Source organism: Ulvibacterium sp. (genome assembly GCF_965248315.1).
In the GTDB taxonomy this organism is placed as follows: Bacteria; Bacteroidota; Bacteroidia; order Flavobacteriales; family Flavobacteriaceae; genus Ulvibacterium.
Genome location: NZ_CBDFIX010000002.1, coordinates 2,501 through 60,171 on the forward strand (window position 1 = coordinate 2,501; position 57,671 = coordinate 60,171).

Consider the following 57,671-nt stretch of genomic DNA (forward strand, 5'->3'; position numbering starts at 1 on the left):
GATCCCCGCGGCTTTTCGCAGCTTATCACGTCCTTCGTCGCCTCTGGGAGCCTAGGCATCCCCCATACGCCCTTGTCCAGCTTGTCGCCGAACCTTTGATTCCTAGTCGCTCGCTCTCTCTACTTAAAAAAAATTCGTGTTTCCTCCCAGTGCGCACATCCATAACAAATGCGCGCCCTGTCCCAATATGTCAATGAACCTTTGTGGCGGGTCGCCACCGACAATTATAAAAAACCATCGGCAACAGACTCTTCGCCCAATTCGTAAGCTCTCCTTCGCCCTCTTCACAAGTGGACCTGTCCACCGAAGCGAGCTACGGCGAGCGTAGGTGGAGAATATCGGAGTCGAACCGATGACCTCCTGCGTGCAAGGCAGGCGCTCTAGCCAGCTGAGCTAATCCCCCGTTTTCCAGTTGTCGGTTAACGGTTAACGGTTAACGGTACTATATAACGGCAACTCAACACCTAGAATTTCCAATGATCCTATTCTCAATGAACCTCCATGGACCTTGGCCCATGGTACAAAAACCATAACACGGAGCTTCGTAGTCCCAGGCAGACTCGAACTGCCGACCTCTACATTATCAGTGTAGCGCTCTAACCAGCTGAGCTATGGGACTGTAGCTTTCCAATGTGCAACGGGGCCGGGGCCGCCGCCGCTATATCCTTATCGCGGGGACGTGGGGAACAGGCAGAAAAAAAGAAAAAAAAGACCGAAGGGCACGGGAAGGGGCGCAACGGGCGCCGCGCTCCAGAAAGGAGGTGTTCCAGCCGCACCTTCCGGTACGGCTACCTTGTTACGACTTAGCCCTAGTTACCGATCTTGCCCTAGGCCGCTCCTCGCGGTGACGGACTTCAGGCACTCCCGGCTTCCATGGCTTGACGGGCGGTGTGTACAAGGCCCGGGAACGTATTCACCGGATCATGGCTGATATCCGATTACTAGCGATTCCAGCTTCACGGGGTCGGGTTGCAGACCCCGATCCGAACTGTGACCGGTTTTGTGGATCCGCGCCCCCTTACGGGGTGGCTTCCCGCTGTACCGGCCATTGTAGCACGTGTGTGGCCCAGGACGTAAGGGCCGTGATGATTTGACGTCGTCCCCACCTTCCTCGCGGTTTGCACCGGCAGTCCCGTTAGAGTCCCCATCTTTACATGCTGGCAACTAACGGCAGGGGTTGCGCTCGTTATAGGACTTAACCTGACACCTCACGGCACGAGCTGACGACAACCATGCAGCACCTTGCAAAATGTCCGAAGAAAAGGGTATCTCTACCCCTGTCATTATGCATTTAAGCCCTGGTAAGGTTCCTCGCGTATCATCGAATTAAACCACATGCTCCACCGCTTGTGCGGGCCCCCGTCAATTCCTTTGAGTTTCATTCTTGCGAACGTACTCCCCAGGTGGGACACTTATCACTTTCGCTTGGCCGCCGAGCCCGAGGGCCCGACAGCTAGTGTCCATCGTTTACGGCGTGGACTACCGGGGTATCTAATCCCGTTCGCTCCCCACGCTTTCGTCCATCAGCGTCAGTACACGGTTGGCGACCTGCCTTCGCGATCGGTGTTCTATGTGATATCTATGCATTTCACCGCTACACCACATATTCCGGCCGCCCCACCGTGACTCAAGACCGCCAGTATCAAGGGCACCTCCACGGTTGAGCCGTGGTATTTCACCCCTGACTTAACGGCCCGCCTACGGACCCTTTAAACCCAATGATTCCGGATAACGCTCGGACCCTCCGTATTACCGCGGCTGCTGGCACGGAGTTAGCCGGTCCTTATTCTTACGGTACCGTCAACTCCCCACACGTGGGGAGGTTTCTTCCCGTACAAAAGCGGTTTACGACCCGTAGGGCCGTCTTCCCGCACGCGGCATGGCTGGATCAGGCCTCCGCCCATTGTCCAATATTCCTCACTGCTGCCTCCCGTAGGAGTCTGGTCCGTGTCTCAGTACCAGTGTGGGGGATCCCCCTCTCAGGGCCCCTAACCATCGTAGCTTTGGTAGGCCGTTACCCCACCAACTTGCTAATGGTACGCATGGCCATCCGCTGCCGCCCGTAGGCTTTAACCCTCTCGCGATGCCGCGAAAGGGTACCACGGGGCATTAATCCGGGTTTCCCCGGGCTATTCCCCTGCAGCGGGCAGGTTCCATACGCGTTGCGCACCCGTGCGCCGGTCGCCATCTCTGTGCAAGCACAGAATGCTGCCCCTCGACTTGCATGTGTTAGGCCTGCCGCTAGCGTTCATCCTGAGCCAGGATCAAACTCTTCATCGTCGACTCGTATATATCTACGCGCCGGCGCCCGAAGCCCGATCCCGTGCCCTCGATCTAAATTATCATTATCTGCTTTTCTTGTCTGTTTCCTCGGAGTAAGGCCCTCTTAAAGACCCACTCCTCGTCTCCACAATATGTATATGAACTTCTCAATTCGCCCGGGGCATCCCCCAAAGCGGCTGCAAATATAAACCGGTTTTTTTGTTTGTACAACACCTGAACGATTTTTTTTAAAAAGGTTCAGAATATTCGCAGTATTCCACCCAAGTCAAACATCAAAAAACTACGTGAATAAAGGGTATAGAACTTTGTTTTGATTATTTGAAATAGATAAAAAAATGTTCATATTGGCCTTACATTGTTGATGAATAGTAGATACCTTATGCTAAAAAATTGTGAAACTGGAGAGATTCCATCAAGAAAAGAAATTCCAAACTAGGCCAAAACGAATTACAAAATCCCTATAGGGATAGTTTGGTGCCGAATAAAAATTAGGGCTTCCTCCAAAAGAAGAGTTGAAGTGTTCCGCTTTCAAATATATTCTGGTTTGTTTTACCCGGGCATTGATAAAAAAGTCCATTAGTGGGTACCCTCCTAAACTTTCAGTATTCTGAATGTAGAATTCCCCAAGCAGCGGATTGTACCCATCCATCGTATAGGCCGAAAAATATTTGAATGTAACACCAGTCTGCAGGTACATCGCCTTTTTAAATACTTCTGACGAAAAATACAAGGTATTCCTAGTAACCAATTGGGGAACATTAATTACATTATTGGTTTGAGAGACATTCTGATACATTACGGTATTATTAAGTGCAAAACCTCCCAACCTAAACTCCTTAGTATATTTTATTTTTAAGTGATTTACACTATTGCCTTCCTGAAATGGCCTTATGTTGCCCAATTCCATTCCTTCATCCACCGGGTTTTCCGGATCTAAAGTAAAATAGGTATAGTTATCCACGGTGGTATATTTGGCCATTATGTTACCCCAAAAACCGGAATCAAAATTAACCTGGATGTTATTTACCTTTTGATTATCAAATACGGCCGTATTCTGCCAGTTGTAATTCTCATACTCACTTTGGTAAAGCAGAAAATTGAAATTAGGCATTCTGGAAGAGGAATGAATTGAGAATCTAAGGTTGTTATTTTCATTGAACCGGTAACTCGCGGAAGCATCCAAAATACTACCCGTTAAACTTCCGGAAACATTATATTTTATATCGCCCTTTAACCGGAAGCCACCAATCCGTTTTTCATACTTTGCCCCAACGGCAATTTCCTCTCCTTTTAACCTGTTTTCAATTCGCTGCGTATCATTTACCAAAATACTATTGAAGAAATAGTTGTAATTATATAGACTAATATTTCCTTGAAGTCGGCCTAAAATAGGGTTGAAGAATTCAGCGCTAAATTCATTGAGCATCGTCTTAAGATTAGCCTTATCATTGACATCCGTAAGAAAGGCACTCCCAAAATAATCGTTGCTCGCCGTTTGTATGAATTGGTAATATTTAGTCTCATAATTGAATTTATGACCAATGGCCAAGGATGTCGCCTCTACCTTAGAGGAGTCACGATTGCTTCTTAACAACTTGTATTGATGATCTAAAAAATATCTCTTCCCCAATATCTTATTGTTGGCATCAGCAAATCTTACATCTATTCTGGATCGATCCCTAAATTCATTGTCTTCACCGCCAGTCTCAAATTGTTCCCTGTTCAGTAATCCTCCATTTTCCTCCGTTTCTATGTCCTGGGCCGCAATATGTGCCCGCAAAATATATCGGCCGTTCCGCGATGTATAATTAGTGGTTGTCCTGAAGTTTCCCGATTCCGCTTGATCAAAGGCGTACTTACCCAAAGACCTAAAACCTTTATAGGCCAATGAAAAATTCAGTCTTTTGGAAGTATTAAAGGTGAGCATGGCGTCTAAAAGCTGACCTTGTTCAAACGTTGTCTTAAAAAAGAGGTCCGTCATGGGTGTAGGTACGTTATAGTACATAATGTCCTCCATTTCCATATAATTATAGTGAAGTGCCTCCGCCCCCAATACGGGATAAAGGTTTCTTCTGTTAAAATCTACTCCTAATTTATTGTAAGGTTGACCTACATTGGAGAAGGGCATAAGTTCAAAATCATCCTTTCTTAAATAATTATAGCGGTATTCCTTTTGTATGGTCAAGGTGGTGTCCAAGAAAGTGGTATCGCGCTCGTAGGAGATTATTTTATAGTCCCTTATAGTCAATTCCTGGGAAGGGGCCTCCATTTTTTCATTACTAGGTTTTATTCTCCTTTCCCCTAAACGGGAGGTATCCAGTTTCTTTGCCGGCGGAATGGAGTCTTCTTGGGAATGGAGGGAGAGTCCAAAAAATAATAAAAACAGGAAAGGGAAATATTTCATTAAATCTGATGACCGCCCCCAAGGAAGCATTAAACAGGTCCCGTCAAATGGCGGGATTACTATAATAAACTATTTTGGCAATTGCATAAAGCAGTATATCAAAACAAGTTTCATGGGCAAAGTTAATTTTTTTGTTCCTAATGAAATGTGAAAGTTTTCCGGGCCTTTGGGAGACATCATTAAAGTTGGCGCAAATTATTTTCGATCCCAGTTTAGTATACTTATATTGTGCCCAAACCAAAACAGTTGTAAGAGTGCTTAAATCGTACTATCATAATGTTGATGAAGTGGGCACCGACGAAGCAGGTAGAGGGTGCCTTGCCGGGCCTGTTACGGCTGCTGCTATACTTCTTCCCAAAGATTTTAAAAATGATATTTTAAACGATTCCAAACAGCTTTCACACGGCAAACGGGACTTTTTACGGCCCATATTGGAAAACGATTGCAGGTGTTATGGTGTGGCCCATGTGTATCCCGAAAAAATTGATGAAATCAATATTCTTAATGCCTCGATCCTCGCGATGCACAAAGCCATCGATTTATTATCTATTACGCCCAAATTCATCATTGTTGATGGAAATCGATTTAAATCCTACAAAAATATTCCGCATAAAAGTATCGTAAAGGGCGACAGCAAATTCATGAGTATTGCCGCCGCATCCGTACTTGCCAAGACCTATAGGGATGCCTACATGGAAGCGTTGCATGAACAATTTCCTATGTACAATTGGAAAAAGAACAAAGGTTACCCCACAAAAGAACACCGGGAGGCCATCCTTAAATATGGTACCACAAAATATCATAGAAAAAGTTTTAGGTTATTGCCGGACCAATTGACCTTAGAATTTTAAAAGTTTATTTTTACGGCAAAGTATTTCCATGAAGTCCAAAATCCTTATCCTTTGTTTTCTTTTTTTGATTTTTGGCTGCCAAGAAGAGAAAAAAACCACTTCATCCTTACTGGAATTTATCCCGGCGAATGCTTCGCTCATTATCAAAATCAATTCCTTTGATAGTTTTAAGGAAAGTATTCAAAACAACGATTTCCTTAAACGTTTTAAATCCTCAAAAGCCTATAAGGAAATAGCCGAGGTAGTGAATAATCTCGATTATGTTCGGCCACAAACTTCAAGTTTATTGGCTTTTTCAAAATCCACGGAGGGGAAATGGGGGTACACTTTGGTAACAGCTTTTTCCCCGGATATCATAAACCTGGACAGTATAAAAAACAAAACTATTGAGAGCCTTTCCACGGGACAGGAAGAAATAAAGCAGTATACCATTGACGGATCAGTGTTTTTTGCTTCCCGTTTGGAGAATAAAATAGCCGTAAGTTCATCACAATCCGTATTGAAAAATTTGTCTGGAAGTTTTGGAAAGGTTGAAATTCCGAAAGCGCTAGAAAAACTTTTCACGGCATCGGGTACAACAAAACCTGCCTCTATTTTTCTGCATATGGATGAAAATACCGAACTTCTTAACTCCTTGTTAAGGGACAATCCCAAAATTGAAGCCTCCCGCTTTTCGGATTGGCTGTCCTTAGATATCGACCTACAACTGGATTACATCAATCTAAGGGGAATAAGTATGGTACAGGACTCTACCAAAAACTACCTAAACCTCTTTAAGAATACCACTCCGGTGGCCAACACCATCCAAAATTTTGCCCCTAAAAATACGGAGTCCATCTTATCCTATACATTCAATGACTATGCGATGTTTGCAAAAAACAAACGCGAGTTTTTAGGGCATTCCGTACCAGAGGATTCCTTGTTTTCAACAGTTGAGGAAATTGGGTGCATCTATCTTGATTCCAAAAAGGCAGTCTTGTTAAACACGTACGGATCCGAAACTATTTCCGAATATCTAGGAGAAATACAAGTGGGCTCCCTTGATTTTCAGGGAAACGAAATCCTGGAATTGGGCCAAAGCGATTTTTTGGAAAAACTGCTTTCACCACTTATTACGGATTTTGATGCACAATATGTTACAGTTTTAGACAATGCCTTTATTTTTTCCAAGGAAAAAGAGGTCTTACAAACCGTAATCAGAAATTACAAAAACGGCAACACTTTTCAGGATACCCCTGTTTATGAAACGGCCATGGAAAATATAGCGTCGGAATCTACTATTTTGTACCTCTCGGATTCTGACGGCATAAAGGATATGTTGAATGCACATTTTTCCAAGACTTTCATCCAGGATTTTAGCAAATCAAAACTTAAGCCTACGGCATATGGAGCTCAGGTGGTGGCGGACAAGGATATCTTTCACACCAATGTCATAATCAATTCAATAACATCCAAAAAATCCAATAGGAGCATTTCCAAGTCATTTTCCCTAAACTTGGAAAATGAAATTACCATGAATCCTCAATTTGTCGTTAACCACAATACCAAAACAAAGGAAATTGTTGTCCAAGATGTGGACAATACGCTCTATCTAATTTCAAGAAACGGTAAAATACTTTGGAGCAAAAAATTGGATGGGCGTATTCAAGGCAAGGTACATCAAGTAGATATTTATAAGAATGGGCGTCTGCAACTTGCTTTTACGACAAATAATCAATTTTTGATTTTGGATAGAAATGGAGAAGAGGTAAAACCTTTCGTAAAATCATTTGAAGGTGGAAACCTGAATCCGCTTGCAGTTTTTGATTATGATGGAAAAAAGGACTATCGATTTGTCGTGGTACAGAATGAAAAAATATTTATGTACAACAACAAGGGCAATATTGTAACCGGCTTCACCTATACCGAAGCGGAACACCCGGTTCTTGGTGCTCCAAAACATTTTAGAATTGGCAAAAAAGACTATCTGACGTTTAAACTTTCGGACGGTAGCCTAAAGATCTTAAGCCGGGTGGGTAAAGTTCGGGTAAAGGCAGATAAGAAGATAGATTTCTCCGAAAACGAAATATACGTATACAAGAATAAATTTATTGTGACGGATAAAGACGGAATTCTGTATCAAATTGATGAAAGGGGAAAAATGTCCGAAGCCAACCTAAATCTCAATGAAGACCACGGCCTGGATGCCACAAGCAAAACGCTTGTACTTATGAACAACAATGAACTCAGTATAAAGGGAAACAAGGTAGAACTGGATCTGGGCGTATATCTACCGCCAAAGATTTTCTACATCTATGATAAGATATACATTAGTTTGACAGACATCCAAAATCAAAGAGTTTATCTTTTTGACAGTATGGCGAAGCCTATTCCCAATTTTCCAATTTTCGGCACTTCCCCTATAGATCTGAACGACGTGGACAATGATAGAAAGTTGGAAGTTGTGGTCAAGGACCAGGACAATTCCCTTATTATGTATAACATGAATTGACAACTTCTATCCTCCCATCCATACATCATAACCGGCCAACTATACATTTTTTTGTTTTTGGTTTACAATGGTTTTTAAATTTAACCAAATGCATATAAACTCCCCCTAAATCTTCACGATCTTAAGAACCACTAAAAATGCAACGAGCAGAAATACAAAGCACGGATTAAGAATGGTGATGATCCCCAACTAAAATGTTACGTAAGTATAAACGCACATTGGACATAACCGATATTTTGTATTTTTAAAAGGCACCAATTTAGTTTTAAAATCATGAAAAAAGTAAGTAAAATCATTAAAATAGGAGCGACCTTTTTCCTTTTATTGGGGTTTGCACAAACCGCAAATGCCCAATTTCTGAAAAAGCTGGGCAAGCGTGCGGAGAAAGCAGCTGAAAGGGCAGTAGAACGAAGAGTTGACAAAGAGACGACGGAAAAAACAGACCAAGTCTTGGACAGTATTCTAGAACCGGGGTCAAAAGGAAGTGGTCAGGGCGGAAATCCTATCCCACAAACCACGGAAACGAATACTCCTGATTCCAATTCGGGCAACGGAAACAGTGGAGGTAATCCAAGTACGGCTCCGGCCACAGAAAAATCCATTACGGTTTATAGCAAGTTCGATTTTGTCCCAGGGGACAAACCACTATTTTTTGATGATTTCGCAAACGACTTCATTGGGGATTTCCCTTCCAAATGGAATACCAATGCGGGAGGGGAAATTATTACTATGGGCGATTCACCTCAAAAATGGCTCGAACTGAAATCTGGATACAACATTTATTATGTACCCGATGTACCAAAATTACCGGAGGACTATACTATTGAATTTGATATAGGGGCCGTAGGCTTGGATAGGCAAACCTCTTCAACGGCGCAACTTAGGGTTACCTTAAGCGATGATGACAAATTTAAGGAAGGTGCCAACTATGCTTATGCGGAAATTCCATTCTGTCAGTATGCGGCAATCGGGGTTACCGTTGAAAACAGGATCAATGGAAAAAGGGAAATACGCAGTACTGTCAAAGCTGATTTACGGGATGAAGTCTTGAATATGCCACACGTGTCCATAGCCGCAAACAAACAGCGATTTAGACTCTGGATCAATGAGGTTAAATATTTGGATGTGCCTAGGCTATTACCCGCCGGAGCTGTATTGCATACCGTGAAATTTCATATGAACAATTTTAAGGACGGGAAGGAACGGATCTTTATTACCAACCTCAAAGTGGCCGAGGGTGGTGTGGACCTGCGCCGCAAGCTAATCTCGGAGGGCAAAATATCTACCAACGCAATTTTGTTCGAATCGGGCTCGGCCAATCTAAAGCCGCAGTCTATGGGGGTTATTCGACAAATATCCCAAGTCCTTCAGCAAGAGGCTTCCATGAAACTTAAAATTGTTGGTCATACGGATTCTGACGGCAATGACGCCTCCAATATGGAACTTTCCAAAAAAAGGGCAGATGCTGTAAAAAATGCCTTGGTCTCGGTATATAACGTTTCCTCAAACCGCCTAATTACGGAAGGTAAAGGTGAGACTGAACCGTTAGGAGATAATGGTACCACGGACGGAAAAGCCCAAAACAGAAGGGTTGAATTTATTAAACAATAATACGTATTTAGCTATGAAAAAGACCATACTGGGGTTGACCCTTGCCATACTGTTTGTGACACAGGCCATTTTTTCACAGGACAGTTGCAGTAAATATTATCCTTTGGTGGAGGGAACTACGTTTCAATACACCATGTACAATAAAAAGGGAAAGAGCGAAGGTGTTACAGACTATACCATTACCAATGTGGACAATTCAGGAGGTGAGACCCGTGCAACGATGTCCATGAAATTCGCCGATAAAAAAGGAAAGGAAGTTTTTACCTCGGATTATACATATACCTGTACCGGAAAGGGCATTAAAATTGACTACAATTCCTTGTTACCGGAAGCTATGACCAGTCAGTTCAAGGATATGGAATATGAAATTACAGGCACGGATATAGAACTGCCGAATAACTTAAGCGTAGGCCAGACCTTGGATGATGCCAACGTAACCATGGCAATAAGTATGGCCGGTGTGAACATGAACATCGAGGTGAATATGATCAATCGTAAAGTGGAGAAACAAGAAAATGTTACCACCCCTGCCGGTACGTTTGATTGCTATGTACTTTACAATGATACCCAATCCAAGACCATGGGCGCTACCCAGACTTTTCCTTCCAGATTGTGGGTCTCGGAAGGCGTAGGCATGGTTAAACAGGAGACCTATAGAAAAGATGGAACCCTTACGAACAGTATGGCACTCACGCAGCTGAGCAAATAAAATTAAAAATAGATTTTTGATGAAAGGCCAGAGTTTACACTTTGGCCTTTTGTTCTATCAATTCTGCCTCAAAGAGCGTTTCAAAATGGACAAGTAGCTTTTGCATTACTTCATTCATGTCAATTTCCCTTTTTCCCAATTCCACATTTAAGGACGTCACAGCTTTGTCCTTAATACCGCAGGGAATCATATGGTCAAAATACCCAAGGTCCGTATTTACATTCAATGCAAAGCCATGCATGGTAACCCATCTACTGGCCCGTACGCCCATGGCACAGATTTTACGGACAAAGGGAGTACCTACATCCAACCAAACTCCGGTCTCCCCCTGGGAGCGTTGTCCTTGTAGTCCATATTCGGCCAAGGTTAAAATAACTATTTCCTCTAGAAATCGAAGGTATTTGTGGATATCGGTAAAGAAATTGTCCAGATCCAAGACCGGGTAGCCCACAACTTGTCCGGGACCATGATAAGTAATGTCTCCCCCCCTATTTATTTTGTAGAATTTGGCTCCTATTTCCTTTAGCTGTACCTCATCTACAAGAAGGTTATCTTCATCCCCGCTCTTGCCCAAGGTATACACATGTGGATGCTCTACGAACAAAAAGTGATTAGGGGTTTCAAGTTTGTTTCCTTGCCTTCTATTTTTGATTTTGAGGTCAACTATTCGCTGAAAAAGCGTCTCCTGATAGTCCCAAGTCTTCTTGAAGTCTTGAAAACCCAAATCCTGTACCACCACCTTCTTATTCATAAGGACAAAGATACGACGATAGCATCACTTTTATGTTTATTATGAATGTAGTTTTACCACCCCGACAGGGCAGTTATGGCAAGACTTCTAACTCGGATTATTTAAAATCACTAGAGCAGCTATAACACCGGGAACCCATCCACATAACGTAAGCAAGAAGACAATAATAATAGAACCGCAACCTTGATCGATAACGGACAAGGGCGGAAATAAGATAGCCAGTAAGACCCTGAAACAACCCATTTTACAATTTCTTTTGATTGATGTATCTATAGGACGCAATTTTACTCCATTTGTTACGCAAAACCTGTATTTTTATTTCTTATATGACTCCTTTTTTATGTCAACAAGAATATTGTTTTTTCTAATCTGTTTTACCGTCCTTAAAAGTCAGGGGCAATATCGTTTTGATGGACACATAAACCCTGATGAAGGCAAAACGGTGTACCTCTCCTATATAGAGGATTATAGAAAGCTTTCCCGAATTTATACGGATCAAATCATCCGCAAAACGGAGACTGACTCCTTGGGGCGGTTTAGTTTTCAGGGAACCAATCTTCCGGAAGAAAATCGAATCTACCGCCTACATGTAGATGGTTGTGAGATGGAGTCCACGAAAAACCCACACGTACTCGGGGTTTGTGATTTTAGCCAAAGTGTGCTTTTTATAGCCAACAATACAGATACTTTGAATTTCTCAAAATCGGCCTACGGACAAACATTTTGTCAGATCGTTTCCACAAATCCCTCTTCCGATAATTTCTTGGAAATAGCCACTCTAAAGGAGGAAATGATTGTGGATTTCAATGATTTCAACAGCGAGGCCAATAAAAAAATCAACTCTGAGAAATGGTTTGCCAACCTACAGAATTTCGGTGCTAGTCTTCATGAGCCCTTGGCAGAACTGTTTATTTATGATTTTTTATCAGATCGTAGAAACGAGACCTATTCCTATTACTTAAAGGACCTCAATGACAATACTTACTACGGTGATTTGCTCGAACGTTTAAAAAGAACATATCCTGAGACTAGGTATACCGAGCTTTACCAAAACGAAATTGATTTGGATAAACAAATTGCGTCAGGTAAAGGAGCAAATCTTTTTACTTGGAAATGGATTTTAGGCTTTGCCTTATTACTTTCCCTATTACTGAACATTTATTTGTTAATAAAAAAAAGACAATCCAGAGAAATGGCCAAAAGGGGAATTTTGGAGAAACTTACCCATCAGGAGCAAAAAATAGTAAACGAAATTCTAAAGGAAAAGACCAATAAGGAGATTGCAACGGACCTTTTTATCAGCGTCAGTACGGTAAAAACCCACATCAACAATTTGTATAAAAAACTAGACGTTTCCAAAAGAGACGACATCAAAGGGCTTTTTGAGAATCAAAATTGAAAATCCACCTAGGGTCTAGTCCCCATTTCCAACGCCACTTTTTTTGGATCTAATCGCTAATCCGTGATTTTCGGCATCTAAACTTTAAACCGAAAATCATGAAAACTAGTGCATTTCTATTTTTTACATTGTTTTGTATGGCCTTGAATGGGCAAAATCAGGAAATCACCCCGGAAAACGGAAAGTTATTCCTTTTGGGTAAAATAACACCAAATGTCTTTGAAAAGGAACCTTATCGGGAATGGTATCAAAAATCATATCAGGATTATGGGGTGGATGAAACCTTAGTTCATCTTTTCAGTAAGAAATTGTCCCAATATCGCATACAACTCTTTTTGGGTACATGGTGCGGGGATAGTAAACGGGAAGTACCTCGGTTGATAAAAATTTTAAAGAAGGCCAATTTCCCCTTGGAAAATTTAGAAATCATAGCCTTAGATCGAAGAAAAGGGTGGTATAAAAAAAGCCCGGGGGGAGAAGAAAGAGGCAAGAACATTAAAAAAGTGCCCACGATCCTATTCATCAAAAATGGAAAAGAGGTCAATAGAATTGTAGAAAGTCCTGTAGAATCCCTTGAAGAAGATATGGCCCTCATCCTAAACGGAGATGAGTATATACCCAACTATGCTGTAATGAAACAATAGCGCTCTTAATTGCCCTTCAATAGTCCCTTTGCTTCATAGTTAAGCTTTAAACCCTAATTTTACGGAATACTAGTATCCCTTTAGGTTGCATAAAAACTAAGTTTGTAAAATGGTAGGTCAACTATTGAAATTCAATCTCCTTTTAATGGCTTCTTTTGCAATGCTCGGGCTTGCCTGTACTACGGATGAAGCAGTAGCTACGGACATGTCGGAACCTGAACAGAAGATTTCACCGGGTACTGCTATTCGTTATCTTGCGCTAGGCGATAGTTATACGGCAGGAACGGGTATAGACACATTACAAAGTTTCCCCCGGCAGCTACAACAAGCCCTGGCCAGTGAACTTACCAAAGGGGTAACGGTGCACGTAGTTGCCCGAGCAGGGTGGCGTACGGACAATTTAATCAATGCCCTGGAGGAGGAAACGCTGGAAGATAGCTATGATTTTGTCACGCTATTGATCGGAGTGAATAATCAATTTCAAAATCGTCCTTTTTCGCAGTACGAAGATGAATTTCCGAAGCTCTTGAACAGGGCTATGAGCTTGGCAGGCGACGATCCTGAGCGAGTGGTTGCGATTTCCATCCCCGATTATTCCTATACTCCGTTTGGACAGGACCTGGGCTTTGAGAATATTTCGGATGAAATTGATGGTTATAACAATTTTGCAAAAACAATCGCGGAAGGGAACGGCATTTCATTTGTTGATATTACCGACATATCCCGAAATGGTCTGGAAGACGCCTCCTTGGTAGCCAGAGACAATCTTCATCTTTCGGAAAAGGCTTATCAAATGTTTTTGGATCGGATTGTTCCAGATGCCATAACCAAATTGAAAGATTGACGCAAACGGCCTATATTTGCAGCCTCAATTAAATGTACATGCAACTTTCGGAGCAAGAAATTATAAGGAGGGATAAACTGGGAAAATTAAGGGAAATGGGTATAAACCCGTATCCTGCAGCACTGTTTCCCGTAAATACAACATCGAAACAAATAAAGGAAGACTATCTTGAAGGGAAAAAAGTAATTATTTCGGGCCGGTTGATGTCTCGCCGTATCCAAGGAAAAGCTTCTTTTGCGGAATTACAGGATGGTCTTGGCCGAATCCAGGTGTACTTTAATCGCGATGAAATTTGTCCGGGTGAGGACAAGGCACTGTACAACGAGGTGTACAAAAAATTGTTGGATATCGGCGATATTATTGGCGTAGAGGGGGAACTTTTTACCACTAAAGTGGGAGAGAAAACAGTTATGGTAAAAGATTTTACCCTCTTAAGCAAAGCTCTTCGCCCATTGCCCTTACCAAAAAAAGATTCAGAAGGAAATCTATACGATGAATTCAACGACCCGGAATTACGTTATCGTCAGCGCTATGTGGACCTAGTCGTAAATCCAACTGTTAAGGAAACCTTTATCAAAAGAACAAAAATAACAAACAGCATTCGGGAGTTTTACAATAGCAAGGGTTATTTGGAAGTGGAGACACCTATCCTACAACCCATTCCTGGTGGCGCGGCCGCACGTCCATTCTTGACCCACCATAATGCGTTGAACATTCCATTATACTTACGTATCGCCAACGAATTGTATTTAAAACGTCTTATTGTAGGTGGTTTCGATGGCGTTTACGAATTTTCCAAGGATTTTAGAAATGAGGGTATGGACCGTACCCATAATCCAGAGTTCACCGTAATGGAGCTTTACGTGGCGTATAAGGATTACAATTGGATGATGGATATCACAGAAGAATTGTTGGAAAAAGTAGCCTTGGATACCAATGGCACCTCCAAGGTAAAAGTGGGTGAACAAGAGATTGAATTTAAGGCTCCCTATCCCCGTGTTCCTATTTTGGAAGCCATCAAGATACATACCGGTTTTGATGTTGCCGGAATGGATGAGACCCAACTTAGGGAGGTAGCTCAGAAGTTACAAATAGAGGTAGATGAAACCATGGGCGTAGGTAAATTAATTGACGAGATTTTTGGCGAAAAATGCGAGCATCATTATGTACAACCTACCTTTATCATCGACTATCCCAAAGAGATGAGTCCTTTGACCAAGGAGCATCGGAGCAATCCGGCCTTAACGGAACGCTTTGAACTGATAATTAATGGGAAGGAAGTTGCCAATGCCTATTCCGAACTGAATGATCCCATTGACCAACGTGAACGTTTTGAGGAGCAGCTAAAACTATCCGAAAAAGGGGACGACGAGGCCATGTTCATTGATCAGGATTTTCTACGGGCCTTGGAATATGGCATGCCCCCAACTTCCGGTATTGGTATTGGCATAGATCGCTTGGTAATGCTCATGACCAATAATTCCTCAATTCAAGAGGTGTTGTTCTTCCCGCAAATGCGGCCCGAGAAAAAGCAGATAGAGCTGACCGAAGAAGAAAAAACGATAGTAGCCCTTTTAAAACCGGAAGGGAATATGGATTTAAGCGCACTTAAATCCCAATCCGGGCTCAGCGGCAAAAAATGGGATAAATCTATGAAGGCGCTTTCCAAAAATGGACTTGTAAAAGTTGTAGTTGAAGGCGATTCAAAAATCGTAATGTTGAAAGAATAAGGTCGCGCTCCTTTAAAAACCAGGTTTTAGTTGCATAGTGTTGCGTAATTTTAAAACCTGATTTTTCAAAATATCCCTATATTTATAAGCCGTTCCAGATCATTGGATTGTTCATGAAAAGGAAGATTTATATAGGAATATGTATTGCTATGGCCCTAGTGGCCATTTCCCTTCTTTGGAACTCGTTTAAACCCACCGAAAAAGTTGACTTTAGCACACAAATAAAACCCATTCTCAATAACAAGTGTATTACTTGCCACGGAGGTGTTAAAAAGAATGGAGGGTTTAGCCTATTATTTGAAGAGGAGGCCTTTGCCGTTACCGAATCCGGCAAGCCGGCTATCATTCCAGGGGATGCCTCAGGGAGCGAGTTTATTAAACGATTGAAGGAAGAGGACCCCGAACTTCGTATGCCCTATGAGAAACCCAAACTATCCGATAAGGAGATAGACCTTTTGACACGCTGGATAGACCAAGGGGCCGAATGGGGGGAACATTGGGCGTATTCGCTTCCCGATAAAGTGGACGTCCCTACCTGGACCAATGAAGCGGGTTTTACTTTTGAAAAATCGTCCGATTTCCTCCAGAACAACATTGATAATTTTATCCTGACCCGTTTGGAAAACGAGCAAGTGGAACCCAATCCTCCAGCCGAAAAAAATGTTATTGCCCGAAGACTCGCCTTGGACCTTACAGGTCTACCCCCTGACAAGGAACTGCTACAGGAATTCGAAAGCGGAACCCTTTCCTACGAAGCCTTAACGGACACCTTATTGGCACAAAATACCTATGGGGAAAAATGGGCGACCTGGTGGTTAGATCTCGCTCGATATGCGGATTCAAAAGGCTATGAAAAGGATATGGGCCGATCCATTTGGAAATATCGGGATTGGGTCATAGATGCTTTTAACAAAGACCTGCCTTATGACCAGTTTACTTTGGAGCAATTGGCCGGAGACCTTTTACCCGATCCAAGTACCGATCAGTTAATCGCCACGGCCTTTCATCGAAACACCATGAACAATGATGAGGGCGGCACAGATGATGAAGAATATCGGGTCGCGACGGTCATCGATAGAGTGAATACTACCTTTGAGGTCTGGCAGAGCACCACCATAGGCTGCGTGCAGTGCCATGGCCATCCCTATGACCCGTTTAAGCATGAGGAGTATTTCAAGCTTATGGCCTTTTTTAACAACACTAGAGATGAAGACACCCCAAGTGAGGGCCCCGTACTCAAGTTCTACGATTCCGGGCAACAGCAAGATGTAGATAAGGTATTGAACTGGATAGCCGAAAATGGCACTCCAAAGCAACAGAAAATCTACAAGGATTTCATGCAATTTACCGAACCCGTCTACAAATCGCATTTTTTTCAAGAAATTACCAATGGATCCTACGATGACCATGCCTCCGTGGTACTTTGGGACGATGGCAACTGCATCCTGGAAAACGGCTATACCAACAACGCCAGTTATGTATACCTAAACTATCGTTCGCATTATAATGGGACTCGGATGACCATACGTGAAGGGGATGCCAACGGGCCTATTTTAGGGCAGTTTATCATCAACAAGGCGAAAAATAACACAACATCCCAATTTCCGATAAAGAGGATAGACCATAAGACCAATCTCTATATTGAAACACAAAATGACGCTGCGGCCAAAGAGGCCAATATTATCAATATCTATTGGATCGCATTCCTCGAAGACATGCCAGGGCAGGACAAACCCGGATGGTCCTCCATAAACAAGGCTTTTTTAAGGACATTGAATACCAATACGGCTATCACCGTACCTATTTTGGCCGAAAATCCATCATATATGCTGCGTACCACCCAGGTTTTTGACCGTGGTAGCTGGTTATCCAAGACTGATACAGTTCAGCCAAGTACTCCCGAAAGCCTTAGCGAATGGAACTCGAAATGGCCCAAAGATCGATTAGGGCTCTCCAAATGGATCATTGACAAAAAAAATCCTTTAACCGCCCGTACCGTGGTAAATAGGATATGGCACCAAATTTATGGCAGGGGTTTGGTAGCCACGATCGAGGATATCGGTTCACAATCCGATGCTCCTTCCCATCCTGCCCTACTGGACTGGCTTTCGTTGCGTTTGATGAACGAACATGATTGGAGTATGAAAGCGTTGATAAAGGAAATTGTGCTCTCGGGCACTTATCGCCAAAGCTCCAAGAGCACCTCTGAAATGTATCAAAAAGATCCAAAAAATGAATTGTATGCCAGAGGCCCCAGGGTGCGATTGGGAGCCGAGGCTATTCGCGATCAAGCATTGGCCGTTTCCGGACTTTTGAGTGGCAAGATGTACGGTCCGGGCGTGATGCCACCTCAACCTGATGGAGTTTGGCAAACGGTTTATAACGGGGCCCAATGGGAAGAAAGCAAGGGAGAAGACCGATACAGAAGAGGAGTCTATACCTATTTGAAACGTACGAGCCCATACCCCTCGTTTTTAACTTTCGATGCCGGTAGTAGGGAAGTTTGCACCATTCGCCGAATCGTCACCAACACACCCCTACAGGCCTTAGTGACCCTGAACGATCCAGTTTACTTAGAAGCGTCTTATGCACTAGCAAAGAATACCAGGGTCGCCGATGATGTAGACAAGAGTATCGCCCAAAGCTATAAAAGGGCCACCTATACCGATATTTCACCGAACAAATTGGAGGCCTTAAAGGCATTGTATGAGGAGTCGTTATCAGAATTCAGGGAAAATGAGGAAGCCAATGTACTTTTTTTACATTTTGATGATAAACCAACTCCAGAATTAAGTGCCCTGACTGTGGTAGCCAATGCCATTATGAATTTGGATGAATTTTTAACGAAAGCCTAACCCTATGGAAGACCGTATCCAGAGATTGATCCAAGAAAAGATCGTGCGAGAGACAAAGGCCAAAACCCGCAGGCACTTCATAAAGAGTTGTGCTCAAGGCATGGGTGGTTTGGCATTAAGCTCCATTTTTATGGGTTGCGATCCTTTGGCTAAACCCATGGCGAAAAAAACCGTGGTATTTTCCGAGCGCGACCTAAACCCATTGGCTACCTTGGCTCCTCCATTTGCCCCAAAGGTAAAGTCGGTTATTTACCTACATATGGCAGGAGCGCCCTCGCAACTCGAAATGTTCGATTATAAACCGCAACTCCAAAAATATCACGGACAGGACTGCCCCCAATCTTTGTTGGAGGGAAAGAAATTTGCCTTTATCAAGGGGACACCAAAATTAATGGGGCCCCAGGCCGAATTTAAGCAAGAGGGTGAATCGGGCAATTGGGTCTCTAATTTCATGCCCCATTTTAAGAAGGTGGTGGACGAAGTGGCTTTTTTAAAGGCCGTACATACCGATCAATTCAATCACGGCCCTGCACAGTTATTCATGCATACGGGCAGTGCCCGATTAGGCAGGCCGAGTATAGGGGCATGGGCTACATACGGATTGGGCTCTCCAAATCAAAATCTTCCCGGTTTTGTAGTGTTGACGTCCGGTGGCAATACCCCCGATGCCGGAAAAAGTGTTTGGGGCAGTGGATTCCTCCCGTCCGTTTACCAAGGTGTTCAATGTCGCTCCAAGGGAGATCCCGTACTCTATATAGAAGATCCCGAGGGCATGCCCCGAGATCTTAAAAAAAGTACCATTGAAGCCATTAACAAAATCAACAAGGAAGAATATGCCAAGTACGCCGATCCAGAAATCTTGGCGCGTATCAACCAATATGAAATGGCCTACCGTATGCAGATAGCGGTACCGGAGGTCATGAATATCAACAATGAACCCGAAAATGTCCAACAGATGTACGGCGTTGAACCGGGCAAGGAGTCCTTTGCCAACAACTGTCTTTTGGCCCGTAAATTAGTGGAGGATGGCGTACGTTTTGTACAACTTTTTGACTGGGGGTGGGATACCCATGGCAATGTTCGTGAGGGATCCATCGATTTGGGGCTACGTAATAAGTGCAGGGAAATAGATCGACCCATTGCGGCGTTAATCTTAGATCTTAAACAACGGGGACTTTTGGACGAAACCCTAGTAGTCTGGGGCGGCGAGTTCGGCCGTACACCCATGCAGGAAAACCGGGGCAATAAAAAAATGGCCTATAAAGGTCGTGATCACCACGGGGATGCCTTTACCATGTGGATGGCCGGCGGTGGTATCAAGAAAGGGGTTTCCCATGGCAAAACTGACGATATTGGGTTTTCCGGAATAGAAGGTCAGGTTTCGGTACATGATATTCATGCCACCATTTTACACCTACTGGGCTTTGATCATGAACAATTTACCTATGAATTTCAAGGAAGACATTTTCGATTGACTGATGTAGAAGGAGAACTTATTAAAGAAATTTTAGCGTAATCCTAGACTCCCTCATTTTAGTAAGGGTAAAGTTGGAACGCTAAGGGTAAGACAGGGAATAAGCTCAAATACCAAACCAAAAAAATGAAAAGACGTTTTATCTTCGCCTTATTTTGCATATCCTTCCTCACCCATTCGCAGCAAAAAAAAAAGCTAGAATTCTTTCAGACCGACTGGGGTAGAACTGCCTCCTGGGATAGCTTCTGCGAACGTGTGAAGGCATCTGGGTATGACGGGCTTGAAACCTGGTTCCCATCCACCGAGCAAAGTCAAACCGAATTAAGGGCAGCACTGAAAAAATATAGGCTCAAAGTCGGATTTCTGAATGGAACCAATAAGTCATTGCCTTTTGAAGAGAGTCTAAAATCCTATACCGAACATTTCAAGGTTTTGATATCCTGGGAACCAGCGTACATTAACTGTCATACGGGCAACGACTTTTATACCTTTGAGCAGAATAAGGCTTTCATTGATGCTGCCAATGCCATGGCCAAAGAAAGTGGCGTTCCTATTTATCATGAGACACATCGGGGAAGGTTCAGTTTTAACCTCCCCGATACTAAAGCGTATTTAAAGGCAATCCCCGATTTGAAATTGACCTTGGATATTAGCCATTGGATGGTCGTTCATGAATCGCTCTTAGAAAATCAAAATGAGGAATTGAGTGAAGTTATTAATCGATCCCATCATATCCATGCCCGTGTAGGGCATGCCGAAGGGCCTCAGGTCAACGATCCAGAGGCCCCTGAATGGAAAAAAGCCCTGGACCGACATCTGGATATCTGGGAAAAGATAATACGAAAAAAATGGGATACTCAAGATGTGTACACCATTACAACAGAATTCGGCCCTGCCGATTATATGCCAACCTTACCTTATACCCGCGTTCCTGTAGCGGACCAATGGAAAGCCAATACATATATGATGATACAGTTAAAAGAACGTTTGAATATTGATTAACCAAAAAGATTTATGGACGTTCTAAAACAGTTACTAGGTAGGCTTCACCCATTAGTGGTACATCTACCCATAGGATTTATCATTCTTGGTTTGTTACTACAATGGTATGATCGCAAACGTAGGGAATATACTAAAGTCATTTCACTTGTGTACCTATGGGGTGGAATCAGCGCAGCCCTGGCCTGTATCACTGGTTATCTGCAATATATAGGTGAAGGCTATGCATTTGATACGGTGAAATGGCATCTATGGTCGGGCATAGCCACAGCTTTATTTTCCTTTCTGATGTATGCCAAGTTACAGGAAATACAGCGAATCGATTTTTTGGGTAAAGTGCCCGTAGCGGTATTGGCGGTACTATTTTTTGCATTGATTTCCTTTACCGGTCATCAAGGTGGTAACATTACGCATGGGGAAGATTATTTTGTAGAACCGCTTCCCAATCATATAAAATCGGCCTTGGGTTTTGAGACCTTTGAAGAAAAACCCATTGTTTTGAATGAAGAAAATTGGCAAGAAGCCTTAATTTATGATGATGTCGTAAAACCTATTTTAAACAATAATTGCATAAGCTGCCACGGAAAAAAGAAAACTAAGGGAGAACTGCAATTGCATACACCTGAAGTTCTCCTAAAAGGTGGTGAAAATGGGGAAATCATAATTACCAATGATCCCGAAAATAGTGAGTTGTATGCTCGACTGGTATTACCTAAGGATGACGAGGATCATATGCCACCTAAAGATAAAAGGCAACCCTCCCCAGAGGAAATCGAGTTGATTAAAGCTTGGTTGAGTATCGGAAACCCTTTTGAGGGTGCCATAGGGGAACTCGGAATGGAGAAGGAATTGTTCCTATCATTTTTCCCGAAAAAACACAATGCCGATTACCCTGACATTCAAATTGCAGCTGCTTCTCAGGACACCATCAACCATATAAAAAATAACGGATTACATGTAGAAAACATAAGTAAAGCATCCAATTTCTTGGAAGTTTCCTGTATTAACAAACCTTCCTTTGTGGATTCCGATTTTGAAATAATAATACCCATCAAGGAGCAGATTGCCATATTGGACCTTGGGGGAACCCAAATTACGGATGCCATTTTTGAAAAATTGACGACCCTGCCCAACTTGACCCTATTGAAATTGGACGCCACAGCGATTACAGGGAAAAACATGGAGTTGCTCGCTTCTTTGGAGCATCTTAAATCCATTAATTTGACCGGATCTCACTTAGAAGAAATTCATTTGCGAAACTTGGAAAGCTTCAAAAATCTAGAAATTGCCTATGTCTTTGGCACCCAGGTAGAAGGAGAGGGTGTCCGAACGTTGAAAGATGGTCAAATAACTATCGATTATGGCAATTACGAACTACCGCCCCTCCCATCCGATTCTATAATTTATTAGGCCTATGGCATCAATTCATAGATGGAAAAGCGCAGGTTTGCTCAAACACAAATTTTCAAAACCAAAAGAAAAAACATAGTTTAGGGGTGTTAATTCACCTTCATGGAAATCAGTAGAAAACTAGGTCTTTTTTTAGGGCCCATTTTATTTTTTATTATAATCAATCTACCTTTTCAGCTGGTTTCCGAACAAGGAGATGCCGTCATCGGTGTGGCGGTATGGATGGTCATCTGGTGGATTACGGAAGCGGTATCCATATCGGTAACCGCCCTTTTGCCGCTGCTACTGTTTCCCCTGCTCAAGGTAATGCCCATGGCCGATGTAGGGGCCAATTATGGCAGCCCCATAGTTTTCCTCTTCTTTGGTGGCTTTGTTATGGCACTTGCATTGGAAAAGGTAAACCTGCACAAACGTATTGCCTTAAACATTATAAGGGTAACAGGAACTACCCCGAATAAAGTGGTACTGGGGTTTATGATTGCCACGGCTTCCTTAAGTATGTGGATCAGCAATACGGCCAGCACTGTGGTAATGTTGCCTATTGCCATGTCCGTTATAGGTTTATTGATCAATGATGCCGATGGTTTTACCAAAAACGATCAGAATTTCGCCCTGAGCGTGATGTTGGGCATTGCCTTTTCTGCTAATGCCGGCGGTATTGCCACAGTTATCGGCACACCTCCCAATTCTGTTATGATCGGGCTCTTGGAAAATGAATATAACATTGAAATATCCTTTTTAAAATGGATGGTTATCGGGGTTCCCTTTTCTTTCGTTATGATCACTATCAGCTATTTGGTATTGGTGAAATGGATGTTTCCCAATAAACAGCTAAAGTTTACGGCGTCCAAGGAAGTTATCAATTCCGAGCTTCAAAAATTAGGGCCAACAAGCGGAAAGGAAAAAATGGTCTTGATTATTTTTGGCATCACTGTTTTCCTGTGGATCTTTAGAACGCTTATCAATAAAGTCTTTCCTGCCCTAGGACTTTCGGATACCATCATTAGCATGTTTGCCGCTATTTCCCTTTTTGCAGCTCCTTACAACCTGAGAAAGAGTGATTTTTTAATCGATTGGCGAGATACTTCAAAACTGGCCTGGGGCATTCTGATTCTTTTTGGTGGTGGGTTGGCTTTGGCAAAAGGGATGTCCGTAAGTGGTATAGTGGATATGGTAGCCAACGCCATAGCTGCCAGTGAAATCTCCATATTGCTCACCGCGGCGCTACTGATTTTTTTAATGCTCTTTATGACCGAATTAATGAGCAACGTAGCTCTGGTGGCCGTTCTGGCCCCTGTGGTAGCAGGTATTGCGATAGGCCTTGAAATTCCTATCTTGTATTTATTGATTCCGGTAACCATAGCAAGTAGCTGTGCTTTTATGCTTCCTATGGCCACTCCGCCTAATGCTATTGTTTTTGCAAGTGGTTATATAAGGGTGCATCAAATGGCCCGGGTAGGGATAATGCTTAATCTTATTGCGGTCGGGCTTTTGATCTTGATGTTCCAATTTATATTACCCTTGATTTTTTGAAAAAAAAAGCCCTGGACAAATTGCCCAGGGCCCGTTCATCTATTCTTAATGTACTCTTACTTTCTCTGGTAAACGTTAAATGATTCAGGCAGGTACTCCGCAGTGTCGAAGTCCATTTTGATATCATCACTGGAATCCATATAATTGATTCCTTCCACCGAACTTGGATCAGCATAGGCGTCAAAGTCTGCGGGTAGATAAATCTTTAACTCCTCAAGCTGTGGCAGTTCCTCTTCTTCCATATAAGAAACGGAATTCAGGTCAAAATATACGGTATACGGATCGAAGCCTTCAGGCAAATAATCCGCGGTGTCAAACCCGAGGTCAACTTGGGCTTCTTCCTCAATATAGGTTATACTATTAATGTCAAATTCCTGTTCTGGTCGGTGTGCCAATATTCCATTGGCAAATAATAGACCAATTGCGATACTTAGGGTTGCTTTTTTAAAACTCATAACGATATGGTTAATTGTATGAAAGGATATAACGTTATAAAAACCAATTATTGCCTCTTTTAAGCTCTGGACAAATTTTCAAAAAATGTCTAGAAATAGGGTTGTCAACGTAAAGGCCTCTTATTTGCCAACCCCGTACTTTAGCTTAATTTTTTTTACGTTCTTCTCAATTTTATATCCTAATTTTTGCTAAATGGAGTTTATCCACTTTTGCGTTATTTTTTTGTTAATTTCTATACTCTTCATTTAGTCGGTATTCTGTTTCGGTCAATTCCGGAAAAAAGGGGCCGGCCGTAAAGCCGGCCCTTTTTTGACTAATTCAAACTAACTCTAAAATGAAGATTCTCTGCCTATAAGACTATCCTAAATTCAAAGTGTTACGCTTTTATGAAAACTTTAAGCCTTTTCGAACTCCTATCGACCAAAAGGCCTAAAAATCCGATGTTATGAATCCCAACGCGATAACTGGAAAGTGGTGATAGCGGTAACCACAGAATTTGGGTGGTTCACCCCATCATGTTAAGCATTTCACAACATAGGTTCTTTTTGGTGATTCTCTTAGATTATCTTAGAGCAAGAATCAAAAAAATCAATAATTATGTCCCCCAAAATCAAAAGTTTACTTTATTTCACTTGTTTTATGGCCGCTGCCGCTATTTATTACATCGTAGAGCCGGAAGATTTACAAAATCAAAAAGAGTCTCCAGAATTAGTTAAGGTAGATGTGGAAAATTATGCGCCTGAGGCCGAAGTATTTGAAGATACCCGGAAATAACCAACCAAAATCAATATATTACAACCAAAGGTGCGGATAAACTCCGCACCTTTTTCTTTTTAGGTAGTTGCTATTGTGTTTCGTTAAAGAAATCACAAACTTCACTGCCATGATTAAACCTCTTCTTAATCTCCAAGTCCTACTTCCGAAAATCATAAAATATAAAGACATGAAAAAAACATTGGTATTAGTTATGCTATTGGCAGGAGCAACTGTTATGGCGCAAGAAGGGCGAAAAAATCATCATAGGCAGGCCATGAAGGACCTGACCCCTGAACAAATCGCTACCCTACACACCAAAAAAATGACCTTGGCCTTGGATCTCAGTGACACACAACAAAAGCAAGTTCAAGTATTAAGTTTGGAGAATGCCAAACTGCGCAAGGCGAAAATGGAAGAACGTAAGGCAAGGAAAGAAAGTGGCGAATCCAAAAAACCGACTCCAGAGGAACGTTACGAACTACAATTGGAACGCTTGGACAATCAGATTGCGCACAAGGCTGAGATGAAAGCAATCCTTTCCCCTGAACAATATGAAAAGTGGGAGAAATTGCATTTCCACAAAAGAAAGCATCATAGAAAGGAGAGAAGCGAGGGCAAAAGAGGTAGACGATAACTGGCTTTATGCCCTGGCGTGAGGAGCATGCCTAAAAACCCCTTATTTTCTATCATTGCAAGGTACGAAGCAATCTGTAGCTTCTTGGGAAGAAATAATCAGATTACTTCACTTTGTTCGTAATGACGAATGATATGGGTTTTTAGGCATTTTTTATACTATCATATCGCATACATTTTGGTATTCCCTTCCATAACCGAATAGGAGGGAGATGAAATGGTATCCACAAAACGATAGGAAGCAGTTGCCGAGCCCTCGGAGAATTCAGCAAGTAGATAACCTCGTTGTGAGGCATCAAAATAATTGAGGTTATCGATCAAAAGGGTAAAAGCCTGCTCTATGCCCTGAATCGTTGTTGGTTCATTTCCAAAAATCCCTTCAAAACCAGGCGATGTAACCGAAGAACAAGCGAATTCCTCTCCAATAGTATTTCCAGAAGCGTCCATAAGCGTGTTGTTCCAGGCATTGTGCGTATCTCCGGCTAGGACAACCGTGTTTTTACCATTCAAAACGGCATACAAGCGTTCCCGTTCTATAGGATATCCATCCCAAGCATCCAAGTTATAGGGTACTTCAAAGGCCAATCTTGCCAACTCCACCTCGGTCAATGTGGGGTCGCCGGCCAAGGCTCTTCCTTTTAAAACGGAAAGCTCCCCAATAGCCGTCTGCAGCGCTCCCAAGGTTTCTGGAGAGGTATCGCCCCCGGCCACTTGGCCAATTAAAATCAATAATTCCGCGGGTACGGTCATCGTTCCCATCAATACCTGCTGACCCAAAACCTGCCATTTGGCGTTGTTACCCCCCACGGCACCGGCTACCCAAGTAAGTTGCTCAGGGCCCAATAGGTTTCTGTCGGGATTTAAAAGGGCCGCCTGGAAACTAACCGCATCAAAACTTCCATCCGGATTAAAGAAATCCGTAAAACTTAATTGTTTGTCCCTACCTATGATACGGGTATCCAACATGACCAAGTTGACGAGATTGCCAAATTCGAAATTGCGGTAAATAATCGTCCCATCATCCGTGCGAATGGGCAAATATTCTCCATGAACCTGTATTGCCTTGCGTTTCCGCTCCTCATAGGAACCTTCGGAATCGTCATGGTTCTCCGCTCCGTCCATATAGGCATCATTGGTAATTTCATGATCATCCCATACAACTATAAATGGTTTCTTCTGATGAGCTAATTGTAGGCCTTCGTCTGTCCGGTATTGGCGATAACGCAGACGATAGTCCTCCAAAGTAAGGATCTCATTTAATGGATCGTGTACTCTATTTAACGATTCCGTATTATCATTGGTACCATAGCCCCCTTCGCCATATTCATAAATGTAGTCGCCCAGATGTATAATAACATCAGCCTCACTCTTTGCCATAGCATCATATACATTAAATAAGCCCGCAGGAAAATTGGAGCACGAACAAACAGCCAATTTCACACTAGAAAGGGATTCCCCATTAGATGGCAAGGTAATGGTCTCCCCAATAACCGATTCCTCCTCCAGGCTTTCATGGAAAAACCGGTAATAGTACTTACCATTGGAAGGCAATCCAGTAACATCGACCATAATGGTAAAGTCTTCTTCCCTGGTTGTGATTTCGATACCCTCTTGAATTATGTGAGCAAAACCATAATCCGTGGCTACTTCCCACTTTATCGGAATGGCATTACCTACTTCTTCTGCTGTTGGTGTAAACCGTGTCCAGATTATAACGGCTTCAGCGGTGGGGTCAAAACTTCCCACTCCATGCAGAAAACGCGGGATTTTATCCGGTGGATTGCCATCACCGTGAAAATTCTTGACGCAGGCCAACATTTGTGAACTTAAGATAACTCCCCCCGAGGCGATAACGGATTTGGCCAAAAAGGCCCTTCTAGATAGCGGTTTACGTTCCATAATTTGTTTTGTTTTAAAGGTATTTGTGGAACGTACACTTTGAGTTAAACCAAGATTAACTAAAAGGCATACTTTGGGGGTTTAGGGTTAAGAAAAGGCAAAGAACTGGGCACTTTTTGAAACAATATTCGTTTGCTCCTATCGATAATTGCGTATACGTATTTGTGTCAATTTTATATACTTGTCCTACAATTTTGCTATATTTCTACATAAATAAACACGTAACAATAACCATTTAAACCAGAAATTATGAAAAAATTAGTTGCAGAATTTATCGGAACCGCTTGGTTGGTATTGGGAGGCTGTGGAAGTGCCGTTTTAGCGGCTGCATATCCAGAATTGGGTATTGGATTTGTAGGTGTTGCCCTTGCCTTTGGCCTAACTGTTTTGACCATGGCCTATGCCATTGGACATATTTCGGGGTGTCATCTTAATCCGGCCGTTTCCATTGGACTTTGGATAGGAGGTCGCTTTGACAAAAAAGAACTACTCCCTTATATTATTGCACAGGTTTTGGGCGGATTGGCCGGGGCTGGGATCCTATACCTCATTGCAAGTGGAAAGCCCGGATTTGAGCTTGGCGGTTTTGCCGCCAATGGTTATGGGGAACACTCTCCCGGAGGATATGGTCTGGTTGCCGCTTTGGTGACCGAAATCGTCATGACTTTTATGTTTTTGATTATTATTTTAGGGGCAACTCATTCCAAAGCGGCCCAAGGATTCGCGGGATTGGCCATTGGGTTAGGGCTTACGCTCATCCACTTGATAAGTATTCCCGTAACCAATACCTCGGTAAATCCGGCAAGAAGTACAAGCCAAGCTTTGTTTGTAGGTGATTGGGCCATTGGTCAATTATGGCTCTTTTGGGTAGCACCCATTCTGGGGGCTCTTTTGGCCGGACTGGTTTACAAATTTATTTCACCCGAAAAGGAATAGCATAAGGTTATCCTTGATTTCAAATTGCCCGGACGAAAAAGAAATGGTAAGTGAAACCTAGAATAGAACTATTCCCTACTACCAAATTCATTGGAAAACGAGTCAAAATGTCCCTGGCCAACAACCGGACCCAAGAACTTTGGCAAGGTTTTATACCTCAAATAGGACAAATACAAAATAGGATAGGTTCGGAATTTTTTTCAGTTGAAGTATATAATGATGCTTCATTTTTTGAGCATTTTAGTCCGGAAAAGCTGTTCGAAAAATGGGCCGCCGTACCGGTATCGCATTTGGATTTCATCCCAAGTGCTATGGAACCTTTAGAAATCCTGAAGGGGCTTTATGCCGTTTTCCCATATAAGGGAAAGGCAAGCGAGGCACATAAGGCATATGCCTACATTTTTGGAACCTGGATTCCCAATTCGGATTATTTTTTGGACTATAGGCCCCATTTTGCCATAATGGGTGAAAAATACAAAAATGAAGATCCTAAATCGGAGGAAGAATTATGGATTCCGATACGAAAGAGATAATTTCAAAATATCTATGGGATAAAACCTTGATGCTATTTAAATACCTTTCACAAATCCAAATCATTTAGGGCTGCAATGGTTTCGTCCAAATCGCCATAGCTCAGCGCGTCATTTAAAAAATAGCTCTCAAAGGCACTGGGCGGTAAATAAATCCCTTTTTCCAACATCCCATGGAAGTACTTTTTAAACGTCTGGTTATTTCCTTTGGCCGAAGTTTCAAAATCCATTACCGGAGCACTTGTAAAATGTACCGAAATCATACTTCCAAAACGGTTGATTTGATAAGAAATACCTTTTTTGCGCAGTACATTATCAAACCCTTCATGCAAATGTTCCGTCTTGTCCGCCAAACTTTCAAAAATTTCGGGGTGTTCATTGACCTGGGTAAGCATGGCCAACCCTGCACTCATGGCCAGTGGGTTTCCACTTAAGGTCCCCGCCTGGTACACGGGTCCCTCCGGTGCCAGATGTGCCATAATCTCCGAGCGGGCGGCAAAAGCGCCCACAGGGAGTCCACCGCCAATTACCTTTCCGAACATCACCATATCCGCATTGATACCCAAGGCTTCCTGCGCACCTCCTTTGGCTAAGCGGAATCCGGTCATGACCTCATCGAACAATAATAATATCCCTTCTCGGTTACACAGTTCCCGAAGACCTTCCAAAAAGCCCTCTTGGGGTACAATACAGCCCATATTACCTGCTACAGGCTCAATGATAATCGCAGCAATTTCACCCCTGTTTGCCTGGGCCAATGCTCTTACACTTTCCAAATCATTGTATGGGGCCAATAAGGTGTCTTTGGCCGTTCCTTGGGTAACCCCGGGACTGTTTGGTGTACCAAAGGTAACCGCCCCACTTCCGGCCTGTATCAAAAAGGAATCGGAATGCCCGTGATAACAGCCTGCAAACTTGATGATCTTGTCCCTACCCGTATAACCCCGTGCCAAGCGAATGGCGCTCATACATGCTTCGGTACCACTATTTACAAAGCGAATCTTATCAATATTCGGCACCATGGATACCGCCAATTGGGCCAACTCGGTTTCTATTTCCGTTGGCATCCCAAAAGAAGTTCCCTTTTTCGCTTTATCGATTACCGCGTCGACCACTGGGGCATAAGCATGACCTAAAATCAAGGGGCCCCATGAGGCAATGTAATCGATAAGCCTATTCCCATCCTCATCATATAAATAAGCTCCTTTTGCCTCCTTAACGAAAATAGGATCTCCTCCTACCGCCTTAAAGGCACGGACAGGGGAGTTTACCCCTCCGGGGATATATTTTTTGGCCTCCGCGAACAAGGTACTACTTCTTTGATACAGCATTATTTGTTGATTTGTGTAGATTTTATGGCAAGTTCCTGACCTATTGAGATGGTATTACCCCGAATACCATTCCACCGCTTTAATTCATCTACTGAGACGAGATATCTTCGGGATATGGAATACAGGGTATCGCCCTTTTTGACTATGTAAATATTCCTTTGGGGTACTTCAACCACCTCTTTTTTATCATATCCCTTGCGAATAACGGCCCTATCGTATTTATGCAATCGGTGTTGCTCTATTAATTGAATCAATTTTTGGGGATAGCGCTTATCCGTGGCATAACCCGCTTGTTTTAGTCCCTTTGCCCAACGCTTGTAATCGTTTGGGGGTAGGTTGAACAAAAAGGCATACCGAGAGCGGTTCGCCAAAAAAATACTATGATCCCGATAGGAATACATAGGATGGTTGTATTTGCGAAAGCATTCACCCCGCTCATCATCATCATGAAAATCATAATCCCCCTGCCAGCCCGTATGGCACTTTATTCCAAAGTGATTATTGGTTTTTTTTGCAAGTTCGCCCCTACCAAAACCACTTTCCAGAAGTCCTTGGGCCAAAGTGATACTAGCCGGTATTCCGTAGGCCTTCATTTCAAATTGGGCAATTTCAGAAAATGTTTCGATGTACTCTGAAATGGACGAAATCTCAAATCTTACAAATTTTCCGGTATCCTCCGGCAAAGGATATAAACCATCGTCGGCTTTTTGAGCCTTTCCTGTTTTGATGGTTTTTGCCGATTGCCCTTTTTTTCCATTTCCATAGGTAGTGCGTTTTTTTGCCTTACAGCCCATAAACAAAACACCCAAGACAATGATCCATGCCCCCTTTCTAATCATAGAACTCCAATTTAATCGTGTACATTGATTAACGGTAATTTTTTTTGTTTTAGCACACGGTTCATTCCTTCAATACCTTGCAGTCCCCCCGTATGTACGGCTAAAATCCTTGTTTTTGGTTCAAAGCTCTTTTTTTGTATCATATCCAGTAGTCCGAATATCATTTTTCCCGTATAAATGGGATCAAGTAGTATTTGAGTTTGTTTGTAAAAGTCATTTACAAAATCTACAAGAGCTCCGGACACTTTAGCATAACCTCCAAAATGATACGCTGTTTGCAAAACCCAGTTTTCCTTTCGGGCAAATTTACGAATATCTTCCTGTAAAAAATCGCCCTTCACGGCCGGAAACCCCAAAACTTGTTGATGTGGCAAGGCTGCATTGCTAATTCCAGCCAAGGTTCCTCCTGTACCAACAGAACAACAAAGCACATCGAAATCATTGTCATTAGGGGTCAAAATCTCTTCACATCCTTTTATGGCCCATACATTGGTTCCGCCTTCCGGCAACAAATAATGCGATCCAAATTCGTTTTCCAATTCACGGTGAAAATGGATATTGTCCTTATCTCTATACACATCCCTGGAGACAAATTTAAACTGCATTCCATGCTCCTTGGCCAATTTTAAGGTGGGGTTAAGACTCCATTTCTCTTCCAGTTCCTCCCCTCGAATTATTCCGATAGTCTTAAACCCATGCACTTTCCCGGCATATGCAGTGGCGGCAATGTGATTGGAATAAGCCCCACCAAAGGTGAGCAGAGTATCAAAGCCATCCTCTCTGGCTTTGATAAGGTTGTATTTGAGCTTTCTATATTTATTGCCTGAAATGAGCGGATGAATAAGGTCTTCCCTTTTAATAAAGAGGGACACTTTTCTTTCATCAAGCAGGGGAAGGTGTATGGGTTGATTTTCCATAAACACACCAAAGGCTTATGTACGAAAAAGATAGTTCATGAAACTGAATGGCCTCCTGCGGTCCAGATAATTGAGGTCTTTCTCATTGTAATAGGCTTCCCGTTCAAAACTCATATTCTGGTAGGCTCTATACGTATTCAAGTATAGCACGGTTCTTAACAGCCATTCAAGGATATAAAGGATATAAAAGGGTAAAATCAATAGTTCCAGCTGCTGCCTCAAATGTATTTTCTCATGATTTATAAGCACAGCATCCTTTTTAAGATCATTGTGCTTTAAAAAAATAAAAGGCCAAAGGGATAGCCCTACATAGTTTTTGTAAAAGAGGTGTTTAAAGACTAAAATCATAAATCAGCTTTAAAACGGTCAATAACAAAGATAATTGTTAAAAACGTCGACTTCTCGTTAAAATGGATTTATTGCCAACAATTGCATTAAAAGCCACAAAAAGCTCCCAATGACTGTTAAATTTATGGTTGCGGGAAATGGAAAGCCTTTTTATTCACAATAAAATCATGTATTTTTATAAAAGACTACTATTCCAGTCGAGACTAAAATGAAGGAGATTATTCCGTTGGAAGAGGGTGATTATTACCTCTCCGAAGAAGGCTACAAAGTATTTACGGAACAATATCATCTCAAAAGAGGGTATTGCTGTGAGAGTGGCTGTAGGCATTGCCCATACGGTTATAATCCAAAGACCAACTTACGATAGTTTTACCCGTATTCGGCATGATTTTTGAGACTTGTTTTAAAGTTAATAGCCTCAGTTTGGAATAATTAAAAATCTTTGTTATGAAAAAAGTTAAAACACTGGCAATCCCATTATTTGTAATGTTATTCTTAAGTTCCTGTTCTTCGGTTCAAGTTTTGTCCGATTATGATAAGGAAACAAACTTCAACGAATACAAATCCTATGCATTCTATAAAACTGGAATTGATCAGGCACAGATATCCGATTTGGACAAAAAGCGCATCCTTAAGGCCATTCAAGATGAAATGAACAATAGAGGATTCGTAAAATCCGGAAAACCTGATTTATTGGTGAGCATCTTTACCAAAGAAAAAGAACAAGTGGATGTTTACAACAACAACTGGGGCTGGGGCGCCTGGGGTTGGGGCTGGGGTTGGAACCCTTGGATGTGGGGACCCGGATGGGGAGCCGGCTGGGGTGGTAGCCAAGTAAGCACACGAACGGAAGGCTCACTGTATATAGACCTTATCGATGCAGGTACCCGAGAACTGGTTTGGCAAGGAAAAGGCGTTGGGAACTTAAACAACATTAAGGATATCAATAAGAAAGAAGAACGCATCAAGGAATTCGTATCCGAAATATTGCAACAATATCCGCCCGATGCAGTAGCTGTAAATTAATACACCTCTTCCATACAATCCCTTCTCTTTATGAGAGGGGTTTTTTTTGTCAAAAATCCTGGATTCCAAAAAGTTGACCTTCCTATTTCGTAACTTTAAAAAAATAGATTTGCTACAATGTCCTATGAAAGCAATGCCATCCTGGATAAGCTGCCCAGGCATTTAAAACAATATATAAAACCTCAGAAATACGAGGATTATACGGCCATAAATCAGGCGGTATGGAGGTACGTGATGCGCAAAAATGTGGATTACCTAAGTCAAGTTGCCCATGCCTCCTACGTAGATGGACTCAAAAAAACCGGAATATCCATAGACTACATTCCCAACATGTACGGTATGAATCGAATCTTAAAAGATCTCGGTTGGGCCGCAGTGGCCGTTGATGGATTTATTCCACCATCCGCATTTATGGAATTCCAGGCCTACAATGTATTGGTAATCGCTTCTGATATTAGGCAGTTGGAACATATTGAATATACCCCGGCCCCGGACATCATCCATGAAGGGGCCGGTCATGCCCCTATCATTGCCAATCCCGAATATGCCGAATATCTACGTCGTTTTGGGGAAATTGGTAGCAAGGCCATTTCCAGTGCCAAGGATTTTGAGCTATATGAGGCCGTACGGCATCTTTCCATTATTAAAGAAGCATTGGGAACACCACAAAGCGATATTGATGAAGCTGAAAGTCACATTGCGCAATTGCAGCAAAATATGGGTGAACCCAGTGAAATGGCCTTAATACGAAATCTGCACTGGTGGACCGTGGAGTATGGACTCATCGGAACGGTGAACAATCCCAAGATTTATGGTGCAGGGCTACTTTCCTCTATTGGCGAGAGTACATGGTGCCTGACCGACAAGGTAAAGAAAATCCCATATTCCGTTGAAGCTGCACATATCTCTTTTGATATTACCCAACCTCAGCCCCAACTTTTCGTAACCCCGGATTTCGCCTATTTAAGCCAAGTTTTGGAAGAATTTGCGAACACCATGGCACTCCGCAAAGGAGGACTAAAAGGCATTCAAAAGTTGATCGACTCCAAAGCATTGGGAACCATAGAGCTTAGTACGGGTCTCCAGATTTCTGGGAATTTTGTCGAGGTTATTTCCCATGACAACAAACCCGTGTACCTACAGACCCATGGGGAAACCGCCCTGTCGTATCGAGAGAAGGAATTGGTGGGGCACGGTACATTAAACCACCCCAATGGTTTCGGTACACCTATCGGTAGACTCAAGGGCATTAACCTAGCGATTGAAGATATGAGTCCTAGAGATCTCAAGGCCTATAACATATTTGAGGGTGAGGAAGTTTCCTTGGAGTTTGAGGGAAATATAAAGATTATAGGTAAAATCATCACCGGAACCAGAAACCTTCAGGGTAAAATACTGTTAATAACCTTCGAAAATTGTACGGTAACACACAGAGGCGACATCCTTTTCGAATCCAAGGAAAATCTTTATAACATGGCAATCGGGCATGAAATTGTATCCGCTTTCAACGGCCCGGCCGACCTTGAGAGTTTTGACTTGATTACACATACTGTTTCCTCCACTACCTTAAAAGCCGAAATATCCAGTTCAGGCAAAAAATTGGAACAGTATTACGAACAAATTCGTCATTTTAGGGAAGGAAAGAACACGACCATCTCCAGAAATAAAGTATTTGGAGAACTTAGGGAAAACTATCCTGAGGACTGGTTATTGCCTGTTGAGCTCTATGAATTGGCTAGGACCAACGGGGATACTAAATTTGCCCAAGAAATCTTGGTACATTTGGAAGGTATAAAACAAAACGATCCCAAACTAGGTCATTTGATCGATGACGGTCTGGGGCTAGTGGACAAAAGTCTGATTCTTTGATTATGAAAAAAATAATAAACCATACCATTATCCTTCTCTTCATGACACATTTCTCCTCTGCACAATTTGAACCAAATTATGATGAGACCAAGGTGCCCGTATTCCCAATCCCAGATCTACTGACTACCTTTTCGGGAGAGATAATCAAAAACAGCAAAGACTGGAATACAGAACGACGCCCCGAACTTCTCAATTTCTTTGAAGAAAACGTCTATGGAAAGGTCCCTGGAACATTGGACAATACTTCATTTGAAGTTGTAGAAAGAAACGAGGACGCCCTGAATGGTAAGGCACATCGTAAGCAAATTGAAGTTACCCTGCAAAAAGGCAATCGTTCACTCCAGTTTAACATCCTTCTATATCTACCAAAATACAAAGACAAGGTACCCTTATTTTTGGGTTATAATTTTTTTGGGAACCATACGATTACCACGGATCCCAATGTGCTTGTTTCCAAAGCCTGGACCATGAACAATGAAAAGTTAGGCATTACTGGAAACCATGCGACAGAAGCTTCCAGAGGAGTGCGTAACAATCGCTGGGCCATAGATAAAATTCTGGATAAAGGATTTGGGTTGGCGGTTATTTATTATGGCGAGGTGGATCCGGATAAAAATGATTTTTCGGATGGACTGCACGCCCTTTTCTATACCGAAGGGCAAAAACAGCCTAAGGCCAACCAATGGGGGAGTATCGCTGCATGGGCCTTTGGATTGGGTAAGGCCTTGGATTTTCTAGAAAAGGAGAAACAAGTGGACGCTTCCAAAGTCATAGCCTTTGGACATTCACGATTGGGAAAGGCCGCCTTATGGGCAGCCGCCACAGACGAACGTTTTGCAGGGGTCATCAGTAATAACTCGGGCTGTGGCGGAGCCGCATTATCCAAACGGAAATTTGGAGAAACCATTGGACACATCAATACAAGTTTTCCCCACTGGTTTTGTGATAATTTTGAGAAATACAATGAAAATGAAGAAGCTTTGCCCATAGACCAGCACCAATTGTTGGCCCTTATTGCGCCAAGACCCTTATACGTTGCAAGTGCAGAGGAAGACCAATGGGCGGATCCCAAAGGTGAATTTCTTTCGACCCATTATACTTCCCCCGTATACAGTTTATTCGGCAAACAGGGAATTGCTTCACAAAAAATGCCAGAGGTAAACCAACCCATCCACAATATGGTGTCCTATCATGTTAGAACAGGTGTACATGATGTAACCGACTACGATTGGGAACAGTATCTTATTTGGGCCAAGAGGTTTATAGAGCAGAATTGATCAGGCCGCTCTGCTTTTGATACATCGCATCTGACCGTTATGGTTGGATTCATGTTCCACCACGCGGAACCATTTACAATAGTTGTTGGTAGGTAGGTTACCGAAAAATTCCGTCTATCACTTTTTGGTTCTAGGTTTTCCATGATTCTTGATTTACTTCCAATTTAGAAACAAACCCGTATACCTTACCTGAGTCTCAGGGAATTTTAACATCAATCCTCAGTCAAAATTTGGTTTAAATCTTGATTTATGATTCGGTCTTTATAGGCCAATGACCAACCCATAGAATTGGTTAAGATGTAGAATTTTTGAAGTTCACTGATCAATCGGTTTCGGGCATTGGTCTTCAGGGGAGAAGCTTCTATCTTTTTAAATAAAGCACTATTCACATTCGTTTTAATGGTATTGTAATCCGAAGCATTAAATTGATTAAAGTAATCCGCCGTAACATCATAATATTCAAAATCGGGATTGATTTTAACTTCCGGTTCGGGAATGGTTTTAATGTAGAGGGTTTTGCTATCTCTGTCCATTTCAAAATCGATTTTAGATAAATCGTAGGCTACGGTAACCTCGGCATTTACTACCACTAATGCCTTTTTATCCGCTGTGATCAAGGAGCCGAATAGTTCTTGAGAATCTTTGTAGGTATACACTTCGGCAAAATGTCCCTCTGTTACGATAAGTTTGGAGACATTATCGATCTGCTGCTGTATGAGCATGGAATTTTCCTGGAGAATGGATTTTTTCTTTCTTTCCTCGGAACAGGACCGGAAGATAAGGACAACCGCCAATGTAATAATTACTCCGATTACTATTTTTTTCATCATCCCCGTGTTGACCTAGCATGAAGTTTAAAACTCCATAAAAGGATATCCTTTTTGAAGATACGCAATTTTATCCCGTAGCGATTTTTTGAATTTTTGATGGGATTCCGAATCGGGATGAAAAGGTCGGTGCATCAGCCCTTTTTGGATCGTATCCACTTTTTCCATTGTAGCATAGGCTTGTTTGGAAATCCAGGTTTCCTTGAATTTTTCCCAGATATAATCAATGGCCAGTGGATTAGGATGGATCATATCTGCTTCATAGAAGCGGTAGTCGCGCAATTCGTCCATCATAAGTTCGTAGGAAGGAAAATAAAGCACTGCGGCCCTTTCAGGAGAAGTGTCCAGCAATTGGTGAACAGCGGATATTAAATGGGCTTTGCTCCTTTGGTTTTCAAGGAAACCATCTTTAAGATGACGAACCGGGGAAATGGTTAAAATAATTTGAGCCTTTTTATTGGCAGATTGAATCCGACATATAAGCTGTTCCAGGCTCTTTGTAATAGTTTCAATGGAAAGTAACTCTTTATCAAATTCCTTATGTGGAATCTTATGACAGTTGGCCACTAGGGTATTGGTCTTTTTATAGCGATAGGTCCAAGCCGTACCCAGGGTTAAGATAATATGTGTGGCTTCACCTATTTCTTTGCCCATATGTTCAAGACTGTAGTTTAACCTTTTAACTAGCCTTTCCCTGGACACATCACTTAAATCAGAATGTGTATCAAAACAATGCCAGCGCTCATTGTGAAAAAAAATATCCCTTTCTGTAAAATCATTATGATCTAATGCTTTTGAAAACAAGTTTTCGATCGCTTTTGGATGAAACAAAACACCCCATGGATTTTGAAGATTCTGAAATTTAAAGTAATCCAGCTTATTGCCGATGTTCCCAACAAAACATGACCCTACAAGCAGTAATCGGCTTTGATAATCAATTTGACTATTTGCAGGATTTAAAGGAATTTTGGTCTGTAGCTTCATCGACATAAAAACGATTCACAAAATACAAACTTAATATTCATTTTAAACTCACAAGCTCAATATATTTGTTATCGCCTTGATGGTTTAAAGAAGAAAGTTTAGTATTTTTATATACTGATTTTCAATATTTTACAAATTATGGGATTTAAAGCGAAAATCATTTTATCCTTTTTTGCGGTAATTTTATGCAGTATTGCGTGTAGCGATAGTTTTTTGGAAACGGAACAACCGGAGGACGTAATTAATAATACACCACAATTGGATATTGATGCCGCCCGTAAGGATTTTTCGGAGCTTTCTTTCAAAACCGGGGTGAACGATTTCGAATTGGATGTCCTATTCAACAAAAAATGGGCCTTTCGATTAATTGTTCCCGAAGTTGAGGAAGACGAAAAGATCCCTCTTTTTGTTGATTTACATGGGGGCGCACTGACGCTTAGACCAGATGTTCATAAAAGAGGGAGTTGCACACTTGGTCCAGCATTGGAAAATACAGGTACAAAAGCATACACTCTAATTCCCAACTCACAAGGTTTTTTATGGTTTGCTGCCTTTAACGAAGAACAAGTAGTTAATCTAGTAAAGTTTGCCATAGAAAATTTGAATATAGATCCGGACAGAGTAGTGGTTTTTGGTTATAGCGACGGTGGTTTTGGAAGTTGGTTTTTTGCGGATACGCATCCAGAACTTTTTTCGGCATCGATTGCCATTGCACAGGCCTACGGTCTAATAAACGATGATGAAGGTACAAAGAGAACCGAAGTTCCCGTATATGTGATACATGGAGAAGTTGATGAACTTTTCCCATACACCAATACGGAATCATTGGTTGAATTGGCACGAAATGCCGGAAGCGAAGTAGAGCTGGTTATGGCCACTGAATTAGGTCATTATAGACCCTGTGATTATCTCCCTTATATAGAAGATGCCATTGATTGGCTAAAAAATTCGGTTTGGGAATGATTAATAAATTGGTGAATGCAATAGCTTTCACGTGCAGTCTGCCAATTGTTTTAGAACGGATATGTAGTCTTCCTCCAAGTCTGAATCCATTTGACGGATAAAATCCAAGACTCGAAGTAAAAGTTCTATTTCCTGATTCTGTAATGCGTTGCTGGCTTTGCCCATTTCGGTGGTTACCAAACGCTGCAGATTATAAATGCCTTGAAGTCCATAGAGGCAGTCGTAACCGAATTCGTTAACAATTCCCGTAATTTTGGACGTTTCCCATGCTATTTTGGAAAGCTCGGCCAGCTCTAGATTAATGAAAACATCCCCTTCATAATTAAATAGTGCGTCAGCTATGTTGGTAGAATCTGTTATACGCAAAAAGTCCGGAAACTCTTTTTGAAATGTACTCATTTGTCCAACTGTTACGACAACACCGTCCTCTTCGCCTGAATCAAACCCCTTATAAGTCTCGATGGCCTTGACGAGGCGCTGGTTGTTTTGCCTTGTCTTTCGAAGCTCCCCTAAATTATTTTTAATTTCAATTTGAATTTTTTCAATAGCAATTTTCTTGTCCTGATCTATTTTTTTGGAAGCATTCCAATCGTTGAACCAAATAGCAAGATTGATTCCAACAAATATCAATAGAACCTCCCCGACAATATATTTCCAATTGAAATTACGGAGTCTTAGGCGTTTCATTTTATACTACATATTTTCTGGCCTCTTGTAAGGCTTGATGTATCCCATCTGGATTTTTTCCTCCTGCCGTGGCAAAAAAAGCTTGTCCACCCCCCCCGCCTTGAATAAATTTTCCAAGTTCACGGACGATGGTTCCCGCGTTCATTTCCCGCTCAGCCACTAATGCTTTGGATATATAGCAAGATAGCAAGGCCTTCCCATTCTGCTCCGTTCCAAAAAGTAGGAACAAATCGTTTCGGCTATTTCCCATTTCAAATGAAAGATCTTTGATACTGGCCGCATCCAAATCCAGTTTTTTAGCTAAAAATTGAATGCCATTTACTTCTTCCAATTCATTTAGCAATTCCCCTTTGAGGTTTTTGGCCTTATCCTTTAGCAACTGGTCCACATCTTTTTTTAATCTGGCATTTTCGCTTTGAAGGGATTCCAGAGCCTTAACAGGATCTTGGGGGTTGTTCAAGAGACTTTTGAGTTCAATAAGTACACTTTCGCTTTTGGCGTAAAAGTCCTTTACTGCATCTGAAGTTATGGCTTCAATACGTCTAATTCCTGCTGCTATGGCACTCTCGGAAACAATTTTAAAATGCCAGATATCACCGGTATTACGTACATGAGTACCACCACATAACTCTATGGACTGCCCAAAACGGATAGTACGGACCGTATCACCATACTTTTCACCGAATAAGGCCATGGCACCTTCATCAAGAGCCTGGGTCATAGGTATATTTCTGTTTTCCTGTAAGGGCAATTGTCCATCTATGCGAGCACGTACAAACTCCTCCACAGATTTAATTTCTTCTTGGGTCAACTTCGCAAAGTGGGAAAAATCGAACCGGAGGTATTTGGAATGTACGGCTGATCCTTTTTGTTCTACATGGGAGCCTAGTATTTCCCTTAGGGCTTGGTGCAACAAATGCGTTGCAGTATGATTTGCTGCTGTACGCTGTCTTTGCTTCTTATCAACGACTGCTCTAAAGGTGGCGTCGGGATGTCTGGGCAAACTTTTGGCAAAATGTACAATTTCATTGTTTTCCTTTTTGGTGTCCACAATATACACCACATCCCCATTGGGGACTTCCAAATAACCTTTATCCCCCACTTGGCCTCCTCCTTCAGGGTAAAACGGGGTGATATTAAATACCAATTGATAATGTTCGCCATCCTTTTTGGAGGAAACTCTTCTATATTTGGTCAACTTTACATTGGTCTCCAAAAGGTCATAGCCTACAAATTCCTGTTCTATATCGCTAGATAAGATCTCCCAATCGTCCTTGGAAATTTCGGAGGCTGACTTGGAACGCTCTTTTTGTTCCTGCATCGCTTCCTCAAACTCCTTTTCATCCAAAGAATACCCTTTTTCCTGGAGAATCAATGCCGTTAGGTCTATTGGAAAACCATAAGTATCGTAAAGTTCAAAAGCTTTGCGACCATCCACTGTTTTAGTTTTAGTAGATTGGATAACGCTTTCTAAAAGTACCAGGCCTTGTTCCAAGGTATTTAAAAAAGAATGCTCCTCTTCCCGTACCACATTCTCGATCAAGTGCCTCTGTTGTTTCAATTCAGGGAATGCTTCGCCCATTACACTGACCAGCACATTCACCAAACGGAACATAAACGGTTCCTTTATTCCCAAAAAGGTAAATCCATAGCGTATGGCCCTGCGTAATATTCTTCGAATAACATAGCCTGCTCCCGTGTTGCTAGGGAGTTGTCCATCCGCAACGGAAAACGCCACAGCGCGAACATGATCTGCGACTACCCTGATAGCTATATCGATATCTTCATTCTGTCCATACTTGGTATTGGTTATGGTTTCTATTTCCCGGATAATCGGGGAAAAAACATCAGTATCATAATTGGATTTTACACCCTGTAAAACCATGCATAAACGTTCAAAGCCCATTCCGGTATCTACATGTTTGGCTGGTAGGGGCTCCAGCGTCCCATTGGCTTTCCTATTGTATTGCATAAAGACCAGATTCCAAATCTCCACTACTTGAGGATGGTCCTGATTAACCAGAGATGCCCCGGAAATCTTTGCTTTTTCCTCATCGGTGCGTATATCCACATGTATTTCGGAACAAGGGCCACAAGGACCCTGATCCCCCATTTCCCAAAAGTTATCCTTCTTGTCCCCCATAAGGATAAGATCCTCGGGAACAATGGCCTTCCAATGTTCATAGGCCTCTTTATCCATCTCCAATTTATCGGCATCCTCGCTCCCCTCAAAGACGGTGACATAGAGATCGGCCTTATCTATTTTGAGGACATCGGTCAGCAATTCCCAAGACCATTGTATGGCTTCTTTTTTAAAATACCCAGTTGTATTGGAACTGGCGGCGTCACCAAAACTCCAATTCCCCAACATCTCGAACATGGTATGGTGATAGGTATCCTTGCCTACTTCCTCAAGGTCATTATGCTTGCCGCTTACCCTAAGACATTTTTGGGAATCCGCTACCCTAACATGTTCCGCCTTCCGATTTCCTAGGAAAAATTCCTTGAATTGGTTCATCCCTGCATTGGTAAACATTAAGGTAGGATCATCCTTGACGACCATGGGAGCAGAAGGCACAATTTTATGCGCTTTTCCTTTAAAAAAATTTAAAAATTGATTCCTAATTTCTTTGGAAGTCATTGAAATGGTAAGGTTTTACAAATTTTAACGGTTTGTACAAAACAATTTTTATATTTGTTTGTTTTGTTAAAAGAAAGCACAAAAATAGGATAAAATCCATTCATGTCTAAGGTAAAGTATTATTACGACCCGGACACCTTGTCCTACCGAAAGATAGAGCCCAAAAAATCCAAGCGCTATTGGAATATCGCTTTTTTTTTCCTTGGGTCATTATTATTTGGCCTATTATGTCTGATCCTATTATTGAATACCAATTTAATAAATACGCCAAGGGAATTGTCCTTACAGCGTGAGGTAAAGAATTACGAGTTACAGTTTGAGCTTTTGAACAAAAAAATGGAGCAAATTGAGGAAGTTTTGGCCAATATAGAGGATCGCGACAATAACATTTATCGTCTATATTTTGAGGCCAATCCTATCCCGGAAGAACAAAGAAGAGCTGGTTTTGGAGGGATTAATCGATACAAATCCTTGGAAGGCTTCAATAATTCTGAAATGGTCATTGCTACAACCAAGCGCCTCGACATCATTAAAAAACAAATGGCCATACAATCCAAGTCTTTGGATGAGATTACCAAATTGGCCAAGGAAAAGGAGAAACTATTAGCCTCAATTCCTGCCATACAACCCATTAACAATGAAGACCTTACCCGAATGGCATCAGGTTTCGGTTGGCGGTCAGACCCCTTTACCAAAGCTAGGAAAATGCATAGGGGTATGGATTTCACTGCGCCTAGGGGCACACCTATATATGCAACAGGCGATGGTAAGGTAACTCGGGCGGACAATAGGTCTTCAGGTTTTGGTAAACATATCCGTATAGAACATGGGTATGGATATATGACCCTTTATGCCCATTTAAGTAGATACAACGTGAAAAGAGGACAAAAGGTAAAGCGTGGAGACATCATTGGCTTTGTAGGGAATACAGGACGCTCCGAAGCTCCTCATGTACATTATGAAGTGTGGAAGGATGAGGAACGCATAAACCCCATAAACTTCTATTATGGAAGTTTGTCGGCGGAAGAATTCGAGAATATGCTCAAATACGCTACTCAAGAAAATCAATCCTTGGATTAATGTACGTAGAGCTGCCTGAAAAACGATACTATGGTATTGGCGAAGTCGCCAAGGCCTTTGGGGTAAACACGTCTTTGATACGTTTTTGGGAAAAGGAATTCGATGCGCTCAAACCCAAAAAAAATGCCAAAGGCAATCGAAAATTCACTCCTCAGGACATCAATAACCTACGCTTGATTTACCATCTGGTCAAGGAAAGGGGATTTACCTTGGAAGGCGCAAAGATCCATTTGCGTGAAAGTAGGCAGAAAACCTTGAATAATTTCGAAATTATCCAAAAGTTGGAACGGATAAAAGCCGAGCTTTCCAAAATAAAAGAGCAACTATAAATCAACTTTAAATACACTACCATGAAAAAGGGATTAATTATTTTAATTATTCTTGGGGTCATTGCTTTTGGCCTCTACCAGTGGGCCGTAGGGTTTAACAATACGGCCGTAGAATTGGAGGCGGATGCCAAGACGGCTTGGTCCAATGTAGAAAGTGCCTACCAGCGTAGAAATGACCTCATCGGAAATTTGGTCAAAACCGTTCAGGGTGCCGCAGACTTCGAACGGGGAACGCTTACCGATGTAATAGAAGCTCGCGCCAAGGCCACTTCTACTAACATAGATGTAAACAATCTCACTCCTCAAAGTATGGCGGCCTTTCAAGAGGCTCAAAGTGGATTAGCAGGTGCCCTTGGCAAACTAATGGTTGTAGTGGAACGTTATCCTGAACTAAAGGCCAATCAAAACTTCTTGGAATTACAGGCCCAACTTGAGGGAACGGAGAACAGGATAAATGTGGAACGTAATCGGTTTAACGAAAAGGTAAATCTTTATGACATCCACACCACCAAGTTCCCGGGTAAGTTGTTGGCCGGACTCTTCGGTTTTGATGAGATGGCCCGTTACCAAGCTGATCCAGGTTCGGATCAAGCACCGGACGTAGAATTTGACTTTAACTAACCTTATGTCCAAGGTAGAGGAATTTCTAACCGCCGAGGAGGAGCAGGAAATTGTCCAGGCCATTTTGCAGGCCGAAAAGAACACTTCAGGGGAAATCCGCGTGCATATCGAAGCACATACTGAGCTAGATTATCTCAATCGGGCCAAGGAAGTTTTTCATATGCTTAAAATGGACAATACCAAAGAAGAAAATGGGGTATTGATCTATATTGCCGTGAACGACCGCAAATTTGCCATTTATGGGGATAAAGGTATTGATAGGGTGGTACCCAAGGGATTTTGGGAAGCTACCCGTGATGCCATACAGATCGCGTTTAAGCAGGGTAATTTTAAACAGGGCATTATTAATGGAGTTCTAAGTGCGGGCAAGGAATTGGAATCCCATTTCCCATGGCAGCATGGGGATATAAATGAACTAAGCGATGAAATTTCTAAAGGTTAGTCTTCTACTTATTGGCCTTTGCTTCTGTGGATTTACTTTCGCTCAGTTCCAGATTCCCGAAAAGCCCAAAAAACAGACCAGTGTCTATGATTATATAGGTCTTTTGCCGAATAGTCAGGCTAAAGCGTTGGAACAAAAACTAATTCGTTATTCCGATAGTACTTCAACACAAATAGTCATAGCGATCATAAGTTCTACGGAAGGGGAGAACATCAATTACCTTGGGGCCCAATGGGGTCAAAAATGGGGTATAGGCCAAGCTGGTAAGGATAATGGTATTCTAGTGCTTTTGGCTAGAGATGATCAAAGAATCGCCATAAATACGGGATATGGCGTAGAGGGTAATCTTACGGATGCGATGTCCCGACGTATTATAGAAAATGTTATTATACCCCGATTCAAGCAAGACGACTACTATGGTGGACTTAACGATGGTGTTGACTCCATTTTTAAGGTATTGACTGGAGAATTTAAGGAAGAGCGGACTTTTGGCGATGACGAGTCGTTTCCAATGGGCTCCATACTACCTTTTATTGTTTTTATAATCATACTGATCATTCTTTCGCGCAGAAATCGAAAAGGTGGTGGACGCGGTGGCAAACGTTCTTCTGGCCTGGATATTTGGGATATCATTATCCTCAGCAATATGGGGCGTGGTGGATTCGGCGGTAGTTCCAAAGGAGGCTTCGGAAGTGGAGGTGGTTTTGGAAGTGGCGGTGGATTCGGTGGCGGCTTTGGAGGAGGTGGTTTTGGCGGCGGAGGCGCTTCAGGAGGTTGGTAATTTCAAATTCGAGGTTACTGGTCACTGGGTCTTGATTATGGGCTGCTGGTTACTGGATACTAAGTTTGACCTTACCTGAATATTGCTGTCATTTTTCTAGTCGATACTGGTTATGAAATCGGGCAATAGATACCAGGCTCAATCGTCCCTTCTTTAATTGAAGTGAAGCAGTATGAGAACCCTTGAAAAAAAGATAGGAAGAGCCCGCACAAAGTTCAATGGAACAATGACCAAAAATTAAATTCAGGGCGTTTCAATTCATCATGGTGTCAACTGTGGACTAATCATTCCCTAAACAACATCCCGGATCCAGGGATATCTTCCGTACTGTTCCAGGCAGGAAACCAAAAGTGGGTCGTAGGATTTTCATCTTTGCTATCAAAATCGTAATATCCTAGGCCAAATCGTAAGTTAGACCAGTTCTCGCCGTTCATTTTTCTGACGTATTCCAAAGGGAAAGCAACTTCTATGGTAGCACCTTTTTCGGTCCTTTCTTCTGCGAAGTTCACCTTAAACGGTAATTCCTCTTCATCATAAACAGGATTCTCTTCTTTAAAGGTTCTCAGGTAAGCTATCCAATCCTCACCTCTTCCTTCTCCACCATTGAAAGCGCTAAGATGTTGAGGACGGGCGTCCAGCCCTAAGATGAGGGCATCTTGATCCCCAAAAGACCCTTCTTCGTCAATGAAAAAATTATCGTCCGTGAGTTTAATCGCCACATAAAAATAATCTTCGTTATAGGCGGTGGCAAATTGTAAGGAGAAATCATCAACACCACTAAAATCAAAAGGTGAACCTTCCACATTTTCAACAGATATCCATTGCATTTCCTTCCATTCTTTTAAGTCTCCATCTACTTTAATCTTAGAGGCCTCTTTGATCTTGTATTTGAAAAACGGGACATACTTCAAAACCGAAGAAAAACTTACGTTAGGCTGGGAGTCAAACTCATAGGTAATATCTGCCTTAATCTGCAATGGATTCAAATCGGTAAGTGCACTTTTGTCCAAATTGGTAAGGTTTAGTGCAAAGGTCTCCACATCATTGGGGTTTACTTCAAATGAAGTCCGTTCCAATTGATAAAACAACTTATCATGGTTATAGCCGGTGAGCTCAACTCGCATTTTGGTATCGCTTTGATTGGTGGCCTTAACAGTTGCAATCATATTTTGTGGGTGGGTGTCATCCGAATAAATCGGCATAACTTGAATAGGAAATGGCCTGTTACGTACTAAATCCACCAAGGCTTCGGTAACCACATTTTCATCCCATATTCCTTCAAGAAATAAGTTGGCCAAAATAGGTCCTTCCTCCGTCATGGTCACCCAGACCACATGATCAAACTCGCCATAGGCCTTTCCCCTTAATCCACTTCCTCCTCCTGTCGTTGCCAAGGCAATATATTTTCCATTATTCTGGTCGGTTTTCCAATAGCGGTGGTAATGGCCCGCAAATACATTGTGGTTTCTTTGGGCCAACAGACGTTCAACGTCCTGCCATCGTTTGGTATCTTCCTGTACCCATAAGGGTTGATGCAAAAAAACCAGGGTCCATTTTACATCGGTATTTTCCTCCAAAGTCTTTTCAATATATGCATACTGTTCATCATCTATAGTGCCACGTCCTGCTCCACGAATATTGTCTTCGGAATTTAAGCAAAGAAAAAGGACATCCTTATATATAAAATGATAGTATGCCACCCCGAAAAGTTCCTTCCATTTATCCTCCATTACCTTGTTGGTAATATCATGGTTACCCGGTACATAAAAGAAAGGCGCCTCCAGTAAATCAATAAAGCCCTTAAATTCTTTCCATTCGGCATTTAATTGCACGGTGTCCTTGGTGTAGCCTTCTATCAAATCGCCTACGCTCATAACAAACTCCGGTTGCAATAAGTTCAATTTTTTAATCCCTGTAGGGAAGACCCCAGGACGATGACCCCCGGTTCTGTCTGTGACAATGGCGAATTGAAATTGCCCTGGGGCAGCATTCCATTCTGTATGGTTCCAGGGCTTCTGTTGGGTGGGAATGTCAATGTAAATGGTAGGCTTATCCTGGGCATTGCTTACTGTAGAAGCTAATAGCAGGATAAGAAGGCTTACAGCAATGCGGCACATAATTAGTTTTTTTGAAAGATGAAAAAAAATGATAAATAAATGTACTTTTTCAAATTAAGATTGAGTTAAAAATTACCTCAATTGGTCCAAGAAATAAACTCAAAATAGGAACATCTGACTCAAATGCCCCAAAGCCCGAGAAGCTTATTTCTTACGCATAAAAATAGACATGGGAACACCCGTAAAGACGAAGTGTTCCCGCAACTTGTTCTCTAAAAACCGCTTGTAAGGGTCACGTACATATTGAGGCAGATTACAAAAGAAGGCAAATTGTGGAAAAGGAGTGGGCAGCTGCGTAATGAACTTTATTTTTACGTATTTTCCTTTATAGGCGGGTGGTGGCGTATTCTGGATAATGGGCAGCATAATATCGTTCAACTTACGGGTGGGGATACGTTTGGAGCGATTTTTATATACCTCTACCGCCGTTTCTATGGCCTTAAAAATACGTTGCTTCGTCAATACCGAAACAAAGAGGATGGGTACATCGGTAAAAGGCTCCATGGCCTGTTTGATCTTTTGGGTGTACTGCTTCATGGTATGGGTTTCCTTATCACTGACCAAATCCCATTTATTGACCAAAATTACGATGCCTTTATTGTTTCGTTGCGCGAGCCAAAAAATGTTTTCGACCTGGCCATCGAAACCCCGGGTTGCATCGAACAAAAGAAGGCATACATCACAATGCTCAATAGCCCTTACCGAGCGCATTACGGAGTAAAACTCCAAATCCTCCTTTACTTTGGCCTTCCGGCGTATACCCGCCGTATCCACCAAATTGAACTCAAAACCGAAGCGATTGTATTTGGTGTCTATACTGTCCCTAGTGGTCCCTGCAATATCGGTGACAATGTAGCGCTCCTCTCCGATTAACGCATTGATAAACGAGGACTTTCCGGCATTAGGTCTCCCGACCACGGCAAATCTGGGCAAATCGTCCTTTTCCATTTCCTTTTCGGGCAAGACCTTTACCAAATCGTCCAAGAGCTCACCGGTTCCACTTCCATTGATACTGGAAAGGGTATAATATTCACCTAGCCCCAACGCATAAAATTCTACGGCATCCGCAGCCCGTTTTCCGTTATCCACTTTGTTGACCGTTAAAAAAACCGGCTTGTCTATTCTTCGAAGTAATTTTGCCACATCCTCATCCATACCGGTTACCCCGGATTCCACATCTACCATAAAGATAATGGCATCCGCTTCATCTATGGCCAATTCTACCTGTTTGTCGATTTCCTTTTCGAAAACATCGTCACTGCCCACAACATAACCCCCGGTGTCTATTAAAGAAAATTCCTTTCCGTTCCAATCGCTCTTTCCATAGTGGCGGTCACGTGTAACTCCACTAATGGCATCCACTATGGCCTCACGGCGCTGAATGAGACGGTTAAAAAAGGTAGATTTCCCCACATTTGGCCGCCCTACAATGGCTACGATAGCACTCATTCTTCATTGGTTTGCGGCAAAAATACCATTAAAATCTGAAGAAAAAGCACTATCTTTTAGTTGCTTAAGTTGTTTACTTTGAAAACACTACCCAATGATATTGTTCTAAGACCCAGGTTTCAGTTGGAGTTACCAAATAAGAAGGAAACGGTTTTGGAAGCCTTTGAGCAAACAAAAAAAAATCCCTTCTTGTTGAAAAGAATAGATGACCATGTGTTTATCAAGTTCAACAGGGAACACATCCATTTTTGGTCGCCTCAATTGCATTTGGAAATCAATGAAGTTGATGTAAAGAACAGTAAGCTCTACGGCCTTTTTGGACCTAACCCTACTTTATGGACTTTCTTTATGTTCCTTCATTTTGGTGTGGGGACGTTTTTTATCATTTTTGGAATCTGGGCCTATTCTTATGCTTCGCTTGGCAGACCCTACGGACTTCAGCTGGGGGTTATGATTTTTATGGTAATCCTATGGTTTGTACTGTACGCTTTTGGAAGGGTGGGAAAACGCAAAGGCAAACCCCAAATGCGGGAACTGTATCAATTTATGATGGAGACCCTGACCGATTGATTTCACAATCGGTCAAAAATCATCCATCCCAATCAATTAATTACACTAATTTTCGTAAAAAGTAACAGTTCCACTTACCTCGTTACTAACTACCAATACATCTTTTCCTGAAGGGCTATACTCCGCAGGAATGGCCAATACGCCTTCCGGGCCAATATCTCCGGCATTGGATAGGATATCCATAAAAACAGGTGCGTATGGATCGGTGATATCATAAATCATCACCTGATTATTTCGTTCCAGACCTACAAAGAGAATATACTTTTCTCCAACTTTCAAGACTTCTACTGCTTCGGGTTCCGCCCCCTTATCATCACTTCTTCCATCTTCCCCATTAAATACATCCGGGGTAAGGCTTAAAGTCTGCATGGCTATATCATTACCACTATCATATACCAATTGACCGTTCCCTGTCCAAATGGTAAAGGAGCGTGCGCCATAACTATACAATTCTTCAAAATAACCATCCCCATCCGTATCGCCCAGGGTAGTAGTGATTTTTAATCTCCCTAAAACGGTCTCATCCTGTAACATTGCTGCATCCGGAAAAACAGTGGGATCCAACATTATATCTTCAATACGCTCTTCTTCAATAAATCCTGGAGTGCCTTCATATTCCCTGGCGTCTCCTTCATTGGCCGAAATGATATACTCCGTACCATTTATTTTTGCATAGGCAATTGCGTCCGGCTGATAGATTCCGAATACCGGGTAACTGGCCAGCTCTGTTTTGTCGTCCTTATCACTGGGGTCTATTTCGTTGCCAGGCATGGAATAATCCTTGAATCCTAAAGGATAGATGGCCTCTACCTGCTTGCTCTCCAAATCTACTTTGGCCACCCCATTATTTTCCTGAAGGGCGATCCAAGCTGTTTTTGAGTCTTCCGAAATGGCAACATATTCCGGCTCCACGTCCATGGCAAGAGTTGCATTGGGACCAAACACTCGGAACCCACCTTCAGCGAGGGTATGTACATCCATGTTAAACCCTTCAAAACCTATGGTTTCTACGGTACTTTCATTAACATTAACAATACTTACTGTTCCATAAGGGTCATTGGTATAATCATCGTTAGGTTCTCCCTCATTGGCCGAAACGACGTACTTTCCATCGGGTGAAAAGGTGACCATATCCGGTAACGAACCCACGGTAAACGCCTTTAACAAATTTTGGGTCTCCGTATCAAAAAGTTTGATATAACCCGGATCTTGTTTCGTTTCACCTTCTACGGCAACGGCCAACATACCATTTTTTACCGCTACACTATTAGGAGCTCCAAAACCTGAAATGGCAATGGAGGAAAGTTGCACCGGGGCATCGAGGTCCGAGATGTCATAGACGGATATGCCATTGGTCTCCACATTGACCGTAAACAGTTTCTTGGTCATGGAATCATACGCCGAAATCTCAGCAGCCCCTTCACCACCTACCTGAATGGTATTTTTATACACAAAATTTACATCCATTGTTGGATCATCATCGTCATGCCCATCCGGGTCACCAAGAAAATCATCCAATTTATCACAGGAAAAAATAGATAAGAGTAACCCCAGGGATAGGATTCTAGTAAAAAGTTTCATCTCAAGTTGGTTTTTTAGATTGATGACAAGATGAAACTTTCAATAGAACTAAAGGTTAGCTAAAACCTAAGTTATGGTTAGCTAAGTAATAGGAAAAGGTTAGGTTTAGGAAATGTAAATGTTAATCACCTAATTATTGTAGCCAAACCGCTTAAGCTGTCGGGAATCGTTACGCCAATTTTTATTTACTTTTACATATAGTTCCAAATGAACCTGTTTGCCAAAGAATTTTTCCAGGTCCTTACGAGCCTCTACGCCCACACGCTTTAGGGCGGTGCCCTTGTGCCCAATTATGATTCCCTTTTGCGAATCGCGCTCAACCATAATTACGGAACGCATACGGATGATATCCTTGTCTTCCAGGAATTCTTCGGTTTCTATTTCCACTGAATATGGAATTTCCTTTTTGTAGTGTATCAGTATTTTTTCACGTATGGTCTCATTGACAAAAAAACGTTCCGGTTTGTCGGTTAATTGATCTTTGGGATAATAGGCAGGCGCTTGGGGCAACAATTCGATTATTCGATCAAAGACTCCTTTAACGTTAAAGTTCTGAAGCGCCGAAATGGGATGTATCTCTACCTTGGGCAACGTTTCTTGCCAGTGTTGTACCTGTTCTTCCAGAAGCTCCTGGGAGGCACTGTCTATTTTATTCAATAGTAAAAGAACAGGAATCTTACTGCTCTTGATCTTATCTAGGAATCGTTCATCCTTTAATGCTTTTTCCCCAATTTCCACCATATATAACAATACATCGGCATCCTCAAAAGCCGATTTTACAAAATCCATCATACTGGATTGCAATTCGTATGCTGGCTTGATGATTCCCGGGGTATCGGAAAGGATAAGCTGAAAATCATCACCATTGACAATACCTAAAATGCGATGCCTAGTGGTTTGTGCCTTGGAAGTGATGATGGACAACTTTTCACCCACAAAGGCATTCATCAGGGTTGATTTTCCCACGTTGGGATTGCCTATGATATTTACAAATCCAGCTCTATGTTCCGACATGTTTCCGTTTTTCGAAATAGATTTTCATTTGCTGGTTCACCTTTGGTGATAGGTAAAGCACAGCCAACATATTTGGAATCACCATAAGGGCATAGGCCAAATCGATCAGATTAATGACCAAATCAACGGAAGCGACCGCGGCAAAAACAATGGTTCCCACAAAATACCAGTTATAGTATTTCCCAATCTTGGCATTGGTTAGAAATGAAAGACATTTTACTCCATAATACGAATAGGTAAAGAGCGTTGAGAGCGCAAAGGCAGATACGATAACCATAAGCAAAACGTCCCCAAAGCCAAACAATGTCTTTTTAAAGGCGATCAATGTCATCAAAATGCCATTACTTTCCGCTTCCAAATAGGCTCCGCTTAAAATAATGACTATGGCGGTAAGAGTACATACAACAATGGTATCGATAAAAGGTCCCAACATTGCGACCAGACCCTCTTGTACTGGTTCGTCCGTTTTGGTCTGACCATGATACATAGGTGCGCTCCCGAGTCCCGCCTCATTGGAAAACATAGCTCGCCTCACTCCAAGGATAATCAAGCCCCAAAGACCGCCCTTGACCATAGTATCCAGATTAAAAGCCTCGGTAAAAATTAATTTTAGAGAGGGTCCTATTTCCGAGGTATTGGTCATCATGACCACCAAAACAGCCAGAAAATATAGCAACACCATAAACGGAACTAGCGTGGATGCCACTTTGGCGATTTTTTTTAGCCCTCCAAAAATAACGAAGGAAGTGATAAGGGCCAGAATAATCCCAACTATCAATTTCCAATTAAAGTCCCCCAATATAATCAAGTTTTCGTCTGGTCTTACGACATTCATAAAGGTCTGCGTAAACTGATTTGCCGTGAATACGCCTAAAAAACCAAACAGCCCCGCTATGCAGAAAAAACTGGCCAGAGGCTTTGCTTTTTGCCCTATCCCTTGAATGATATAGAACATGGGGCCTCCCTGAAGCTTACCTTCGGAATCCTCTCCCCGAAACATTATAGAAAGGCTACAAGAATAGAATTTAATGCACATCCCTATAATCGCCGTAATCCAAATCCAGAAAACGACTCCGGGTCCCCCCATGTAAATGGCAATGGCTACGCCGGAGATATTTCCCAGGCCCACCGTGGCAGCTACTGCCGCGGATAACGCCTGTAGGTGACTTACATCTCCTTTTGCCTCTTCCTTATCATGTTTCCCTGCCGTTATTGCAATGGCATGACCAAAGTAGCGATAGGGCAAAAACCTAGATTTAAAAACAAGAAAAAGTCCGCCACCAATTAAAAGAATCAGCATAGCCCATTCTGTATAGGGCAGCATTGCGGATAAAAAATCATTAAACGTCTCCATAGGCGCGTAAAGTCCCGAAGGTATGGATTTTCTTAATTTTCATTGGAGTGGTTCACGAAATAATTCTTTTTTGGTAGGATTTGATAATACTAAAAAACCGTTGTATCTTTGCCGTCCACATCGCGGGGTAGAGCAGTATCCTTCGACTTGGCTCAGGACAGGGTACCTACCGGTACTGAGTAAACAAAATAAACCAGGTGCCCATAAAGCACTTTTAAGATACATCGCGGGGTAGAGCAGTAGGTAGCTCGTCGGGCTCATAACCCGAAGGTCGCTGGTTCGAGTCCAGTCCCCGCTACTAAGAAGCCCCAAGGAAACTTGGAGCTTTTTTGTTTATAGGGTCGCTTACCCGCCCGTACCGAACGGCACGTTCGGGTGGGGCTCAGCCGGATACCGATCTAGAGGCAGGTAGTAACATCTGCTTTCTTGGCAGAAGAACTTAACATATTGGAATACGACACAAGGTCGCGTAGCTCAGCTGGATAGAGCATCTGCCTTCTAAGCAGACGGTCACAGGTTCGAATCCTGTCGCGATCACTTAAAGCGGAAAGTCCACCACTTTGTTGGTGGATTTTTTGTTTTATGGAGCGTATAAAAGCCAAGGGCTTTGCAATACTCGGAATAAAACGGAAAAACAGCGGCGCTAGCCGATGCACTTTCCATTTTCATCAGGGGCCGCCAAGGAAAACCGCAGGTAATCCTGTCGCGATCACGAATAAATCAACAAAAAATTGAAAACGAAGCGGGCTGAAAACATTGCTCGCTTTTGTTTTGCTGTAAGGATATCCAATCCTGTCGCGATCACGACACTTAGAAAGTCACGCCCAACGGCGTGGTTCCTTGTTTTGAGGAAAAACCGGACGCAGTTCGGGTTTTGGATTAAAACAAGGGCCTAGGGCGACCGTCCGGGGTTTTCTATTTGCAACATTGAACACAAAGGAAAACCGCAGGTAATCCTTCCGCGATCACGAATAAATCGACAAAAAATTGAAAACGAAGCGGGCTAAAAACATAGCTCGCTTTTGTTTTGCTGTAAGGATATCCAATCCTTACATAATTAGAGGGTTTTCAAGGGGGTTTGGGTGATACCCCACCATTAAAAAACATAGCCCAAAAGCCAATACAAAATAATAAATAGCACTAAAAACCCTATACAGCCACATTTTCCTCCGCCAAGCTTTTTTGCGCCCCAGCCCGCCAATAACGCCCTAATTATATTTTTCATTCTTCAATGATTTGTAGTACCATAAAACTATATAGAATTATAGGATTGCCGTCAATATAGTCCAAACCTACTTTCGTTCAAGTACGTCTTGTGGTATCGCACCTATCGTTGCGACAACAATTTGATATGACTATGGCAATTTACCTCCAAAATCGAACCAAAGGATGATTGGGTCACTACAGTCTCCCTTATGATACGCTATGGAGCCTTTTTGTGATGAAGATCCCAGTTTATCCGCTTGTTTAAATTTTGTGCCTATCGGAGGAATCTCGTAGAGAAATGAAATATCCCCTTCCGGAAAGGGAGGGGCCACACCTCCTGCAACATGTTCCGCATCGGCAGGCGTATACAATCGCAAAAAAAGACCGGGCGTTTCTGTACTGATCCGAATAGGGAATTCCTCTGTCCTTAATTCGGCCCAAAACAGATTACCGTGGTATCCTTTGAATTCAGGATAAACCAGATTATCAAAACTGGCCCCGGTAATGGTATTGTTATATTCCTTTTCCCAAATTCCTATTTCGGCACCCCTGGTCCTATTTTTCCAGACGCGGTACGGTCCTTTCCCCATCCATTTGACCCCTTTTACCTTATTCTCAGGGTAATTAAAGGAAATACCAATAAAATCAAGAGCATTCTCGGAAAAATGAAGTGGACTTACCTCCAATCGCAAAAGACCGGTTGGCATCAATTTCCATTGTATTTTTTCCGGATAGGCATCATAACGGGTTTCCAAAGTGAAACTCCCATCTTTCTCTGTCCACCATTGTACATCTTTTACTTGCGTTTCGACTCCCACCGGGAGTGGACCTCCATTAAAGGAAATGGGTTTTCCCTGAAAGGACACTTCTTCCAAATAGCCATTTTCTTTGTTGAAGACAAAACCTAATTCATTTAGACTGACCTTAAGGTCATTTCCCGCTTCCACAACTTCAATCTGGTCTTTTTCCAGGTCTGATTCTATCTGCCGAAGCAATTCGCGGGCAACTTGATCCGGTTGTTTTATAGGCCATCTCCAGGTATATATTTCCATGCCTTTGTTATCAGTGGCTGTAAGTAAAAAAATCGCTCCTCGCTCAATACTCTTTGGGATTTCAAGCTGTAGATACCTAGTTTCTCCAGGAGCGATATCGGGCCTCTTAGTCGTGCCTGAAGCCAAAACCACGCTTTTATCAAAATCGGAAACGGACCGGATTTCCCAGGAAAAGGTACATTGATTCAAATTGGTATACAGATAGGTGTTGGTCAGAGCCAGTCGCCCATCAAAATTGGATGTAATGGTCCGTGGATGTATCTGAATGGGAGACCATATTTCCTTTATGGTGTAAAAGCTGCCTTCTTTTTCCCTAAAGGGCCCGACAATTCCATCCGGGGCATGGTTACCATCACTGTCCAAGATATTGTCCCTATCCGTTCTTACCACCGCTTCATCTGAAAATACCCATAGAAAACCGCCCGAAAACATGGGGTGGGCCGAATAGTTCTTCCAAAAATCGTCTAGCCCCGCACCATGTCCCCCATCGTAAAGGCCATGTAGGAATTCAGTAGGCATAAAGGGTTCATTGCCTTGGGCCAAACGGTTGATTCCATAATCATAGGTGGGATAATGTCGGGTGTCCACCCCATTCCGCTTGAGCCAAGGATAGATTACCGGGCGTTTCTGTATATCATAGCTATGGAACCATTTTTCATTCGCAAAATCCCATCCTCCCTCGTTGCCATGATCCCAAATTACCACACTGGGATGATTTTCATCTTTCAATACTAATTCCTTTATCAATTTAGGCCCGACAACCGTGTCATAAGCGTCCTGCCAACCGGTAAGTTCATCCAACACAAAAAGCCCCAGGGAGTCACAGAGTTCAAGGAAACGTTCATCCGGGCCGTAATGGGACATCCGAACGGCGTTCATATTCATCTCCTTCATCAGTCGAATATCCTCCAAATGATTTTCCTCGCTTAAGGCCCTTCCGGTTTCCGGCCAAAAGGAATGCCGATTTACCCCTTTAAAAACAACTCTTTGTTCATTCACATAAATCCCATCATTCTCTCTTAGTTCAACGGATCGAAAACCGAAACGCTCCTTTTTTTGGTAAACCACCTTACCCTTCTCCAACAGTTCAAAAATGGCGGTATACAAATGTGGTGATTCTGGATTCCAGGGTTTTGTAGTATTGAAAGTTCCGGATATCATCAAATCG

The 57,671-nt window shown here is 42.4% G+C and carries 48 protein-coding genes, 4 tRNA genes and 2 rRNA genes (2 of these 54 running past the window's edge); 30 read left to right on the forward strand and 24 right to left on the reverse strand.

Going from position 1 to position 57,671, the window contains the following annotated elements:
- The 5 genes from ACP2AF_RS01525 to ACP2AF_RS01545 form a co-directional block, all read right to left on the reverse strand.
- Window positions 1-86, reverse strand: a 23S ribosomal RNA gene (locus tag ACP2AF_RS01525) (its annotated part extends 2,500 nt beyond the left edge of the window); the annotation flags it as partial.
- A gap of 243 nt (window positions 87-329) precedes the next feature.
- Window positions 330-403 (reverse strand) — tRNA-Ala (locus ACP2AF_RS01530).
- A 142-nt stretch (window positions 404-545) separates the two neighbouring features.
- Window positions 546-619 (reverse strand) — tRNA-Ile (locus tag ACP2AF_RS01535).
- A gap of 135 nt (window positions 620-754) precedes the next feature.
- A 16S ribosomal RNA gene (locus tag ACP2AF_RS01540) occupies window positions 755-2,280 on the reverse strand.
- 415 nt (window positions 2,281-2,695) lie between these two features.
- Window positions 2,696-4,687, reverse strand: coding sequence for a putative porin (locus tag ACP2AF_RS01545; protein WP_425234486.1), 1,992 nt, complete (start codon window positions 4,685-4,687; stop codon window positions 2,696-2,698).
- 254 nt (window positions 4,688-4,941) lie between these two features.
- On the opposite strand from ACP2AF_RS01545, the gene ACP2AF_RS01550 reads away from it, so the two are divergent.
- The 4 genes from ACP2AF_RS01550 (at window position 4,942) to ACP2AF_RS01565 (ending at window position 10,349) form a co-directional block, all read left to right on the forward strand.
- Window positions 4,942-5,538, forward strand: coding sequence for a ribonuclease HII (locus ACP2AF_RS01550; RefSeq protein WP_425234487.1), 597 nt, complete (start codon window positions 4,942-4,944; stop codon window positions 5,536-5,538).
- 28 nt (window positions 5,539-5,566) lie between these two features.
- A complete protein-coding gene (locus ACP2AF_RS01555) occupies window positions 5,567-8,029 on the forward strand; it encodes a ribonuclease HII (RefSeq protein ID WP_425234488.1) in 2,463 nt (820 codons plus the stop codon).
- A 273-nt stretch (window positions 8,030-8,302) separates the two neighbouring features.
- On the forward strand, window positions 8,303-9,640 hold the full coding sequence (locus tag ACP2AF_RS01560; protein WP_425234489.1) for an OmpA family protein: 1,338 nt from the start codon (window positions 8,303-8,305) through the stop codon (window positions 9,638-9,640).
- A 13-nt stretch (window positions 9,641-9,653) separates the two neighbouring features.
- Window positions 9,654-10,349: a hypothetical protein gene (locus tag ACP2AF_RS01565; RefSeq protein ID WP_425234490.1), complete on the forward strand. Its 696-nt coding sequence runs from the start codon at window positions 9,654-9,656 to the stop codon at window positions 10,347-10,349.
- A gap of 34 nt (window positions 10,350-10,383) precedes the next feature.
- Here ACP2AF_RS01565 and lipB read toward each other — a convergent pair whose 3' ends face one another.
- Both lipB and ACP2AF_RS01575 read right to left on the reverse strand, forming a co-directional pair.
- Entirely contained in the window at window positions 10,384-11,100 is a 717-nt protein-coding gene (gene lipB, locus ACP2AF_RS01570) for a lipoyl(octanoyl) transferase LipB (RefSeq protein ID WP_425234491.1), read from the reverse strand.
- Window positions 11,101-11,187: 87 nt separating this feature from the next.
- Complete coding sequence (locus ACP2AF_RS01575; RefSeq protein ID WP_120710797.1) at window positions 11,188-11,343, reverse strand: YqaE/Pmp3 family membrane protein; 156 nt, start codon at window positions 11,341-11,343, stop codon at window positions 11,188-11,190.
- A 97-nt stretch (window positions 11,344-11,440) separates the two neighbouring features.
- Between ACP2AF_RS01575 and ACP2AF_RS01580 the strand changes: the two genes are divergently transcribed.
- From ACP2AF_RS01580 to ACP2AF_RS01620, 9 genes are all read left to right on the forward strand, one after another.
- Window positions 11,441-12,499 (forward strand): response regulator transcription factor, encoded by a 1,059-nt coding sequence (locus ACP2AF_RS01580; RefSeq protein ID WP_425234492.1) that lies wholly within the window; start codon window positions 11,441-11,443, stop codon window positions 12,497-12,499.
- Window positions 12,500-12,597: 98 nt separating this feature from the next.
- The gene (locus tag ACP2AF_RS01585) at window positions 12,598-13,143 is read left to right on the forward strand and encodes a thioredoxin family protein (RefSeq protein ID WP_425234493.1); all 546 of its coding nucleotides are present in this window, start codon (window positions 12,598-12,600) and stop codon (window positions 13,141-13,143) included.
- 145 nt (window positions 13,144-13,288) lie between these two features.
- The gene (locus ACP2AF_RS01590) at window positions 13,289-13,987 is read left to right on the forward strand and encodes an SGNH/GDSL hydrolase family protein (protein WP_425234494.1); all 699 of its coding nucleotides are present in this window, start codon (window positions 13,289-13,291) and stop codon (window positions 13,985-13,987) included.
- A 38-nt stretch (window positions 13,988-14,025) separates the two neighbouring features.
- A complete protein-coding gene (lysS, locus tag ACP2AF_RS01595) occupies window positions 14,026-15,717 on the forward strand; it encodes a lysine--tRNA ligase (protein ID WP_425234495.1) in 1,692 nt (563 codons plus the stop codon).
- Between the two features lie 113 nt (window positions 15,718-15,830).
- Window positions 15,831-18,572: a PSD1 and planctomycete cytochrome C domain-containing protein gene (locus ACP2AF_RS01600; protein ID WP_425234496.1), complete on the forward strand. Its 2,742-nt coding sequence runs from the start codon at window positions 15,831-15,833 to the stop codon at window positions 18,570-18,572.
- A gap of 4 nt (window positions 18,573-18,576) precedes the next feature.
- Window positions 18,577-20,088 carry a DUF1501 domain-containing protein gene (locus tag ACP2AF_RS01605; RefSeq protein WP_425234497.1) on the forward strand — a complete coding sequence of 504 codons (1,512 nt, stop codon included), beginning with the start codon at window positions 18,577-18,579 and terminating at the stop codon, window positions 20,086-20,088.
- 84 nt (window positions 20,089-20,172) lie between these two features.
- Window positions 20,173-21,048, forward strand: a complete 876-nt coding sequence (locus tag ACP2AF_RS01610) for a sugar phosphate isomerase/epimerase family protein (RefSeq protein ID WP_425234498.1) — start codon at window positions 20,173-20,175, stop codon at window positions 21,046-21,048.
- A gap of 12 nt (window positions 21,049-21,060) precedes the next feature.
- Window positions 21,061-22,455, forward strand: a complete 1,395-nt coding sequence (locus ACP2AF_RS01615; protein WP_425234499.1) for a c-type cytochrome domain-containing protein — start codon at window positions 21,061-21,063, stop codon at window positions 22,453-22,455.
- Window positions 22,456-22,557: 102 nt separating this feature from the next.
- On the forward strand, window positions 22,558-23,988 hold the full coding sequence (locus ACP2AF_RS01620) for an SLC13 family permease (RefSeq protein ID WP_425234500.1): 1,431 nt from the start codon (window positions 22,558-22,560) through the stop codon (window positions 23,986-23,988).
- Window positions 23,989-24,044: 56 nt separating this feature from the next.
- On the opposite strand, the gene ACP2AF_RS01625 is transcribed toward ACP2AF_RS01620, so the two are convergent.
- Window positions 24,045-24,443, reverse strand: coding sequence for a hypothetical protein (locus ACP2AF_RS01625; RefSeq protein ID WP_425234501.1), 399 nt, complete (start codon window positions 24,441-24,443; stop codon window positions 24,045-24,047).
- Window positions 24,444-25,041: 598 nt separating this feature from the next.
- On the opposite strand from ACP2AF_RS01625, the gene ACP2AF_RS01630 reads away from it, so the two are divergent.
- Together ACP2AF_RS01630 and ACP2AF_RS01635 are read left to right on the forward strand one after the other, a co-directional pair.
- Entirely contained in the window at window positions 25,042-25,218 is a 177-nt protein-coding gene (locus ACP2AF_RS01630; protein ID WP_425234502.1) for a hypothetical protein, read from the forward strand.
- Window positions 25,219-25,387: 169 nt separating this feature from the next.
- Window positions 25,388-25,834, forward strand: coding sequence for a Spy/CpxP family protein refolding chaperone (locus ACP2AF_RS01635; protein WP_425234503.1), 447 nt, complete (start codon window positions 25,388-25,390; stop codon window positions 25,832-25,834).
- A gap of 161 nt (window positions 25,835-25,995) precedes the next feature.
- Here the strand turns inward: ACP2AF_RS01635 and ACP2AF_RS01640 are convergent, their stop codons facing one another.
- Window positions 25,996-27,732 (reverse strand): alkaline phosphatase D family protein, encoded by a 1,737-nt coding sequence (locus tag ACP2AF_RS01640; RefSeq protein WP_425234504.1) that lies wholly within the window; start codon window positions 27,730-27,732, stop codon window positions 25,996-25,998.
- A 249-nt stretch (window positions 27,733-27,981) separates the two neighbouring features.
- On the opposite strand from ACP2AF_RS01640, the gene aqpZ reads away from it, so the two are divergent.
- Window positions 27,982-28,668, forward strand: a complete 687-nt coding sequence (aqpZ, locus tag ACP2AF_RS01645; RefSeq protein WP_425234505.1) for an aquaporin Z — start codon at window positions 27,982-27,984, stop codon at window positions 28,666-28,668.
- A gap of 50 nt (window positions 28,669-28,718) precedes the next feature.
- Window positions 28,719-29,201 carry a GyrI-like domain-containing protein gene (locus ACP2AF_RS01650; RefSeq protein WP_425234506.1) on the forward strand — a complete coding sequence of 161 codons (483 nt, stop codon included), beginning with the start codon at window positions 28,719-28,721 and terminating at the stop codon, window positions 29,199-29,201.
- 47 nt (window positions 29,202-29,248) lie between these two features.
- Here the strand turns inward: ACP2AF_RS01650 and hemL are convergent, their stop codons facing one another.
- From hemL to ACP2AF_RS01670, 4 genes are read right to left on the reverse strand one after another with little or no spacing between them, the layout of a single operon-like run.
- A complete protein-coding gene (gene hemL / locus ACP2AF_RS01655) occupies window positions 29,249-30,529 on the reverse strand; it encodes a glutamate-1-semialdehyde 2,1-aminomutase (RefSeq protein ID WP_425234507.1) in 1,281 nt (426 codons plus the stop codon).
- The gene (locus ACP2AF_RS01660) at window positions 30,529-31,368 is read right to left on the reverse strand and encodes a glucosaminidase domain-containing protein (protein ID WP_425234508.1); all 840 of its coding nucleotides are present in this window, start codon (window positions 31,366-31,368) and stop codon (window positions 30,529-30,531) included. The genes hemL and ACP2AF_RS01660 overlap by 1 nt, the downstream gene beginning before the upstream one ends.
- An 11-nt stretch (window positions 31,369-31,379) precedes the next feature.
- Window positions 31,380-32,285 (reverse strand): 1-aminocyclopropane-1-carboxylate deaminase/D-cysteine desulfhydrase, encoded by a 906-nt coding sequence (locus ACP2AF_RS01665; RefSeq protein WP_425234509.1) that lies wholly within the window; start codon window positions 32,283-32,285, stop codon window positions 31,380-31,382.
- Window positions 32,286-32,300: 15 nt separating this feature from the next.
- Window positions 32,301-32,633, reverse strand: coding sequence for a hypothetical protein (locus ACP2AF_RS01670; RefSeq protein ID WP_425234510.1), 333 nt, complete (start codon window positions 32,631-32,633; stop codon window positions 32,301-32,303).
- A 208-nt stretch (window positions 32,634-32,841) separates the two neighbouring features.
- Between ACP2AF_RS01670 and ACP2AF_RS01675 the strand changes: the two genes are divergently transcribed.
- From ACP2AF_RS01675 to ACP2AF_RS01690, 4 genes are all read left to right on the forward strand, one after another.
- A complete protein-coding gene (locus ACP2AF_RS01675; protein WP_158594597.1) occupies window positions 32,842-33,000 on the forward strand; it encodes a DUF5522 domain-containing protein in 159 nt (52 codons plus the stop codon).
- Between the two features lie 80 nt (window positions 33,001-33,080).
- Window positions 33,081-33,659 carry a DUF4136 domain-containing protein gene (locus tag ACP2AF_RS01680; RefSeq protein WP_425234511.1) on the forward strand — a complete coding sequence of 193 codons (579 nt, stop codon included), beginning with the start codon at window positions 33,081-33,083 and terminating at the stop codon, window positions 33,657-33,659.
- Between the two features lie 117 nt (window positions 33,660-33,776).
- Window positions 33,777-35,528 (forward strand): aromatic amino acid hydroxylase, encoded by a 1,752-nt coding sequence (locus tag ACP2AF_RS01685; RefSeq protein WP_425234512.1) that lies wholly within the window; start codon window positions 33,777-33,779, stop codon window positions 35,526-35,528.
- A gap of 2 nt (window positions 35,529-35,530) precedes the next feature.
- Window positions 35,531-36,805, forward strand: coding sequence for an alpha/beta hydrolase family protein (locus tag ACP2AF_RS01690; RefSeq protein ID WP_425234513.1), 1,275 nt, complete (start codon window positions 35,531-35,533; stop codon window positions 36,803-36,805).
- A 212-nt stretch (window positions 36,806-37,017) separates the two neighbouring features.
- On the opposite strand, the gene ACP2AF_RS01695 is transcribed toward ACP2AF_RS01690, so the two are convergent.
- Both ACP2AF_RS01695 and ACP2AF_RS01700 read right to left on the reverse strand, forming a co-directional pair.
- Window positions 37,018-37,632, reverse strand: coding sequence for a DUF4230 domain-containing protein (locus ACP2AF_RS01695; RefSeq protein WP_425234514.1), 615 nt, complete (start codon window positions 37,630-37,632; stop codon window positions 37,018-37,020).
- 27 nt (window positions 37,633-37,659) lie between these two features.
- Window positions 37,660-38,622, reverse strand: coding sequence for a GSCFA domain-containing protein (locus ACP2AF_RS01700; protein ID WP_425234515.1), 963 nt, complete (start codon window positions 38,620-38,622; stop codon window positions 37,660-37,662).
- Between the two features lie 132 nt (window positions 38,623-38,754).
- Between ACP2AF_RS01700 and ACP2AF_RS01705 the strand changes: the two genes are divergently transcribed.
- Window positions 38,755-39,579 carry a prolyl oligopeptidase family serine peptidase gene (locus ACP2AF_RS01705; RefSeq protein WP_425234516.1) on the forward strand — a complete coding sequence of 275 codons (825 nt, stop codon included), beginning with the start codon at window positions 38,755-38,757 and terminating at the stop codon, window positions 39,577-39,579.
- Between the two features lie 27 nt (window positions 39,580-39,606).
- On the opposite strand, the gene ACP2AF_RS01710 is transcribed toward ACP2AF_RS01705, so the two are convergent.
- Together ACP2AF_RS01710 and alaS are read right to left on the reverse strand one after the other, a co-directional pair.
- Window positions 39,607-40,266: a hypothetical protein gene (locus ACP2AF_RS01710; protein ID WP_425234517.1), complete on the reverse strand. Its 660-nt coding sequence runs from the start codon at window positions 40,264-40,266 to the stop codon at window positions 39,607-39,609.
- 1 nt (window position 40,267) lies between these two features.
- Entirely contained in the window at window positions 40,268-42,907 is a 2,640-nt protein-coding gene (alaS, locus tag ACP2AF_RS01715) for an alanine--tRNA ligase (RefSeq protein WP_425234518.1), read from the reverse strand.
- A 102-nt stretch (window positions 42,908-43,009) separates the two neighbouring features.
- Between alaS and ACP2AF_RS01720 the strand changes: the two genes are divergently transcribed.
- The 5 genes from ACP2AF_RS01720 to ACP2AF_RS01740 are packed head-to-tail and all read left to right on the forward strand — an operon-like array spanning window position 43,010 to window position 46,160.
- Window positions 43,010-43,987, forward strand: a complete 978-nt coding sequence (locus ACP2AF_RS01720) for a M23 family metallopeptidase (RefSeq protein ID WP_425234519.1) — start codon at window positions 43,010-43,012, stop codon at window positions 43,985-43,987.
- Complete coding sequence (locus ACP2AF_RS01725; protein WP_425234520.1) at window positions 43,987-44,316, forward strand: MerR family transcriptional regulator; 330 nt, start codon at window positions 43,987-43,989, stop codon at window positions 44,314-44,316. The genes ACP2AF_RS01720 and ACP2AF_RS01725 overlap by 1 nt, the downstream gene beginning before the upstream one ends.
- Window positions 44,317-44,337: 21 nt before the next feature.
- On the forward strand, window positions 44,338-44,937 hold the full coding sequence (locus tag ACP2AF_RS01730; protein WP_425234521.1) for a LemA family protein: 600 nt from the start codon (window positions 44,338-44,340) through the stop codon (window positions 44,935-44,937).
- Window positions 44,938-44,941: 4 nt separating this feature from the next.
- A complete protein-coding gene (locus ACP2AF_RS01735; RefSeq protein WP_425234522.1) occupies window positions 44,942-45,379 on the forward strand; it encodes a TPM domain-containing protein in 438 nt (145 codons plus the stop codon).
- On the forward strand, window positions 45,360-46,160 hold the full coding sequence (locus ACP2AF_RS01740; RefSeq protein ID WP_425234523.1) for a TPM domain-containing protein: 801 nt from the start codon (window positions 45,360-45,362) through the stop codon (window positions 46,158-46,160). Before ACP2AF_RS01735 ends, ACP2AF_RS01740 begins: the two co-directional genes overlap by 20 nt.
- Window positions 46,161-46,444: 284 nt before the next feature.
- Here ACP2AF_RS01740 and ACP2AF_RS01745 read toward each other — a convergent pair whose 3' ends face one another.
- Both ACP2AF_RS01745 and der read right to left on the reverse strand, forming a co-directional pair.
- Entirely contained in the window at window positions 46,445-48,277 is a 1,833-nt protein-coding gene (locus tag ACP2AF_RS01745; RefSeq protein ID WP_425234524.1) for a metallophosphoesterase, read from the reverse strand.
- 144 nt (window positions 48,278-48,421) lie between these two features.
- Window positions 48,422-49,726 (reverse strand): ribosome biogenesis GTPase Der, encoded by a 1,305-nt coding sequence (der, locus tag ACP2AF_RS01750; protein WP_425234525.1) that lies wholly within the window; start codon window positions 49,724-49,726, stop codon window positions 48,422-48,424.
- 78 nt (window positions 49,727-49,804) lie between these two features.
- Here der and ACP2AF_RS01755 point away from each other — a divergent pair, with 78 nt between their 5' ends.
- Window positions 49,805-50,296, forward strand: a complete 492-nt coding sequence (locus ACP2AF_RS01755; protein WP_425234526.1) for a GTP-binding protein — start codon at window positions 49,805-49,807, stop codon at window positions 50,294-50,296.
- A 45-nt stretch (window positions 50,297-50,341) separates the two neighbouring features.
- Here ACP2AF_RS01755 and ACP2AF_RS01760 read toward each other — a convergent pair whose 3' ends face one another.
- From ACP2AF_RS01760 to ACP2AF_RS01770, 3 genes are all read right to left on the reverse strand, one after another.
- Complete coding sequence (locus ACP2AF_RS01760) at window positions 50,342-51,877, reverse strand: choice-of-anchor I family protein (RefSeq protein WP_425234527.1); 1,536 nt, start codon at window positions 51,875-51,877, stop codon at window positions 50,342-50,344.
- Window positions 51,878-52,006: 129 nt separating this feature from the next.
- Complete coding sequence (gene era, locus ACP2AF_RS01765; RefSeq protein WP_425234528.1) at window positions 52,007-52,891, reverse strand: GTPase Era; 885 nt, start codon at window positions 52,889-52,891, stop codon at window positions 52,007-52,009.
- Window positions 52,878-54,245, reverse strand: a complete 1,368-nt coding sequence (locus ACP2AF_RS01770) for an alanine/glycine:cation symporter family protein (protein ID WP_425234529.1) — start codon at window positions 54,243-54,245, stop codon at window positions 52,878-52,880. The genes era and ACP2AF_RS01770 overlap by 14 nt, the downstream gene beginning before the upstream one ends.
- Window positions 54,246-54,470: 225 nt before the next feature.
- Between ACP2AF_RS01770 and ACP2AF_RS01775 the strand changes: the two genes are divergently transcribed.
- Both ACP2AF_RS01775 and ACP2AF_RS01780 read left to right on the forward strand, forming a co-directional pair.
- Window positions 54,471-54,543: transfer RNA gene (locus ACP2AF_RS01775), tRNA-Met, on the forward strand.
- 165 nt (window positions 54,544-54,708) lie between these two features.
- Window positions 54,709-54,782, forward strand: a tRNA-Arg gene (locus ACP2AF_RS01780).
- 559 nt (window positions 54,783-55,341) lie between these two features.
- Here ACP2AF_RS01780 and ACP2AF_RS01785 read toward each other — a convergent pair.
- Together ACP2AF_RS01785 and ACP2AF_RS01790 are read right to left on the reverse strand one after the other, a co-directional pair.
- Complete coding sequence (locus ACP2AF_RS01785) at window positions 55,342-55,470, reverse strand: hypothetical protein (RefSeq protein ID WP_422083482.1); 129 nt, start codon at window positions 55,468-55,470, stop codon at window positions 55,342-55,344.
- A gap of 130 nt (window positions 55,471-55,600) precedes the next feature.
- A protein-coding gene (locus tag ACP2AF_RS01790) for a glycoside hydrolase family 2 TIM barrel-domain containing protein (RefSeq protein WP_425234530.1) crosses the window boundary here: on the reverse strand, window positions 55,601-57,671 show its 3' portion. Its footprint extends 812 nt past the window's final position; only the last 2,071 of its 2,883 coding nucleotides appear in the window; its start codon lies beyond the right edge, outside the window; it ends in the stop codon at window positions 55,601-55,603.

Bases quoted from the DNA above. Each gene is read 5' to 3' on its own strand.
- ACP2AF_RS01545 (WP_425234486.1), bottom strand. From the start codon at position 4,687: ATGAAATATTTCCCTTTCCTGTTTTTATTATTTTTTGGACTCTCCCTC.
- ACP2AF_RS01585 (WP_425234493.1), top strand. From the start codon at position 12,598: ATGAAAACTAGTGCATTTCTATTTTTTACATTGTTTTGTATGGCCTTG.
- ACP2AF_RS01705 (WP_425234516.1), top strand. From the start codon at position 38,755: ATGGGATTTAAAGCGAAAATCATTTTATCCTTTTTTGCGGTAATTTTA.
- ACP2AF_RS01625 (WP_425234501.1), bottom strand. From the start codon at position 24,443: ATGAGTTTTAAAAAAGCAACCCTAAGTATCGCAATTGGTCTATTATTT.
- der (WP_425234525.1), bottom strand. From the start codon at position 49,726: ATGAGTGCTATCGTAGCCATTGTAGGGCGGCCAAATGTGGGGAAATCT.
- alaS (WP_425234518.1), bottom strand. From the start codon at position 42,907: ATGACTTCCAAAGAAATTAGGAATCAATTTTTAAATTTTTTTAAAGGA.
- ACP2AF_RS01740 (WP_425234523.1), top strand. From the start codon at position 45,360: ATGAAATTTCTAAAGGTTAGTCTTCTACTTATTGGCCTTTGCTTCTGT.
- ACP2AF_RS01565 (WP_425234490.1), top strand. From the start codon at position 9,654: ATGAAAAAGACCATACTGGGGTTGACCCTTGCCATACTGTTTGTGACA.
- lysS (WP_425234495.1), top strand. From the start codon at position 14,026: ATGCAACTTTCGGAGCAAGAAATTATAAGGAGGGATAAACTGGGAAAA.
- aqpZ (WP_425234505.1), top strand. From the start codon at position 27,982: ATGAAAAAATTAGTTGCAGAATTTATCGGAACCGCTTGGTTGGTATTG.
- ACP2AF_RS01720 (WP_425234519.1), top strand. From the start codon at position 43,010: ATGTCTAAGGTAAAGTATTATTACGACCCGGACACCTTGTCCTACCGA.
- ACP2AF_RS01660 (WP_425234508.1), bottom strand. From the start codon at position 31,368: ATGATTAGAAAGGGGGCATGGATCATTGTCTTGGGTGTTTTGTTTATG.
- ACP2AF_RS01615 (WP_425234499.1), top strand. From the start codon at position 21,061: ATGGACGTTCTAAAACAGTTACTAGGTAGGCTTCACCCATTAGTGGTA.
- ACP2AF_RS01675 (WP_158594597.1), top strand. From the start codon at position 32,842: ATGAAGGAGATTATTCCGTTGGAAGAGGGTGATTATTACCTCTCCGAA.
- ACP2AF_RS01680 (WP_425234511.1), top strand. From the start codon at position 33,081: ATGAAAAAAGTTAAAACACTGGCAATCCCATTATTTGTAATGTTATTC.
- ACP2AF_RS01690 (WP_425234513.1), top strand. From the start codon at position 35,531: ATGAAAAAAATAATAAACCATACCATTATCCTTCTCTTCATGACACAT.
- ACP2AF_RS01770 (WP_425234529.1), bottom strand. From the start codon at position 54,245: ATGGAGACGTTTAATGATTTTTTATCCGCAATGCTGCCCTATACAGAA.
- ACP2AF_RS01760 (WP_425234527.1), bottom strand. From the start codon at position 51,877: ATGAAACTTTTTACTAGAATCCTATCCCTGGGGTTACTCTTATCTATT.
- lipB (WP_425234491.1), bottom strand. From the start codon at position 11,100: ATGAATAAGAAGGTGGTGGTACAGGATTTGGGTTTTCAAGACTTCAAG.
- ACP2AF_RS01785 (WP_422083482.1), bottom strand. From the start codon at position 55,470: ATGAAAAATATAATTAGGGCGTTATTGGCGGGCTGGGGCGCAAAAAAG.
- ACP2AF_RS01580 (WP_425234492.1), top strand. From the start codon at position 11,441: ATGTCAACAAGAATATTGTTTTTTCTAATCTGTTTTACCGTCCTTAAA.
- ACP2AF_RS01670 (WP_425234510.1), bottom strand. From the start codon at position 32,633: ATGATTTTAGTCTTTAAACACCTCTTTTACAAAAACTATGTAGGGCTA.
- ACP2AF_RS01700 (WP_425234515.1), bottom strand. From the start codon at position 38,622: ATGTCGATGAAGCTACAGACCAAAATTCCTTTAAATCCTGCAAATAGT.
- ACP2AF_RS01610 (WP_425234498.1), top strand. From the start codon at position 20,173: ATGAAAAGACGTTTTATCTTCGCCTTATTTTGCATATCCTTCCTCACC.
- ACP2AF_RS01640 (WP_425234504.1), bottom strand. From the start codon at position 27,732: ATGGAACGTAAACCGCTATCTAGAAGGGCCTTTTTGGCCAAATCCGTT.
- ACP2AF_RS01560 (WP_425234489.1), top strand. From the start codon at position 8,303: ATGAAAAAAGTAAGTAAAATCATTAAAATAGGAGCGACCTTTTTCCTT.
- hemL (WP_425234507.1), bottom strand. From the start codon at position 30,529: ATGCTGTATCAAAGAAGTAGTACCTTGTTCGCGGAGGCCAAAAAATAT.
- ACP2AF_RS01630 (WP_425234502.1), top strand. From the start codon at position 25,042: ATGTCCCCCAAAATCAAAAGTTTACTTTATTTCACTTGTTTTATGGCC.
- ACP2AF_RS01635 (WP_425234503.1), top strand. From the start codon at position 25,388: ATGAAAAAAACATTGGTATTAGTTATGCTATTGGCAGGAGCAACTGTT.
- ACP2AF_RS01555 (WP_425234488.1), top strand. From the start codon at position 5,567: ATGAAGTCCAAAATCCTTATCCTTTGTTTTCTTTTTTTGATTTTTGGC.
- ACP2AF_RS01735 (WP_425234522.1), top strand. From the start codon at position 44,942: ATGTCCAAGGTAGAGGAATTTCTAACCGCCGAGGAGGAGCAGGAAATT.
- ACP2AF_RS01685 (WP_425234512.1), top strand. From the start codon at position 33,777: ATGTCCTATGAAAGCAATGCCATCCTGGATAAGCTGCCCAGGCATTTA.
- ACP2AF_RS01620 (WP_425234500.1), top strand. From the start codon at position 22,558: ATGGAAATCAGTAGAAAACTAGGTCTTTTTTTAGGGCCCATTTTATTT.
- ACP2AF_RS01725 (WP_425234520.1), top strand. From the start codon at position 43,987: ATGTACGTAGAGCTGCCTGAAAAACGATACTATGGTATTGGCGAAGTC.
- era (WP_425234528.1), bottom strand. From the start codon at position 52,891: ATGTCGGAACATAGAGCTGGATTTGTAAATATCATAGGCAATCCCAAC.
- ACP2AF_RS01730 (WP_425234521.1), top strand. From the start codon at position 44,338: ATGAAAAAGGGATTAATTATTTTAATTATTCTTGGGGTCATTGCTTTT.
- ACP2AF_RS01600 (WP_425234496.1), top strand. From the start codon at position 15,831: ATGAAAAGGAAGATTTATATAGGAATATGTATTGCTATGGCCCTAGTG.
- ACP2AF_RS01745 (WP_425234524.1), bottom strand. From the start codon at position 48,277: ATGTGCCGCATTGCTGTAAGCCTTCTTATCCTGCTATTAGCTTCTACA.
- ACP2AF_RS01575 (WP_120710797.1), bottom strand. From the start codon at position 11,343: ATGGGTTGTTTCAGGGTCTTACTGGCTATCTTATTTCCGCCCTTGTCC.
- ACP2AF_RS01665 (WP_425234509.1), bottom strand. From the start codon at position 32,285: ATGGAAAATCAACCCATACACCTTCCCCTGCTTGATGAAAGAAAAGTG.
- ACP2AF_RS01695 (WP_425234514.1), bottom strand. From the start codon at position 37,632: ATGAAAAAAATAGTAATCGGAGTAATTATTACATTGGCGGTTGTCCTT.
- ACP2AF_RS01605 (WP_425234497.1), top strand. From the start codon at position 18,577: ATGGAAGACCGTATCCAGAGATTGATCCAAGAAAAGATCGTGCGAGAG.
- ACP2AF_RS01710 (WP_425234517.1), bottom strand. From the start codon at position 40,266: ATGAAACGCCTAAGACTCCGTAATTTCAATTGGAAATATATTGTCGGG.
- ACP2AF_RS01590 (WP_425234494.1), top strand. From the start codon at position 13,289: ATGGCTTCTTTTGCAATGCTCGGGCTTGCCTGTACTACGGATGAAGCA.